Raw genomic sequence first — 55470 nt, 5'->3', positions numbered from 1 at the left:
ATGAACATGCCCCCTTCCGGCGGCATGGGCTTTACGAGATTGCTGCCGGCGAAGGCCGTTTCGACGATCGCGGCCCGGCGGCGATAGTTCTCGCGCATCACGTCGGCGGTGTCGAAATGCTGCGACAAAGCCATGGCGGTCATGTCGGAAATGAAGGGCTGCACGCCGAACAGCATGGTTTCCGAGACCGGCAGCAGCTTTTCGCAGAACTCCTCCGGGCCGGCGGCCCAGCCGCTGCGGAAGCCGGGCGCGGCATGCGATTTCGAGATCGAGGAGACGACGATCGTGCGCTCGGCCAGTTCCGGCATGTCGAAGGGCGAGGCGAAGGGCGTTCCTTCGAAGATCAGCTGCTCGTAAACCTCGTCGCAGACGATCCAGAGATCGTGGCGGCGGCAGACGTCGCCGATGCGGGCGATCTCGGCGGCGGTCAGCACGGCGCCCGTCGGATTGTGCGGGGTGTTGAGCAGCAGGACGCGGGCTTCCGGCGTGACCGCGCGTTCGAGGTCCTCGGCCTGCAGGTGGAACTTCTTCTCCGGGCGGAGCGGCACGGGGATCATATGCGCGCCGGTGGAGGCGATGACGCCTTCATAGGTCGCGTAGAGCGGGTCGCCGACCAGGACGCCGTCCCCGGCTTCGACAAGGCCGGTCATGACGCCGTAGAGGGCCGTCTGGGTGCCGGGGAAGCAGAGGAAATTGCGCTCCGTGACGCCCGGGCGGCGCTTCGAATATTTCTCGACCAGCGCCTTCAGTACCGGCGGCTCGCCGCGGCCGTTGGAATAGCGGGTGCGGCCGGCATACATGGCGCGTGCCGCCTCGTCGAGCAGGGCCTTGTCGGGAGCGATATCGGGCTCGCCGATCGTCAGCTCGATGATCTCCTCGCCGGCGGCCTTCATGCGCCGGGCGGACAGGTGAAGCGCCCAGCGGCCGGAGCCGAGATGGGCGAGACGGTCGGTAATCGAGGCGTAGCGCATCGGTATTTTCCTTTTCTTATGGTTCTTCGGCGGCCAGTTCGCCGGGGGCAAGTCGCAGCAGGGCTTCCACGGAGGCGAGTGCGTGGTCGGCCAGTTCCCGCTCGGCGAACATGTCGGCGGCCAGCGTTCCTTCCAGCCACAGGCCGTCGACCAGCGCACTCAGCGCGATCGCATATGTGCGGCATTCCCTCGGGCTGACGACCCGCCGCTCCTCCCGGAAGAAGGCGGTGATCAGGGTTTCCTGCGCTTCCAGGAAGGCGAGATAGTTCTCGCGGTGGATGGCGGCGAAACTCGGATCGGTCTGGATATGGCTGATGAAGGCCGCCCAGAGCGACAGCGTGCGCGGATCGGTGACCGGCGGCGTGACATTGGCGACGATGAAGCGGCGCAATCTGGACTTCGCCGTCTCGCCCTCGATCGCGGCGGTGATCGCCGCTTCGGTCATGCCGGCCATGACCTTGCGGTAGGCGGCCTGCAGCATCTGGTCCTTGCCGGCGAAATAGTGCCGGATGAGCCCGCTGGTCACGCCGGCGCGCGTGGCGATCTGGCGCACGGTCGCTCCCTGGATGCCGAATTCGGCGATGCAGTCGAGCGTCGCGGCGATCAGGTTCTCGCGCCGTTCCGCCTCGCTTGCCCGATGATAGGTGCGCCGGGTCGCGGTCATGAGCGGACCTTCACCGGATGGCGCACCGACACATCAGGCAGGGACGCAGACATGGCCCGGTCGCCATAGGCGTTCATCGATCTATCCCTCAGGAGGTGCGGCTGGACGATGCCGCTTTTTTGCAGGTATGCGAGTTATTATACGCTTGAGTAATATCCGCACAAGGCCATACCATCGTTCATTCCGGCCGGTGGCGGCCATTGTCCGGCGTCCATCTTCCCGCCGTTTTCCGAAACGCGTTGCGAACGGGGCCTGTCCTTTATAAGGTGCGATTGTCCACTATAGAAGACGATGGATGAAAGGCAGCGGCTTGCAGCAGACGGAGAAGGACCCTGTGCGGGCGATCGCCGCCCGGCTGAAGATCGAACGCGAAGCCCGGCATTGGTCGCTTTCCGAGCTTGCGGAGCGTTCCGGGGTCTCCAAGGCGATGATCAGCAAGATCGAACGCGGTGAGGCGAGCCCGACGGCCACCGTGCTTGGCAGGCTGTCCGGGGCTTTCGGCCTTCCCCTGTCGGTCCTGCTGGCGCTGGCGGAGCGGGGTCGGGAGCGCTTCAGCCTGCATGCGGAACAGCCTGTCTGGGCCGACCCGGAAACCGGTTACACGCGCCGGGCCGTCTCGCCGCCGAATGCCATGCTGGAACTCATCGAGGTGTCGCTTCCTGCCGGCGTGCGGGTGCCTTACCCGGCCTCCGCCTTCGCCTTCCAGCACCAGCAGGTCTGGATGCTCTCGGGACGGCTCGATTTCCAGGAGGGGCCGGTCCTGCACCATCTCGGCGAGGGCGATTGCCTGCTTCTCGGCCCTCCCGTCGATTGCGCCTTCTTCAATCCCGGCAAGGAGCCGGCTCGCTATCTGGTTGCGCTGGCGCGGCGCTAGGACGTTCAGGCTCCCAGCCAGAACCTGATGATCAGGCCGACGACGCCGACCGCGGCGACGCCCGCCACCCAGAGGCCGGCGAACCAGGCGAGCCGCCTGAAGACTGCTTTAGCCGCCATCAGTGATAACCCTCCTCCGGATCGACCTTGCCGCGGAACACCCAGTAGGCATAGCTCGTGTAGGCAAGGATCAGCGGCACGAGGACCAATGCCCCGACCAGCAGGAAGCCGAGGCTTTCATCCGGTGCGGCGGCATCCCGGATCGTCAGCGAGGCAGGCACGATATAGGGATAGAAACTGATGCCGATGCCGGCGTAACCCAGGACGAACAGACCGAGGGCGGCGATGAAGGGGCGGCCGTCCTGCTGGTTCCTCAGCCCGGTTGCCAGCAGCAGGAAACAGCCGAGCACCAGAAGCGGCACGACGATGCTGAATATCGCTGTCGGCCAGGAGAACCAGCGCTGCAGGTAAAGCTGCTCCAGGAATGGCGTCCAGAGGCTGACGACGCCCATGGCGACGAGCATGCCGATCGCCGCAAGGTAGGACAGGCGCCGGGCCTTTTCGCGCAGGTCGCCGGTCGTCTTCATCACCAGCCATGTGGCGCCGAGCAGCGCATAGCCGATCAGCACGGCGAGGCCGGTGACGATGGAGAAGGGCGTCAGCCAGTCCCACCAGCCGCCGGCATAGGCGCGGTTTTCGACCGGGATACCCTGTACGAGGGCGCCAAGCGCAATTCCCTGGGCCAGCGCCGCCACGGCCGAGCCGCCGGCGAAGGCCCAGTTCCACAGCCATTCGGCCCGTTTCGTGCGCCATCGGTATTCGAAGGCGACGCCCCGGAAGATGAGGCCGAGCAGCATTGCGATGATGGGCGCGTAAAGGGCCGGCAATATGGTCGCGTAGGCCAGCGGAAAGACCGCCATCAGCCCGCCGCCGCCGAGCACCAGCCACGTCTCGTTGCCGTCCCAGATGGGGGCGACGCTGTTCATCATCACGTCGCGATGCCGTTTTTGCGGGAACAGCGGGAAGAGAATGCCGATGCCCAGGTCGAAACCGTCGAGAATGACGTAGGCGAGGACCGCGAAGGCGATGATGGCCGCCCAGATGAAAGCGAGATCAATGACCATGACGGCCTCCTTCGTGAAGCATCGCAGTCTGAGGACCGGGCGTGATGCCGGCGGAGCGGATCGGGCCTTCGCCGAGGTCTCCGGTCGTGTCGCGGGGCAGGCGCGACATCAGGCGCAGGATATAGAAGGTGCCGGCACCGAAGACGAGGAAATAGACGATGATGAAGGCGACCAGGGAGGAGCCGACGGCCGGCGCCGAGATCGGCGAGACCGAATCCGCCGTCAGGAGATGGCCGTAGACCGTGTAGGGTTGGCGGCCGACCTCCGTGGTAATCCATCCGGCAAGCACCGCGGCGAAACCGGCGGGTCCCATGGCGATTGCGGCGCGATGCAGCCACTCGCTGGTGTAGAGGCTCCCCCTCCATCGACAGTACAGGCTCCACAGGCCGAGGCCGAGCATGGCCAAGCCGAGGCCGACCATGACGCGGAAGGACCAGAAGACGACCGGTACCGGGGGCTGCAGTTCCCGGGGGACGGTGTCGAGGCCGGCAAGCGGCGCATCAAGGCTGTGCTTCAGGATCAGGCTCGAAAGCTTGGGGATCTGGACCGCATAGTCGACGCGCTGTTCCTCCTGGTTGGGAAGGCCGAAGAGGATCAGCGGGGCTCCCTCCGGATGGCTTTGGTAGTGGCCTTCCATCGCCATGACCTTCACCGGCTGGTGTTCCAGCGTATTGAGGCCATGCGCGTCGCCGGCGAGGATCTGGATGGGCGCGACGATCGTCAGCATCCACATGGCCATGGAGAACATGGTGCCTGCGCGCAAGGGGGCGGTGCGGCGCAGGAGATGCACGCCGCCGACGGCGCCGACCACGAGGGCGGTCGTCAGGTAGGCGGCGATCACCATGTGCACGAGGCGGTAAGGGAAGGAGGGATTGAAGATCGCAGCCCACCAGTCGGCCGGGATGAACTGGCCCGCCTCGTTGATCGCGAAGCCCTGCGGCGTCTGCATCCACGAGTTGGCGGCGAGTATCCATGTCGCGGATATCAGCGTGCCGACGGCGACCATCAGGGTTGCGAAGAAATGCAGGCCCGGTCCGACGCGGTTGCGGCCGAACAGCATGATCCCCAGGAAACCCGCTTCGAGGAAGAAGGCCGACAGGACCTCGTAGCCCATCAGCGGGCCGATGATCGGGCCGACCTTGTCGGAAAACACGCTCCAGTTGGTGCCGAACTGGTAGGACATGACGATGCCGGAAACGACGCCCATGCCGAAGGCCAGGGCGAAGATGGTCTTCCAGAAATCGAACAGTTCCAGATAGACGGTCTTCTTCCTCCAGAGCCAAAGGCCTTCGAGCACCGCCAGATAGCTGGCGAGACCGATCGAAAAGGCTGGAAAGACGATGTGAAAAGAGACCGTGAAGGCAAACTGGATGCGTGCCAGAAATGTGGCGTCGAAAGCTTCGAACATGGCGTACCCCTTTCTGGCCTGAGCCGGAAGCCCGTCCATTCTTGATGGAAGTTAAAATTGGCGGGGGACGTCGGGAGATCAATATGCATGAATGCCGCGTGCCCGAATGCCGCAGCCCTGCGTTGAACTGCCACAGACGAGAAAAGGCGCTTCCCGGAAGGGAAGCGCCAGTCAGGGAGGGTACTTATGACGCTGCCGGCCGCTTGGAGGTCTGACGCCCGGCACGGCGTGAACACATGATCGTGAGTTTTGTTCCCTGCAGCCCTCGATTTCGCGTCCGCGGACGGAACAATCCCTCATGGCACCGGTTCTGCCATCGGAACGACAAGGAGAAGCATGGCGGCGGAACGGATCGTTGAGGTTGCCGAATGCCGGCCAGATGTTATGATCCGGCCGGGCTGGACAAAAACTGGGGCGCGATCTGCGGTCGCGCCGTCATGTTCCGGGAGGAGATGGCATGTTCGGTTCAGGTCCCACTTTTTCGGATCGGGAAGATGCCGGCAGGCAACTGGCGGAAGCCATGCAGGCGACGCTGCCTTCCGATCCCGTGGTCGTGGCGCTGCCGCGCGGGGGCGTGCCCGTGGCCTTCGAGGTCGCGCAGCGGCTCGGCGTACCGCTCGACCTCCTGATCGTTCGCAAGATCGGCGCGCCGGGCCATCCGGAATATGGCATCGGCGCCGTCGTCGACTGCAAGGAACCCCATGTCGTGGTGAACGAAGAGGCAGCCCGGCATTTTCATGTTCCCCCCGGTTATCTTGCCACCGAACGCGAGCACCAGCTCGCCGAGATCGAGCGGCGCCACCGCATGTATTTCGGGGAGGACGAGCCGCAGGACCACGACCATGCGGGGCGCGACATCATCCTGGTCGACGACGGCATCGCCAACGGCGCGACGATCCGTGCCGGCATCGTCGCGCTCAGGGAAATGGGCGTCGGTTCGATCCGGATCGCCGTGCCCGTGGCGCCGCGCGCCGTGCTCGAAGCGTTGAGGGAAGAGGTCGATGGGATCGTCTGCCTGTCGGCGCCGGAGCATCTCGATGCGGTCAGCACGCATTACGACGATTTCGCAGAAACCACGGACCAGGACGTCGTGCGCCTCCTGAAGGAGGCCCGGCGGCTGACCCGGATGATCCAGTGAGGACAGGGCACACGCCATTTCAGAATTCGACGGTCGCCAGTAGCGGCAGGTGATCGGAGGCGCGGCGCGCAAGCGGCGTCGAGATGACCTCGGCATCCAGCGGCACCATTTCGCGGGAGACGAAAATGTGGTCGATCCGCAGAAGCGGATAGCGTGCCGGGAAGGTCGCCTCGGGTTTTGCCTTCAGGCGACGTTGAACATCGGTCATCTGGCGGCCAACGGCCCGGTAGGTCGCGGTTGACGGGGTCGCGTTGAAGTCGCCGATCAGGACGACCGGGTTCTCGTGGCATGTGGGGCTTCCAAGCCAGGACGGCCCCAGAAGCGTTCCGATCTGGCTCAGCCGGTCGCGGCCGCGCAGGCCGAGATGCGTGTTGAACACCTGCAGGCGGTGATCGCCGACGCGGATCTCCACCCAGATCGCGCCGCGCGGCTCGCCGATGGAGGGAAGTCCGCCGCCCTTGACCTTCCTCGTCGGCAGGGCGGTCAGGATGGCGTCGCCATAACGTTCCTCCGCAACCGTCAGGGCCGCGTGGAAATGGAACTCCATCCGCAGCAGAGAGGCGATCGCATGGGCCTGATCGACGCCGCCGGTGCGGCCTCGGCCGACATCCAGTTCCTGCAATCCGATGATATCGGGTTCCGCGGCCGCGATGACTTCGGCCACCCGGGCGGGATCGAGCCTGCGATCCGTGCCGATGCAACTATGGACATTGTAGCTCAGGATTTTCAGACGATGCCTGGGTATGGGCCCGTATGGGGGTGGAGGATCTGTCGGGGCGGTCATAGCGCTGGGAACACCTTTGCCGCGTTTTCGTTCCCGTCCGCCGGTGGCGTACCGCGGAGGGGCCATGATCGCCGGGCGCCATATCCGGAGCTCCTCGTCATCGCGGCGCAGGGCTCTCAGAGCAGACGGTGACGGGAGAGGCGGGAGAAGAGGCGCCGGAGGCCGTTCCGGATCAGCGGAACCGGCCAGAACGGCTGTTTCGGGTCGATGATCCCCGTGCCCATCATGGATTTCGTCTCGCCTTTTTCCGGATCGACGTCGAAGGCCCTGAGGCCGCGCGGCCTGACGTTCAACCGGTCGACGGCGGCCAGCATGGAACCGGTTTCGGCGATGATCCTTGCGACGTCCGCCGGGTCGGCATCGAGGTGCTCGGCCAGAAGATCGTCGCGCAGGGCGAGGATCGCCTGCCTGCCTGTCTGGTCATGCGCCTCCACGGCAAGGTCGCATTCGGTATCCAGTCCTTCGGAGCGGTTGTTGAGATTGGACGAGCCGACCCGCACGAACCGGTCGTCAACGACGATCACCTTGGAATGCACGATGATCTCCTGTTCCCCGCCCTCGCCATCCGGGACGACGGCATAGAAGACGCGCAGGCGGCCGTAGCGATCGGCCCGCTTCAAGCGGCGGATCAGCCGGTTGCGGTTATGTCCCATCATCAGCTTTTCCAGGAAACCATGGGATTCCCGGGTGACGAGGACGACGATCTCCGGGCTGTCCGGCCGGCGAAGCCGTCTGGCGAGCGTGCGGGCGACGCCGAAAGACGCAAGATACTGCGTCTCGATATAGAGATGATGCCTGGCGGCGCGCAGCGCGTCATGAGTGAGGCGGATCGCCTCGCGGTGGCCGCGCCGGCCCTTCCATTTCCATGGTTCGGTGAGCGCAAGGCCGGTTCGGCATTGCGTGAGCGCGGGCGCAAGGTCCGATGGCCATGGCTTCTCGCCGGGAATTTCGAGGGGCGCGAGCGTCTCCCCGGTCGCCTTCTTCCAGCGGCGCCGGGCCACGTCCCCGATCAGCCTCGCGATCTCGCCGGCCGCGATCGTCTGCATGTCGTGAAGCGGGCCGTAAGGCGCGCCCTCCGGGGAGCGGCGCAGCGGGTTGGCCGCGGCATGACCGCGGTCGTCCCAGCGGCGCGCGGTCAGGTCGATACCGCCCAGGAAAGCCGTCCTGTCGTCTATGGCGACGATCTTCTGGTGATGGCTGGCCCGCAGCGGGTGGCCGAAGTCGAAATGCAGTGAAATGCGCGGATGGTCGCTCCATTCCATCCTGCCGAACATCCTGAGGCTCTTGCCGGAATAGACCGGTCCCATGCCCCAGACGAGAATGCGGATCTCAAGCCCCGGCCTGTCCCGGACCAGCTTGCGGAGCAGGGCGCCGAGCGTTTCGCCGTCCGGGTCGCGGGGCCGCAGGAGGATATCGGGATTGAAGTCCCAGCCGATGATGAAGATCGTCCGCTCGGCCTGCCGCAACACTTGGTCCAGCCGGAGGAAATAATCCTCCCCGTCGATCAGGAAGGCCAGTCTTTCCGCCCTGGCGCTGCGCCATGCGTTGCGGCCGGGCCGGATGATCGGCTCGAACCGGAGCGCGGGTTCCGGAAAGGACGGCGATTGCGTCGTTGTGTCCACCTCACCACCTCGTCATGCGTGACAAGGGCTTGCGTGACAAGGGAACGTGCGAATTTTGCCCTTTGTTCCCGAAGGGCCGTTCTCGCTTCAGGAATGGGGGAGAGCCCGTTTGACAGCTACTCCTGCTCCGTCTGCCCCGGTGAGCCGGGTGCCATGAGACTGCGGTTGTAACCTCCGAAGATTTCGATGGCGGCAACCAGTGCGAGGAGGATGAGCGCTGCCGCGGCGAGCAGTTTCCAGAGGCCGGGCTTCATCGGCTGCTCCCGGTTCTCTGTCCGTATCTCGCTGTGATGGACATGTGTATGTCGATGGATGTTCATGACTGGCCTCCCGGCGCCTCAAGGCGCCGGTCTTCGTTCAATGTACCGGCCGGCTGCCAGGTGGCATATGGGCCGGAGGGTTGGGATTTTCATCGGGATTGGGCAATGGCGTCTCATCCGGTAGGCGATCCGGCTCGGGCTCTTCGATCGGGGGCTCGGGCGTCCAGACGGGCGCCGGCATCGGCGGTTGTTCGCTGGGTTCGCGAGGATCAGGTATCATGAGCACACTCCTGTTGCTCAGGCCCCAACCGCCCGGCATGGCGATTGTTCCTCGCAAGCGCCCGTCAGCGATTGGTCGAACCGGTGCTCGCCGGATCGGTTTCATGCGGCGGGGCGGACGGTGTCTGAACCGTATCCGTGGCAGCGGGAGCGCCGGGGCCTTGCGCCGTTTCGTTCGAATTGCCCCGGATGTAATAACCGACCGCCAGCAACAGGAGCACCACGACGATCGCTCCCAGAATCGCATTTGCTCCGGTTGTCCTTGTCATCATCTTGCCTCTATGACTTGTGAACCTGCGATCTGTACCTGCTTCGGGACAATTCGCGAGAGGGTGCAAATGTTCCATCGGCATGACGCGCTTCCGGCTGAGCGCGCAAAAGACGTTTCAATTCATCGAATCCCGCGTCGGGCCGCCGGAAAACGGGTCCGGTTCCCGAGGCCGGTGCCGCAGGTTGAAGGTCTTCGACGCTTGAAATCCGCCAGGGGCGCCCTCTGTTTCCCGAGGGGCAGCCCCGTTCTGCAAGGAGATGCGAATGACACATGCCCGAGACAATTTCCTGGCCTGGCTTCGCGCGGCGCATGCCATGGAAGAGCAGGGGATCACCATGCTGATCGACCAGTCGCGCCGGATCGAGAGCTATCCGGACCTCAAGGCCCGGATCGTTCAGCATCTTCACGAGACCGAAGCGCATGCCCAGGCGCTGAAGGATCTGCTCGACCGCTTTTCCGGCTGGAGCGGCGCCGTGACCCTGAAGGACATGGCGGCAAGGCTTGCCGCCAAGGCACAGGGCGTCGGCGGCATGCTGGTCAGCGACGAGATCGTCAAGGGTGCGATGGCGAGCTACGCCTTCGAGCATCTGGAAATCGCCAACTACCGTGTGCTGATCGCCGCGGCCGACGAACTCGAGGAGAAGGAGGCGAAGGCCGTCTTCGAAAGTATCCTCGGGGAGGAAGTGGCGATGGCGGACTGGCTGGAAGCCAATCTCGACTCCATCACCCGCATCTTCCTGATGCGGGACGAGCGGGACCTGATGGCCAAGAGATAGGGATCGTCAAGGGTGCGATGCGCGATGCAGCTCAGTTTTTCGCGAGCATTGCGCTGTCCAGCCGGATCTGCAGGTCCTTTTCGTCCCGTACGCCCTGCTGGTAAAGCTGGATGATCTGCGCGGCGAGATCGTTGGCGGCGAGGCTTCCGCCGGCCAGTCCGCGCTCGGTACAGAGATCGTCGAAAAAGCGTTTGAGAAATGCCAGTTCGCTTGGCTCGAAAGTGTTGCTCAAAGTTGCCGGATTCATCTTTTCGGCCTCCATTGGCATGGGGGCGAAAGCGCTTCCTGTCTTCCAGTCGCCGGCGCCCATATACATAGCTGGCGATGGCAAAAGAGTACTCCTTATCCGCCCCTTTGCAAGGGAGGAACGCCAATCGCCCCTTGCGCGGACGGTTCCGGGCCGCTTCTCAACCAGTCGTGAATGGGCGTGTTCCCTCAGTCGTCCAGATGGTTTGCCTCGTGGTCGTGAAACTGCTCGGTCTGCACCGCCTTGCCATCCAGTCCACGCTCCCGCGAGTGCTGCGCCTTGTCGCGGTTGGAGAGGACCATGTTTTCGGGAAGAACATTCCTGTCGATGTCGGTCATCGCGCCGTTTCCGCTGTTTTTTCCGCGGGCTGCGCCGCCCATGTGCTTCGAGCTGGCATTGCCATCAGGTCTTCCTCCTGATCGTTTCCGTCAGAAGGAGAACCCGCGAAATGCGGTTTTGATCCATGGCCGGCCCGGTCGACGATGCGGATCGGCGACGGCGGAAGACGGTGCGATATCCCGCTCCGCCGGTCGCTTCTCACCGAAAGTCGGTCACCAGCCGGCTCCAGCTCTCCGATGCAAGTCCGCCGACGAATATGTCGTTGCGGATCGCCGCCTCCCGGATGTCGGGATGCTGCGTGACCATGCAGAAATAGCCGCGGTGCCTGAAGCTCATCTGCCGCTGGCGCATCAGCGCATTCATCAGGAAGGGCTGGGCCATGCCATGGGCCGTGGCGTAGCCGGACGCCGCGAGGTCTGCGAACATATGCCCCACGACGTCGAGTTCCCGGCCCGCGCGGCAGAGGATGTTGAGCACATGGGCTACCTTGCCGGGTTGGCCGAAGAAGAGATAGCAGCCGATGGTGACGCCCCTGCCATCGATGACGAGCTTGCAGCGAAGCTGGCCGAGCAGCCTGTTCGACGCCGCCGTCTCCATCAGCCAGCGCAGTTCGTCGTAGGACCAGTCGGGCCGGATGGCGAAGCGTTCGGTCATCTGGTGGGCGCAGGCGAAGAAATCGTCCGGGCCTGCCTCCGCCGAAGCCGTGCCCGGCGGCATCGCGGGCGTGCAGGCGCCGACTAGGCGTCTTGCAACGCCATCGGCCGGCCGCAGCAGGGCGGAGAGCGGCAGATGCCGGCTGGCCGGCAGCCTTTCCCCGAGGCGGTCGACACCGGCCTGGAACGGCCGGAAGGTGCGGCGCCACTCCAGGCTCTGGACGGGAAGCACGAAGCCGCCGCCCGTCGTCCAGTGATCGGCGCTCGTGGGCGAGGCATTGTCGGAAAAGCAGAGGTCCGGCCGCGAGAGGCGGATCGCCCGGGCCAGTTTCGCGGCGCCCGCAAATCCGGGCTTGCCGTCCGCCATGAAGGCGCAGAGAAGCCGGGCCGTGATGCGGCGGCCCGAGGCCTGAAAGGACATGGGAAGCGCAAGCAGCGCGCTGTCGATATGGCCCGCATTGTCCTCGTGCACGATGCTGCCGTATTCCGGCGCATATCCCGGGTTCTTCAGGAAGACATGGTCGAGATAGTCGAGAAGGTCCTGTCGCGGTTCCTCATTCTTCCTGCGGAACGCCTTGTTGAAGAGCCGGCCGACGGAGGGAAGGTCGGTGACCTGCATGGAGCGGACGCCGCGCGCGGGTTCGCGGGCGACCGGGACGGCCGGAGGGATGCCGTTCAGGAGCGAGTTGGGCAGCAGGTTCATTGGCCGGCCTCCGCCGTCGCAATGTTCGCCTGTCTCCCGTCGCCGCCGGCCGCGTCGGCGTCGCGGATGTCGGTCGATTTTCCGGCGCCGAACGCCTTCAGCCAGAGCTGGGTGGACAGGATGCCGACGAAGGCGGCGTTGTCGCGGAAGCCGGCGACGGGCTGCATGCGGCATTTCTGGTGAAGCCGCGCCACGGCGCGGGCGTTGAAGAGACCCGCGGCGGCGATCGCCCGCTCGCCCAGCATCTCGGCGACATAGGCCTGCTCCTCGCCGCCGGCAAAGGAGCGGCTGTCGGGCGCGCGATAAGGCTGCTTGGGCCGTCTGGTGATGACATCCGGCAGCAGGTCCTGCGCAACGCGCCGCAGGATGTGCTTTTCCTCGAGCCCCCTGAGCTTCATGCCCGGCGGCAGGCGGCTTGCGAATTCCACCAGCCGGTGGTCGAGGAAGGGAAAGCGGCCCTCGACGCCATGGGCCATGGCCACGCGGTCTCCCTGGCTCGACAGGATATAGCCGGGCAGCAGGAAGCGGCTTTCGAGGTATTGCGCCTGGTGCAGCGGGTGCCAGCGGCCGAAATTTTCCGGAAGGCGCGAAGCCAGTTCCTCGGCCGCGTCGTAGGCGCCGAGCGTCGAACGCAGGTCGTCGGAATAGAAGATCTTCGTGGCCGCCGTCGAACGGAAGCGCGGCCGGTGCGAGAAGAGCGGATCGCCGTCCGCATCGCCGCCCGCGCCGAAGAAGGCGGCGAGATAATCCGCCGATTGCTGCTTCAGCCCCGGCAGGTAGGGATAGAGCTTGCGAAAGAGATGCGGCCGGATCTTCGATCCCGGCTGCCGGGCGCAGAAGCGGCGCACGCGCGCCTCCCGGAAGATGTCGTAGCCGGCGAAGACCTCGTCGGCGCCTTCGCCCGTCAGGACGACCTTCATGCCGGCGTCGCGGACAAGCCCGGACAGTCGGTAGAGCGGCGCGGGAGCGGTCCTCAGCACCGGTCTTTCCGCAAAGCGGATCACGTCCGGAAAGTTCCGCGCGATATCCGCCGGGCCGCAGGCGATGGCGCGGTGATGCGTGCCGAGCGCCCGGGCCACCTCCATCTGGAAGGCGCTTTCGTCATGCTCGGCGTCGTCGAACGTCACCGAAAAGGTGTTCAGGCCGTTCGGAGCCATGGGTGCGGCAAGCGCGGTGATCAGCGAGGAGTCGAGCCCGCCGGAAAGATAGGCCCCCACCGGCACGTCGGCGCGCATGCGCAGCCGCGTCGCGTCCGCCAGCAGCGCTCTCAGCTCTTCTTCCCTGGCGGCCTGATCGGCTGCGGCGTGGTCACCGATGTCGGGGAAGTCGAGCGTCCAATAGGGGCGGATCGTGGTTCTGCCCCGTTCGGCAATCATCAGATGGCCCGGCTCCAGCTCGAAAATATTCCGGAAGGCCGTACGCGGCGGGATCGGCGCCCATAACGTGAAGATCTGGTCGAGCGCGACGGGGTCGAGTTCGGCCTCGATGCCCGGCACTTCGAGCAGCGCCTTGATCTCCGAGGCGAAGTACAGCGTTCCCTTGTGCTCGGCATGGAAGAGGGGCCGTACGCCCATCCGGTCGCGGGCGAGCAGCAGGCGGCGGTCGCGCGCATCCCAGATGGCGAAGGCGTAATCGCCGTTGAGGCGCGACAGACCGGCCTCGCCATGGATCGCGTAGAGCTGAAGCAGGACTTCCGTATCGCTGCCGGTGTGAAAGACCACCCCGCAGGCCTTCAGCTCATCGCGCAGTTCCACGTAATTGAATATCTCGCCGTTGAAGGCGATGGTGAAGCGGCCGTCGCTGTCGGTCATCGGCTGCTGGCCATCGGCAAGCCCGACGATGGAGAGGCGCACATGGGCGAGGCCTATTCCCGGCGCGGCGAACACGCCCTGTCCGTCCGGTCCGCGATGCGCGATCGCCCCCGCCATGGATGCCAGCAACATTTCCGGGTGCCCGGAACCATATGCCTCACCAATGAAACCAGCAAAACCGCACATCTGCTTCCGTCATGAACAGGGGACCCTGCCCGTGTTCATAAACGGAAATGCTTGAGGGTCTCCTTAGGCGACTGGTAAAAATTTAGATGTGTCCGGAAGAGGTTCAGGTGGGCTGCATCCCGAGGACGACCGTCGGCCACAATTCCGAGACCGTCGGGTGGATCGGAACCGCCCAGCGCAGGGTGTCGAAGGTCACGCCGGCATTCATCATGTCGAGCACGCCGTGGATCGCTTCGTCTCCGCCGGTGCCGAGGATGGCGGCGCCCAGGATCAGCCCCGTCTCGGCATCGGCCACGATCTTCATCAGGCCCTGCGTTTCACCCTTTTCGACCGCGCGCCCCACCTGCGTCATCGGCCGCCTGCCGACGAGGATTTTCTTTCCGGCCCTGCGGGCCTCCGCCTCGCTCATGCCGACGCGGCCGAGCGGCGGGTCGATATAGAGCGCGTAACCGGGCAGCCGATCCGAGACCTTGCGGTTCCCGCCGTCGAAGAGGTTCGCCGCGACGATCTCGAAGTCGTTATAGGCGGTGTGGGTGAAGGCTCCGCGGCCGTTGCAGTCGCCCAGCGCCCAGATGCCTTCGACATTGGTCGCAAGGTGATCGTCGACCTTGACATAACCCCGTGCATCCGTCTCGACGCCCGCCTTGTCGAGGCCCAGATCGTCGGTATTGGGGCGGCGGCCGACCGCGAGCAGGATATCCGACCCGATCACCTCCGGCTCGCCCGCCGTGCAGTTCACGCCGACCGCGACGCCGTTTTCATGCTTTCGGAAGCGGATGCATTCCGCGCCGGCGCGAACCGTTATGCCTTCCGTTTCCAGGATGTCGCGGACCGCTTCCGATATCTCCTCGTCCTCGCGGCCGATGAGGCGCGGGCCCTTCTCGACGACCGTCACCGCCGCGCCGAAGCGGCGGTACATCTGCGCGAATTCCAGCCCGATATAGCTGCCGCCGACGATGACGAGGTGTTCCGGCACCCGGTCGAGCAACACGATATCGCTGTTGGTCATATAGGGCACGTCGTCGATGCCCGGAAAATCGGGAATTGCGGCCCGCCCGCCGACGTTCAGGAAAATCCGCGGCGCGGTCAGGAGTTCATCGCCGACCCGCACGGTATTGCCGCTTTCGAAACGGGCATGGCCGCGGATCAGCGTGCAGTTCGGCATGCCCTCCAGCCAGCTCTCGTTGCCGTGGCGGGAGTCGAGCGTCACCTGATGCGAGCGCCGCATCACCGCCGGCATGTCGATCTTCACCGGACCGTCGAGCACCACGCCGTATTCCGCGCCGCGCCGGGTGAGATGGGCGGCGTAGGCGCTGGCGACGAGCGTCTTGGTCGGTTTGCAGCCGGTGTTGACGCAGGTGCCGCCGACATGTTTGCGCTCGACGATCGCAACCGTCTTGCCGGCGTCGTTGAAGCGGCCGGCGAGCGACGGGCCGGCCTGTCCTGCACCGATGATGATCGCGTCGAAAGCGTTCATGGCGTGACCGGGACCGGCAATGCCGCGACGACGAGATAGGCGCCGACGATGGCGACGGCATCCTCGATGAAGGCGGCCGGCGGGTCCTTGCCGAAGCTGGCGGCGAGCTTTGCGCGTACCGCAGCGCCGCCATAGGTGCCGATCACGGCGCCAATGATGCCGGCGATCACGCCGATGACGACGGAGGTCATCCCCACGGCTGATAAACCGGGCATGCCCAACGCGGCACCCGTCAGCGCGCCCATGATGATGCGGGCGCCGAATTGCTGCGGCACCTTGCGGCTCGGCGTGGAGGGAAGCTGGTCGGTGATCAGCTCGACGACCGCCAGCACCGTGAAAATGCCGACGGCCCAGATCGAACCCATGAAGGCGAGCCAGGAGCCGGAAAGGTCGAGCCAGCCGAGATAGGCCGCCCAGGCGATGGCTGCCGGCGCCGTCATGGCGCGAAGGCCGGCGATGACGCCGATGAGCAGAGCAAGCACGTAAACCATGGGAAGCCCTCTTCACCCTCAGCCGGCCTCGTTTTGCGACCGGCCTGTCCTACCCGCCTTCAGACTGTTCCCGGCCGGGCACCGGGTCAAGCAAAACTTGCCTAAAGCCAGGTTTGCTTCCGTCGCGATTGCAGGATATCCCGGCCGGCGCATCCGGAGGACCGGCAGGTTTTTTATGGAAATCGGCGGGGCAGGCATTACAATGGCGGCCGCCGCCTATCGGGGAGGAAGCAGCAAGAGGAGGAGCCCGGCTGTTGAGATATCGCATTCTTCTGCCGCTGGCCGCGCTTGCGGCGATCGGTCTGGCCCTGGTCCTGAAGGGCAGCGATATCGCGGCGCGCGGCTATATGAACGAGGCCGAGGCACAGGCGGGGACGACCCTGCGCCTTGCTGTGTCGGCGCTCAACGGGCATCTCAAGCGCTACGAGGCGCTGCCTGCGCTGATCGCCGACCAGCAGAACATCGAGGCGCTGGTCCTCGATCCCGGCAATGCGAGCCTTCGGGCCACGGCGAATGTCTATCTCAAGGAGATCAACGCGCTTCTCAAATCCTCGGACATCTATGTGATGACCTTGGACGGCGAGACGATCGCCGCGAGCAATTACGACTCGCCCGTGAGCTTCGTCGGGGAGAACTTCATCTATCGCCCCTACTTCCAGGAGGCGGTCTCGGGACGGCAGTCGCGCTTCTATGCGCTCGGCACGACCTCACTGAAGCGCGGTTATTATTTCGGCTCGCCGATCGAGATCGGCGGCGTCATCCGCGGCGTGATCGTCTTCAAGGTGGATATCGACAATATCGAGGATAGCTGGGGCGGTGGCGACGATCGCATCTTCGTCGCCGATCCGGAGGGCATCATTTTCATGACCGGCAGTCCGGAATGGCTTTATGCCAGCATCCTGCCGCTGACGCCCGAGCGGATCGCCCGCACCGAGGCCTCGCGCCGCTATGCGGATGCCAGGCTTCGTGAATTGCCGGTGAGGCGCGGCAGCTTTGCCGGGCGCGACGTGATGATGATCGCCGATGGGGGACCGGAGAAGGAATACCTCGTCGTGTCGCATCCGATGCCGGATGCCGGCTGGACCGTCAACGTTCTCATGGACACCAGTTCCGTCCGCACCCAGGCGCAGACGGCGACGATCGCCGCATTCCTGACGCTCTGCCTGGCGGGCCTGGCGCTCGCCATCATCATGCAGCGCCGCGCCCGCCTGAACGAGCGCATGCAATTGCAGGCGGAGGCCCGCAACGAGCTCGAGCGCCGCGTCGCCGAGCGCACCTCGGATCTCGCCCGCGTCAACAGCCGCATCGAGGAGGAGATCGCCGAGCGGCGGCTGACCGAACAGCGGCTCAGGCAGACGCAGGCGGACCTCATCCAGGCGGGCAAGCTCGCCGGCCTCGGCCAGATGTCGGCGGCGCTTTCCCATGAGCTCAACCAGCCGCTCGCCGCCGCCAAGACCTATGCGGAGACGACCGGCGTGCTGATCGACCTCGGACGGACCGAGGAGGCGCGGGACAATGTCCGGCGCATTTCGGCCCTCATAGACCGCATGGCGTCGATCAGCAGGCACTTGCGCAATTTCGCCCGCAAGCCGAACGAGAAGCTCGGGCCGGTCGCGCTGGACGACGCGATGCGGGACACGCTGGAAATCATCGCTGCCCGCCTCAAGGCCGCCGATGCGACGCTGGAGGTGGAAATCGATCCGGCCATCCCGGCCGTGAAGGCCGGCGCGGTCAGGCTTCAGCAGGTGCTCGTCAACATCATCACCAATGCGGCGGATGCGGTCGAAGGGCTCGGCGACCGCCGGATCACCGTGTCCGCCGGCCGCGCGGGAGACAAGGTGGCGATATCGGTGCGCGACCGGGGGCCGGGGGTCGCGGCCGCCATCCGCGAACGCATCTTCGACCCGTTCTTCACCACCAAGGGCGTCGGCAAGGGGCTGGGCCTCGGCCTTTCGATCTCGTACAATATCGTCAAGGACTTCGGCGGCAGCCTGAGCGTCGCCGACCATCCCGATGGCGGAGCGGTCTTCTTCATCGAGCTCGAGGTCGCCGACGGCAATCTTCTGGAGGCTGCCGAGTGACCGGGCAAAGGGTTCTTCTGGTCGACGACGAGGAGGAACTGCGCCGCTCGACGGCGCAGGCGCTGGAACTCTTCGGCCTTGGGGTGCAGACATTCTCCAACGCCGACCATGTGCTGGAGCTTGCCGGCTTCGGTTTCGACGGCGTCGTGGTCAGCGATATCCGCATGCCCGGCATGGACGGCATGACCCTGCTGCACCGGGTTCGCGAACTCGATGCGGAAATCCCGGTCATCCTGGTGACCGGCCATGGCGACGTGCAGCTCGCGGTGAAGGCGATGCGGGAAGGGGCCTACGATTTCCTCGAAAAACCGTTCACGCCGCAGCTTCTCGCCGGGATCATCCGCCGCGCGCTCGATCGCCGCGGCCTCGTGCTGGAAAACCGGCGGTTGAGGGCCGTTGCCGGCAAGCGCGACGACCTGGAGGCCCGGCTGCCCGGCCGCACCCAGGTCATGGTCGACCTTCGCTACCGCATCCGCGCGATCGGCGCGGCCGATGCCGATACGCTGATCATCGGCGAGACGGGCGCCGGCAAGGAGGTGGTGGCCCGCGCGCTTCACGACGTCAGCCCGCGCGCCAGCAGGCCCTTCATCGCCATCAACTGCGCGGCGCTGCCGGAAAACCTCATCGAGAGCGAGCTTTTCGGGCATGAGGCCGGCGCCTTCCCCGGCGCCCTTCGGCCGCGCTACGGCAAGTTCGAGCATGGCCGGGGCGGCACGATCCTGCTCGACGAGATCGGCTCGATGCCGGTGGACCTGCAGGCGAAGTTCCTGCGCGTGCTGCAGGAGCGGGTGATCACCCGCCTCGGCTCCAACGAAACGGTGCCGCTCGACGTGCGCTTCATCGCCACCAGCAAGGTGGATCTAGAGGCGGAGGTGGCGGCAGGGCGTTTCCGCGCGGATCTCTTCTACAGGCTCAATGTCGCGACGATCCATGTGCCGTCGCTCATGCAGCGGCGGGCGGATATCCCGCTTCTTTTCCTGCAACTCGTCAGGGAGGCGGCGGCGCGTTACGGCCGCGAGGATGTCGATGTGCCGGCCGATGTGATCTCGGCTGTCGCCCAGCGCGACTGGCCGGGCAACGTGCGCGAACTGCGCAACGCCGCCGACCGGCTGGTGCTCGGCCTCGACCCGAAGCCCGGCGAGGCGGCCGGCGCGGTGAAGGACGGGGCCAGGGACGGGATGGGGCGGCTTGCCGACAAGGTTGCCGCGTTCGAGCGCAATATCATCGCCGGCGAGATCGCCGCCCATGGCGGCGCCCTGAGACCCGTCTACGAATCTCTTGGCATCTCGCGCAAGACGCTTTACGAAAAGATGCAGAAATACGGTCTCGACAAGAAGCTGCTCGGTCCGGAACACCTGGCTCAGGACGATCGGGACGGCTGATCTTGGTCCGATGGGTGGAAATCCACCCATGCTTTGTCCGCGTTGTTTCCGAATCCACCCATGTTGCGGCGCGACATCGGCAGAAATGCTGTTCCAGGACTTTCGCAACGATTGCGCGCGTTTCATGCCTTCGCACAAATGGCGAGCAGGCTGGCGCCGGAGGAGACCTGAGCGCCGGCCACGCCATATGTTTCATCCTGGAGGACCCCGATGAAAATCATGAACGCCGTCATCGGCGCTACCGCTCTTGCGGCACTTTCGCTTTTCTCCGCTTCCGCCCATGCCGCGGGCTACCCGGAACGCCAGATCACCATGATCGTGCCGTTCTCCGCCGGCGGCCCGACCGATACGGTCGCCCGGCTCGTCGCCGAAGCCATGTCGAAGGACCTCGGCCAGCAGATCGTGGTCGAGAATGTCGGCGGCGCCGGCGGCACGCTGGGGGCCGGTCGCGTGGCGAATGCGGAGGCGGACGGCTATACCGTGCTGCTCCACCACATCGGCATGGCGACCAGCGCCACCCTTTACCGCAAGCTGCCCTACGACACGCTGAACGCCTTCGAATATGTCGGCCTCGTCACCGACGTTCCGATGACCCTGCTCGCCCGCAAGGACATGGAGGCCAAGGACCTTAAGGGCCTGATCGAATACGCCAAGGCGAACAAGGACAAGGTCACCGTCGCCAATGCAGGCATCGGGGCCGCCTCGCATCTCTGCGGCATGCTGTTCATGAGCTCGATCGAGACGCCGCTCGTCACGGTTCCGTACAAGGGCACCGGCCCGGCCATGACCGATCTTCTCGGCAGCCAGGTCGACATCATGTGCGACCAGACGACCAATACGACCAAGCAGATCCAGGGCGGCACGGTGAAGGCCTATGCCGTCACCTCGCCGGAGCGCCTCGACGTCCTGAAGGACCTGCCGACCGTCAAGGAAGCCGGGTTGCCGCAGATGGAAGTCGGCATCTGGCACGGCATCTATGCGCCGAAGGGCACGCCGAAGGAAGCCATCGACAAGCTCAGCAAGGCGCTCAAGGTGGCGCTGAAGGACCCGAACGTCGACGCCCGCTTCGCCGAACTCGGCACGAAGCCATCGCCGGACGCGGATGCGACGCCGGAGGCCCTGAAAGCCAAGCTCGAAGGCGAGATCACCCGCTGGAAGCCGGTCATCGAGGCTGCCGGCCAGTACGCGGACTGAGGTTTGCGGACGAGCGCGGCATGCCATAGTCCGCGAGTTCCCCCTTCTCCCCCAGCGGGGGAAGGGGGAAAGGTGGCCCGAAGGGTCGGATGAGGGGCGCCGAAGGCGCGACTTTTCAGGCTCCGGCTTCGCCGGAGCCCCCTCATCGCCTCGCATTCGCTCGGCACTTCTCCCCGCTGGGGAGAAGAGACAGCAAGCCACGCCTCTCCATTTTCGACGGAGATCCCATGAATTCCCTGAAATTCGACATGACCAACCTGATCTGCGGGTTGCTGCTGATCGCCACGGGCCTGTTCTTCGCCTTCCAGTCGCTTGATCTCGAGCTTGGCACGGCGCTGCGCATGGGGCCGGGATATTTCCCCTTCATCCTTGCCTGCGCCCTCGTCCTGTTCGGCGTCGTCATCCTGATCCAGTCCGCCCGGGTCCAGGGAGAGCCGATCGGCCACATCGCCTGGCGCGGCATGGCGTTCATCCTGCCGGCTCCGATCGTCTTCGGGCTCACCGTGCGGGGGCTCGGTTTCGTGCCGGCGCTGTTCATCTGCGCGCTGATCGCCTCCTTCGCGTCGGGCCGCATGAAGCCGCTGACCGCCGTCATCCTTTCCGCTGCGCTGACGGTCTTTTCGGTCCTCGTCTTCAGTTACGGTCTCGGCCTTCCGTTCCGCCGTTTCGGGCCCTGGCTCGGTTTTTAGGATTTCTGAGCCATGGAACTCTTCAGCAATCTCGCGCTCGGCTTCTCGACCGCGTCATCCCTCGAAAACCTGTTCTTCTGCCTGATCGGCGTCTTGCTCGGGACGCTCATCGGCGTTCTGCCGGGCATCGGCGCGACGGCGACGATCGCCATGCTTCTGCCGATCACCTTCCAGCTGGAGCCGGTCTCGTCGCTGATCATGCTCGCCGGCATCTATTACGGCGCGCAGTACGGCGGCTCGACCACGGCGATCCTGATCAACATGCCGGGCGAATCCTCTTCCGCCGTCACCGCCATCGACGGCTACCAGATGGCGCGCAAGGGCAAGGCGGGGGCGGCGCTCGCGATTGCGGCGCTCGGCTCCTTCTTCGCCGGCACGGTCTCGACTTTCCTGGTGGCGATCTTCGCGCCGCCGCTGACGGAAATCGCCTTGCAGTTCGGCGCCGCCGAATATTTCTCGCTGATGGTGGTCGGCCTCGTTTCCTCGATCGCGTTGGCGCACGGCTCCATCGTCAAGGCGCTTGCGATGGTGGCGCTCGGCCTGCTGCTCGGCCTTGTCGGCACCGACATCTATACTGGCACGCCGCGCTTCACCCTCGGCATCCGTGAATACGCGGACGGGCTGAACTTCGTAGCCGTCGCGGTCGGTGTGTTCGGCATTGCGGAAATCCTGCGCAATCTCGAAAACGAAAAAAGCCGCTCGGTGTTGATGTCCAAGGTCAGCGGCCTTCTGCCTTCGAAAGAGGATTTCCGGGCGATGGTCGCGCCGGTGCTGCGCGGCACCGCGATCGGTTCTGTGCTCGGCATCCTGCCGGGCGGCGGCGCCATCCTCGCGGCCTTCGCGTCCTACACGGTCGAAAAGAAGATCTCGAAGAACCCGAAGGAATTCGGGCAGGGCGCCGTCGCCGGCGTCGCCGGTCCGGAATCAGCCAACAATGCCGGCGCGCAGACCTCGTTCATTCCGCTTCTCACCCTCGGCATCCCGGCCAACCCGGTCATGGCGCTGATGATCGGCGCGATGATCATCCAGGGCATCGTTCCCGGTCCCAACGTCGCGGCGGAACAGCCGGCGCTCTTCTGGGGCATCATCGCCTCGATGTGGATCGGCAACCTGATGCTCGTCGTGCTGAACCTGCCGCTCATCGGCCTGTGGGTGAAGCTGCTCACCATCCCGTATTACGTGCTGTTCCCGATCATCATGGCCTTCTGCTCGATCGGGGTCTACAGCGTCAACTCGAACGTCTACGATCTCTATTCCGTCGCCTTCTTCGGGCTTATCGGCTACGTGCTGGCGAAGCTTCGCTGCGAGCCGGCGCCGCTCCTGCTCGGCTTCGTGCTCGGTCCGCTCCTGGAGGAGAACCTGAGGCGGGCGATGATTCTTTCGCGCGGCGATCCGTCCACGTTCGTCACTCGTCCGCTCAGCGCGGCCCTCCTCTTCATTGCGGCACTCGTCCTCGTCATCGTCTTCTTGCCGAGCGTCAAGGCCAAGCGTGAAGCCGTTTTCCAGGAAGAGGATTGAGAAGCCGCAGGCAGCGCCGCGCGAAAAATCCGCGCGGCGCTGGAACCTTCGCGACCTTTCCTGACGGGTCGCGGCAGGCGCTTCAGGCGGTCAGACCGTCTGGAGCGCCTGCAATTCATGGACGGGAACAGGTCCGGCGATGCGCCGGAGAAGCAGCCGGCCCATCAGGAGGCCGGCCTCGGAAAGGTCCTCGTAGATCGTTTCCACGCGGGGGCGGACCTGGTCGAAGAGGCCGGAGGTCTGCTTGGCGACCAGCCGCACGTCCTTTCCAAGTTCGAGTTGGTGGTCATAGGCGGCGGCCATGACCGAAAGGGCGGATACCTCGCCACCGCAGATGAAGCCGTCCGGACGCGCAGGCTCGCCCATGCGGCGGTAAAGCCAATCGCGGATATCGTCGGACTTGCTGTCGAGCGTCACGCCTCTGGCGATCTCGAACGCGACGCCTTCCTCGCGCACCGCCGTCATGAAGCCGTGCCGCATGTGGTGGGCGAAGGTGAAGCGGTCCGGCGGCAGGATGATGAGAAGCCTCCTCGAACCGGCTGCGATCAGCTTGCGGGCGGCCTGATAGGTGAAGCTGTAATTGTCGTAGTCGACGTAAGGGTGCGCGGTCGCGAGTTCCGTCCGGCCGTGACAGATAAAGGGAAAGTTGTTCTCTATCAGCAGCTTGACCCGTTCGTCCGAGGGCTCCGTCCGGGTGAAGATGATGCCGTCCGCCATCCGGTTGCGCATGATGTGGCGCACCGGGTCGATCTGCGGCGTGTCGGAGAAATGCGGGGTGATGACGAGATGATAGGGCGTGCCGCGCAGGGCCTCGGTCAGCCCGTTGATCATCGAGGTCGCGTAGCCGAGGATTTCCTCGTGCGGATCGAGGACCAGGCTGATGACATTGGTGCGGCCGGTGCGCAGGCGCTGCGCCGCCCGGTCCGGCAGGTAACCGATCTCGCCCGCGACCTGCCGCACGCGCTGGCGTGTTTCGAGCGCGATCTGCGGCGCGTCGGCCAGCGCCCGCGACACAGTCGTGACGGCGAGCCCCGTCAGTTCGGCAATCGTCCTCAAGGTGGGCTTCGTATCCGGACCGGATTTCTCCGCCATCCGGTCCGGCATCGCCCGCTGACCCTTGTCCTCCAGGTCCTCCAGCGGCATGTCCTCTTCTTCCTCCACTCAGCTCCAGAACCGGAACGGGCCTCATCTACATCGTTGCAAATTTTTCGAAAGGCGCCAGAAATTTTTCTCGATTCCTGAGGAAAATTTCGGCCGAACGAAAATAATTCATATTTTTCATTGGGTTAATCGTGCCGTCAAGCTGTGCAAAAAATCCTCCTCGTGGGTTGACATCAACCGCGTTTATATCGTTATAAATCGCCATATCCGGAGAGGAGCCCGGATGCAAAGGGAGATTCTCAATGAATATTCGAACGATCACCAAACTCGCCGCCGGTGCGGCTCTCATCGCGATGACGGCCGGTGCCGCCAAGGCCGCCGAGCAGGTCGAAGTCCTGCACTGGTGGACTTCCGGCGGTGAAGCCGCGGCTCTCAACGTGCTCAAGGAAAACCTCCAGAAGCAGGGCGTGACCTGGAAGGACATGCCGGTTGCCGGCGGTGCCGGCTCCGCCGCCATGACGGCGCTGCGCGCCCGCGTCACGGCCGGCGATCCGCCGACCGCCGTCCAGCTTCTCGGCTTCGACCTTCGCGACTGGGCGGAGATGGGCGTCGCCGCCAATCTCGACGACCTTGCCAAGAAGGAAGGCTGGGACAAGGTCATTCCGGCCGCGCTGCAGAACTTCTCCAAGTATGACGGCCACTGGATCGCCGCTCCGGTGAACATCCATTCCACCAACTGGCTGTGGATCAACAAGGCGGCGCTCGACAAGGCCGGCGGCAAGGTTCCGACCAATATCGACGAGTTCATCGCGCTGCTGGATGCCTTCAAGGCCCAGGGCATCACCGCGCTCGCCCATGGCGGCGTTCCGTGGCAGGACGGCACGCTCTGGGAAGCCGTCGTTCTTTCGACCGGCGGTCCGGATTTCTACAAGAAGGCCGTTCTCGATCTCGATCCGGCAGCTCTCTCCGGCGACCAGATGAAGAAGGTCTTCGACACCATGTCGAAGCTGCGCACCTATTTCGACCAGAACTTCTCGGGTCGCGAATGGAACCTGTCGACCGCCATGGTCATCGAAGGCAAGGCGGGCGCCCAGGAAATGGGCGACTGGTCCAAGGGTGAATGGCTGCGCGCCAACAAGAAGCCGGGCACGGACTTCGTCTGCATCCGCTTCCCCGGCACCCAGGGTTCCGTGCTTTTCAACGCCGACCAGTTCATGATGTTCGACGTTGGCGGCGACGCCGAAAAGGCTCAGTTGAAGATGGCGTCCGCCGTCGAGGACCCGGCCTTCCAGATCGCCTTCAACACGGTCAAGGGTTCCGTTCCGGCCCGTACCGACGTCTCGAACGAGAAGTTCGACGATTGCGGCAAGAAGGGCATGGCGGACCTCGCCGAAGCTTCCTCCAAGGGCACGCTGATGGGCTCGCTGGCCCATGGTTACGCCCAGCCGGCCGCCATCAAGGAAGCCATGCTCGACGTGATCACCCAGCACCTCAACGGCCAGCTCACCACCGAACAGGCCCTGAAGCGCCTGCCGGAAGCGGTCAAGGCTGCCAAGTAAGGGTAGTTGAAAAATGAGGTGAGGGGATTGGTTGAACCGGTCCCCTCACTTGCGATTTGCAAGCCGAGGCGGCGGATAGCCTTCGCGCAGGGATGTGCTCAGGCCTTTGTTCGCTGAATCGATTTCATCGGTTTCTGGCTTTCAGCCATCGCTCCAAAGTCTCTCCCACAAGGGAAAGATAACGGTACCGCACGCTCGACGCTCTGCCTCTCCCTTGGCGGGAGCTACAAAATCAAGATCTTGGCGAAGCCAAGTCTTGGATTTTGTTGGTGAGGGGGGCTCATGGGCAGCGGTATCAATCGATACTCCTCTACTCCCCTACCGGAGGTCATGATGACGACAATCGAGCCGGTGCCTGCCCTGACACCCGAGGGGACGCCGCAGAGACAGGGCCGCACCTTTGCTGATGGATTGCGCAACGCGCTGCCGAAGATCGTGCTGGCGCCCTCGTTCGCGGTGATCCTCATCTTTGTCTACGGTTTCATCCTCTGGACGGTCTATCTCTCGTTCACCACCTCGCGCATCCTGCCGGTCTACAAATGGGGCGGTTTCGACGCCTATTATCGCCTCTGGTCGCAGCCGAACTGGTATGTGGCCATGCAGAATCTCGCGATCTTCGGCATCCTCTATATCGGCATCTGCATCGCGATCGGATTGTTCATCGCCATCCTCATGGACCAGCGTATCCGCGCCGAAGGCGTGCTGCGGCCGATCTTCCTCTATCCGATGGCGCTTTCCTTCGTGGTCACCGGCACGGCCTGGAAATGGTTCCTGAACCCCGGTCTCGGGCTTGAGCACACGATGCACAATCTCGGCTGGGAGAGCTTCCGGTTCGACTGGCTGGTCAACCCGAACATGGCGATCTACACCGTCGTCATCGCCGGCGTCTGGCAGGCCTCGGGCTTCGTCATGGCGATGTTCCTCGCCGGCCTGCGCGGCATCGACGGCGAGATCGTCAAGGCCGCGCAGATCGACGGCGCGTCAACCATCGCCATCTATCGCCGCATCATCATCCCGCTGCTGCGCCCCGTCTTCCTGTCGGCCTTCATCGTGCTCGCGCACATGGCGATCAAGTCCTACGACCTGGTCATCGCGCTCACCGGCGGCGGGCCGGGCAATGCCACCGAGCTACCGTCCACCTTCATGTATTCCTACACCTTCACACGCAACCAGATGGCCGTCGGCTCGGCGAGCGCGGTCATGATGCTGATGGGCATCACGGCGATCATCGTGCCCTATCTCTATTCGGAACTGCGGGAGAAGCATCAATGAGCGCGACACAGGAAACCGTCAGCGCCGGTTCGGCGCGCACCGCCCGCTATTTCATCTATGCAGCCCTGATCGTGCTTGCGGTCGTCTACCTGCTGCCGCTCTACGTCATGCTCACGACGTCGTTGAAATCCCTCGACGAGATCCGCGGCGGCGACATGCTGTCGCTGCCGAGGGAACCGTCGGTCGCGGCCTGGGTGAAGGCCTGGGGCGAGGCCTGCATCGGGGTCTCCTGCGTCGGCATCAAGGGCTATTTCTGGAACTCCATCAAGATGGTGGTTCCGGCGGTCGTCATCTCGACCCTGCTCGGCGCGCTGAACGGTTATGTGCTCACCAAGTGGCGCTTCCCGGGCCACAAGATCGTCTTCGGCATGATGCTGTTCGCCTGCTTCATCCCGTTCCAGGCGGTCCTTATCCCGATGGCGCGGCTGCTCGGCTTCATGGGCTTGTCCAACTCCACGGCGGGTCTCGTCATGGTGCATGTGATCTACGGCCTCGGCTTCACGACGCTATTCTTCCGCAACTATTATGAGGCGTTTCCGGATGAACTGATCAAGGCCGCGATGATCGACGGCGCTGGCTTCTTCCGCATCTTCTGGCGCATCCTGCTGCCGACATCCGGTCCGATCATCGTCGTCACGATCATCTACCAGTTCACCAACATCTGGAACGACTTCCTGTTCGGCGTCTCCTTTGCCGGCGGCGAATCCTCGCCGATGACGGTGGCGCTCAACAATCTCGTTTCCTCCTCCACCGGCGTCAAGGAATACAATGTCGACATGGCGGCGGCCGTGTTCGCGGCACTTCCGACGCTGTTCGTCTATATCGTCGCCGGACGCTATTTCGTGCGCGGCCTGATGGCCGGCGCCGTCAAGGGTTGACCCAGGGATACCTCTCATGAGCTTTCTTGAAATCAAGAACCTTCGCAAGAAGATCGGCAATGTCGAGATCCTGAAGGGGATCGACATCGACCTCGAAAAGGGCGGTTTCCTCGTTCTCGTCGGTCCTTCCGGCTGCGGCAAGTCCACGCTGCTCAACGCGATCGCCGGTCTCCTGCCGCCGTCTTCCGGCGATATCGTCATCGACGGCCAGATCGTGACCGACCTGCATCCGTCGAAGCGCGATATCGCCATGGTCTTCCAGTCCTATGCGCTCTATCCGAACATGACGGTGGAGGAGAACATCGCATTCGCGCTGGAAATGCGCGGTGTCGACAAGGCGAGCCGCGAGACGGCGGTCAAGCAGGTCGCCAAGACCCTGCAGATCGAGCATCTTCTGAAGCGCCGTCCGAGCCAGCTATCCGGCGGGCAGCGGCAGCGCGTCGCCATGGGCCGCGCGCTGGTGCGCCAGCCGCGCGTCTTCCTGTTCGACGAGCCGCTGTCCAACCTCGACGCCAAGCTGCGCGTCGAAGTCCGCGCCGAGATCAAGGCGCTGCACCAGAACACCCATGCCACTATCGTCTATGTGACGCACGACCAGATCGAGGCGATGACGCTCGCCACCAAGATCGTCGTGCTGAAGGAAGGCATGGTCCAGCAGGTCGGCACGCCGGCGGAAATCTACAACCGTCCGGCCAATCTGTTCGTTGCCGACTTCATGGGGTCGCCGGCGATGAACATGCTGAAGGGCAGGGTTTCCGATGCCGGCGGCCAGCAAGGCATCGTGCTGTTCGGCAACGAGACCACCAAGGTCGCCATGCCGCCGTCCGTCACGGCGGACCTCGCCGATGGCAAGGACGTCATCCTCGGCCTGCGGCCGGAAGCGATCACCGATGCCGGCCTTGCGGACCCGCAGGCGCGCTCCATCGCCCGGATCGAGGCGGAGGTGACGATGATCGAGCCCACGGGATCGGACACGTTCGTCACCGGCAGGCTCGATGGCGCAAGCTTTACCGCCCGCACCCGCTCCGACGTCCTGGTCGAACTCGGCCAGAAATTCCCGTTCTCCTTCAATCTCGACAAGGCGGTGGTTTTCGATCCGCAGACCACCAGCCGCATCGACTGACGTTCGCCGCGCCGGCCTTCCTGCCGGCGCAGGTTCATCGGCGCCCGCCGCCGCGCTGTCTTCCGACGGAATCCTCGCAAATGCCGGAACAATCCGGGTGAGGGGAGGTTCGGTCTGCGTTCCCTCCGGAACGGGACCAATCCAGATCGAGGAGACAGACCATGGCTAACGGAAACCATACCCAGTCGGGTGGGTATCGAAATGACCGCATGCGGGACGAGCGCAATTTTTCCCGCGAATCCTCCGGCGATTACCGTCCGGGCGATACCGGCTATGTTCGTGGTTTCGGCGACTACCAGCGTAGCGGCGACAATTCTTTCGGCGGCAATTCCTTCAGCGACCGGGACCCGGATCGCGGCGAAGGCGACCGGTCGCGCTTTTCCCGGCATAGCCGGGGCGAACAATGGGCGGCCGACGATTTCGGCTATGACGGCGGTTATGATGGCGGCTATGCCGACAATGAGCGCTCCGGCGCCTGGGCGCGCGAATCCTATCGCGGCCGGCCGTCCTCCTTCAGCTACGAACCGGGCCGCAGCCGCGTGAACCAGGCTTATGGCGACCGCTACGGCGCGGACTACGGCGCCGGGAATCGTTACGGCCATGGACCGGAATATCGCTTCCGGGGGGCCGACGACCATGGCCGCGGACGTGGCTTCATGGAGCGGGCGGGCGACGAGACGGCCTCCTGGTTCGGCGACGAGGACGCCCGGCAGCGCCGCGCCATGGACGAGCATCGCGGCAAGGGGCCGAGAGGATATCAGCGGTCCGACGCCCGGATCGAGGAAGACGTCAATGACCGGCTGAGCGACGATCCGGTGCTGGACGCGTCGAATATCGCGGTGACCGTCAAGCAGGCGGAGGTGACGCTCGACGGCTTCGTTTCGAGCCGCTGGGACAAGCGCCGGGCGGAAGATCTCGTGGACGATGTTTCCGGGGTGCGGCATGTGCAGAACAACCTGCGCGTCAACAACACCCCTACCGACACCCTGACCGGTTCGACGACCATCTGACCCGGCATGCGGCGATGGCCGGACCGCGTTCGGGCGGCCCGGCCCCGGCTCGATATTTTCCACCGGAAGAGGCCGTTCCACGCCCGGAGAAAAACATATCGCAAGCAATCAATCCTTGGCCCCGCCACGAAAAGCAGTTAGAAAAGATCCGCTAGTTATATTAGCAAAGGGCGGGATGCTAGGATGAACTCGAGAGCAGGTGGCACGGGCGCCTGCATCGTTTTCTTGGGGTAAGCGCGCGGAATGTTTAGGATTTCGCGGTTTTTCCCAACAGCGCCGATCGGCGCTTATCTGGTTGCTCTCGCGGCCGGCGTCGCACTGCCTTTGCTTGTTTTCGTGACCTACCTGATGATGGAGCTCGAAGCGAACGAGCGCTCCATCCTTGCGAACGAGACCGCCGAGGATGCGCAGCTCATCGCCCGCACGGTCGATCGCGAGCTGCAGGACATGGCGACGACGCTCCGGCTTCTGGTCACCTCGCCGGAGCTGGAAAGGGGCGATCTCCGAGCCTTCCACAACCGCACCCAGAACAGCCTGCGGTCGAACTCGCTCTATGTCCTCGTCGTCGACGCCGACGGCCAGCAGCGGCTGAACACGCGGGTTCCCTACGGCACGCCGCTGAACAAGGTATCCAACGTGCCGGCGCTCGAATCGGTGCTGCGCACGGGCGTGACGGAGGCTTCCAACGTCTTTTTCGGCACCACCAGCGGAAAGCACGTCTTCAACATCAGCATGCCGCTGCCCAAGGAGATTTCCTATTCGGGCGCGGCTATGATCATCACGCAGAATGCCGAGGACCTGCAGAAGCTCATCTCCACGGAGGGGCTTTCCGCCGGCTGGACTGTCGCCGTGGTCGACGGGTCGGGGCATGTGGTCACCTCCGTCGGCGACAATGCCCTGCCGTCCGGCACCGCTTTCCCTGCCGATACGCTGAAGCTGATGACCGGCTTCAAGGGGACGATCGAGGATGTCGACGGCGACCTGAAGCAGATGTACGGTTATGCGCAGATCACCGGCTGGACCTGGAAAGCCGTGGTCTGGGGGCCGATCGACGCGGCGCAGGCGACCATCCTGACCACATGGCGGCAGCTGATCCTGGGCGGCGCCATCTTTCTCGCCGCCGCCATGCTGATCGCTTGGCTCGTCGGACGCCAGCTTCGCATCCCGATCCGGCAGATCGCCGAAATGGCCGAGCGGATGGGCAAGGGCGAGATCGTCCCGCCCGTGGAAACCAAGATCCGCGAGGCGAACCAGGTGGCGGTGGCGCTTTCGAACGCCTCCTTCGACCGGAGCGAGGCGGAAGACCGCATCCATCTCATCCTCCACGAACTCGTGCACCGCACGAAGAACATCCTGACGCTCGTTCAGGCGATGATGCGCCAGCTCGCGCGGCAGGACACGACGATGGAGGAGTTCCAGAAGGCGATCAGCAACCGCCTCCAGGGGCTCGGCAAGTCAATCGAAGCGCTTGCCAAGGAGCAATGGGCCGGCGTCTCGATCCGGCGGGTGATCGAAATCCACATGAGCACCTTTGCGGAAGTGGTCGACAGGGTGGAGCTGCAGGGGACGGATTTCACGCTCAAGGCGGAAGCGGTGCAGAATCTCGGCCTCATCCTGCACGAGCTCGCGACGAATTCCGTGAAGTACGGAGCGCTTTCCGTGCCGTCGGGCAAGGTGCGCATCGCCTGGGCCGACGTGCCCGGGGAGGCCGACGGCGAGGAGCCGAAGCTTCGGCTGATCTGGGAGGAAAAGGGTGGTCCTCCGGTGCATGAGCCGTCACGGACCGGTTTCGGCACGACGATCATCAAGCGCCATGCGTCGGCTGCCTTTTCGGGGCAGGTCGAGGTCGACTTCCGGCCCGAAGGGCTTTCATGGATATTGACTGCGCCGCGTTCAGCCTTCGAACGGGGCGAGGGGGCCGAAAGCCTCAAGGATATCGCCATCTGACCGAATGGGCGGGCTGCCGGAACGAAGACGCCGTTCTGCCGTTAAGCGGCGATGGATGCACGCTCCTCGACACTCGATACCGGCCGGGATTCCCTGGAAACCACCGGACTCACCTATGTCAGCGATACGGAACCCGGCATCCGGCGGCTTCGCCGGGGCAGGGGGTTCTGCTATTGCCTGCCCGACGGGAGAATACTGACGGACGAGCCGGAACGGCGCAGGATCGCGGCGCTCGGCCTGCCGCCGGCCTATGAGAATGTCTGGATCTGCATCGACCCGCGCGGGCATCTGCAGGCGACGGGCTACGATTCCCGGGGACGCAAGCAATACCGCTATCATGCCGACTGGCAGAGCTTCCGCAGCGAGCGGAAGTTCGACCAGCTCGTCCGCTTCGGCGAGGCCCTGCCGCGCGTCCGCCGCAGGGTGAAGCGGGACCTGGCGCTCGGTCCCGACCAGTCCGACACGGTCGTCGCCGCTCTGGTGGCGCTGATGGATGCGACGCATCTGCGCGTCGGCAACCGCGCCTATGCCAGGGAAAACAGGACCTATGGCGCGACAACGCTGCTCAAGCGGCATATGACATTCTCGGGCGATACGATCCTGCTGCGGTTCACCGCCAAGGGCGGCAGGCGCGTCCGGCATACGTTGAGGCATCCTCGGTTGCAGCGCATCCTCGAGGAGATCGCCGATCTGCCCGGCCGCCAGTTCTTTTCCTGGCCGGACGAACAGGGCGTGCCACATCCCGTCGATTCGGGAAGACTGAACGCCTATCTGGCCAAGGCCGCGGGGTTTGCCGTTTCGGCCAAGACATTCCGCACATGGGGCGGCAGCCTCGCCGCGTTCATGGAGGCATGGGAGACCGTGGAGAGGGAAGAGCGGCGGCCCAGGATCAAGGCGATGGCCAGGGCGGCATCGGAGGCCCTGCACAATACGCCCGCCGTCTGCCGGTCAAGCTATATCCATCCGGGCATTCTTGCGTTGGCCGAAGACACCGCGCCGCTGGAAAAGGTGATGGTCGACAGGCGCGCGCCGGATGGTCCCAAGGGATTGCGCTCGGCCGAGCGACGCCTGCTGGCGTTTCTGCGGGAGGTTTCGGATGCGTCCGCGACGGCCGCCCGCGAGGGATAGCGGGCGAGCGAAGCCGGGCCGGCGCAATTCAGGCAGCCCGGCGATTGTGACGTCCTTCCCGGACTTCCTCGACGATCTTGTCGACGAATTGCGGCAGGTCCGCAGGCGAGCGCGAGGTGATGATGCCCTCGTCGACCACGACCGCTTCGTCCTTCCAGGAGGCGCCGGCATTGCGGATATCCGTGCGGATCGAAGGGTAGGACGTCGCCTTGCGGCCGCGCAATGCATCGGCTTCCACGAGAAGCCACGGGCCATGGCAGATGGCCGCGACCGGCTTGCCGCTCTTGACGAAGTCGCGCACGACGCGGACAGCGTCCTCGCTGGCGCGCAACAGGTCGGGATTGATCCGGCCGCCCGGCAGCACGAGCGCATCGAATTCCTCGGGGCGGACATTCCTTGCTTCCAGATCGACCGGAACGGTATCGCCCCAATCCGTCCTGTCCCAGCTCTTGATCTCACCGGTCTTGATCGAGGCGATCTTCACGTCGGCGCCGCGTTTTCGCAGCTCGTCCAGAGGGACACGCAGTTCGGAACGTTCGTAGCCATTGGTCGCAAGGATCAGGATGGAGGCGGATTCGATTGCGGTCATTCGGTACTCCTCTCAGTCGCATCTCATGGATCGAGATCATGGGATGTTCAAAGACGTCCGGTGGACAGATCCCGGCCGTTGATGGAGGCGGGAACGCTGATTTCCTCGCGCGGCGCCTTGGGCAGCGGCAGGACGACGGCGTCCGGCACGACAACCTGCAGTTCTTCCGGGTGTTCGACGGCAAACGCTTTCTTCTCCTGCCGTCTCTTCAGCCTTTTCCTGAGCATCTCGAAAAAGTGTCGCATGATAGTCTCCCGTCGCGAACGGGGGCATTTGCCCCCTCACGAAATGGCAAACCCCCGCGCGGTGGATTCGTTCCAACTTTTTGACATGGTGTTACAGAATGTTATCTCCGGCCCTGGAACAAAATCGCCGCCGGCGTGTTGCCGCCCATTGCCCGCGGGCTTTTCTTCGATCTCGTTCCGGCATGAGGGCCGGAGCCCGATCCCGCCACACGGTGGAGCGGTGCTTGCGCCGCTTCACGTCCATCGAACCTGTCAGGATCGCGCTCGATCAGGATGATTTCAGGCGCTCGATCGGCCCAGGAGCTGATGCTGCTTCATGGGGCGGAAGGGTGGCGTGCCGGAATTCCGCCGCACGGAGCCGGGGCCGCCCCCGCCGTGCCGGATCATGCCTGTATTGTATGCCGAGGTTCCTTAAGGCCGATGGGAGGAGTGGCCGATGACGATCCGCTGGAGACACCTGCTCGCGCTGGTGATCATACTGCCGCTTCTCGGGTTTGGTTTCGCGTGGTCGGGACTGATGGGGGTCGGGGCGAGTTCCGGCCACTGGCCCATCACCAACTGGTTCCTGCATTGGGTCATGCGGAATTCGATACGGACCGCGGCCCTTTCCATAACGGTGCCGAGCCTTGAAAATCCGGAACTGCTGCCGCCTGCGGCCGGTCATTTCGAAACCGGCTGCGCCATCTGTCACGGCTCGCCGGCGCAGGGCCGGTCCGATGCGGTGCTCGCCATGCTGCCGCCGCCGCCCGACCTGAAGACGGTGGCGCCGACATGGAGCGACGCGCAGCTTTTCCAGATCGTCAAGCACGGCGTCCGCTTCACCGGCATGCCGGCCTGGCCGGCGCAGGCACGCGACGACGAGGTCTGGGCGATGGTCGCCTTCCTTCGCAAGCTGCCGGAGATGGATACGAACGCCTACCTGCAGGCCTCGGGCCTGCACGGGATCGGTCATGCGGGCGAAGTCTCGCCGCTGCCGATCACCTGCGAGAGCTGCCACGCGGAAAAGCGGCTGAACGGCAACAGCATCATCCCGCGGCTGGCGGGCCAGCAGGAGGCCTATCTGCTCAACAGCCTGCGCGCCTTCGCCGAAAGGCAGCGGCCGAGCGGCATCATGGAAGTCGCGATCGGCGCGCTCCCCGACGACAGCCTGCCGGAGCTCGCAAGCTACTACGCCAGGCAGGCGCGGCCGCCGCGCCAGGGCATTCCGGCAGACCCTCGACTGGTCGAAAAAGGAAGGGAACTCGCTGAAAAGGGAAGGCCGGAGGAGAAGCTTCCCGCCTGTCTGAGCTGCCATGAAAAACCCGGCGGCAATCCCGCCTATCCGCGCATTTCCGGCCAGAACGCCGCCTATATCACGCGCCAGCTCCAGCTTTTCCATGCCGGCGTGCGCGGCGGTTCCTCCTTCAGCCATCTCATGATCGAAGTGGCGGCGAAGCTGAAGGAAGAAGACTTTGCCGCTCTCGCGGCCTTCTTTGCCAGCCGCGAGAGCGTGGGGCCGTAGGGCCGCGCTTCTCCTCCCCGGGAGCTTCGCGTCAGACCGGGATAACCATCATGTAGCAGGCCGCAATCACCAGAACGAAGCCCGCCGCTTCCACCCATTCCCTGACCATAGACGCCTCCATTCGCATCGGTGGTGAATGAACGTGAAAGTCCCATCCTAGTTCCATGAAATGGCCATAAACGTGGCAGGATCGTCATAAATATGAATTGGCATGGTTAACGATCGTCCGCTTCGGCCCGGGCGCGCGCCGCTTCCAGGATGGCGCGCACCTCTCGGGCGGAGGAATTCTCGATCGCGAATGCCTCCCCCGGCTCCACGCCGGGATCTTCCTCGTTGTCCTTGAAGGTCGCATCATCCCTCAGCCGCCGCAGAAAGGCGGTGATGGTGACCTCGCCGCCGATCATGGCGGCCAGAAGCTCGATCAGCAGCTCGCGATGGGCGTTCAGCCGCCCTTCCAATTCCTCCGGTGACATCACGGACATGGCGTTCTCCTCCTCCGGTCTCGTTTCCTGAAGGAGATAGGGGAGGTGCCGGCGGAGGGAACAATCCGACCGACCAAAAGTTGACCCGGTGAGCAAGGAGCCCGATGAGAAGATGGAGGCTGCCATGGCAGGAACTGCCGGACCGACAGCGGGAAATGACGGGCGCGATGTCCGCGATCGCCTGATCCTGGCCCTTTATGCGCAACTGAAAGCCGAGCGCCAGACCCGCGAAGCCCTGGAATACGTGATCCGCAAGGGTGCGCTGGCGCCGGAAGTGCTGGAAGCGATCGCCAACGATCCGGTTCCCGTGGCGGCGGAGGATGTCGCAGCCGTCGAGAAGGTCGTTGCGCTCGATGCCCGCCGCCGCGCATTCGACCCACGCATAGGGAAGGACAGGAAATGAAGCGTTTGATCATGGCACTCAGCGCCGTGGCGTTCCTGAGCGCCTGTGGCGACAGCGGCGAAAACCAAAGCGATCCGGTCGACAACACGCCGGCGCCACAGCCCGACGCCACCGCTCCGGCAGACAGGGACCCGACGCCGCAGACGGGTACGGGCGGCCAGAGCCCGTCCAACGCGCCCTCCGGAACGACCAGCAATCCGCCCGCGGCCTCTCCTGCGCCTGCCCCTCCGTCTGCCCCTCCCCCTGCGAAGACCAATCCGTAGATTTTCAGGGCGCCGGGAACGAAATGCTGTGCCGCACCATTAACCCGCGAAACTTCTGAACAGGTGCTGCATGGATTCCAAATCGAACAGCTTCGTCGTCGAGCCCGGCTACTGGCATCGGCTCGGGGCAAATTACGATGGCGAAGGTGTCAATTTCGCGCTCTTCTCGGCCCATGCCGAACGGGTGGAGCTCTGCCTGTTCGACAGCAGCGGCAGGACGGAGATCGCGCGGCTCGAACTGCCGGAATATACGCACGAGATCTGGCATGGCTATGTGCCGGGGCTGAAGCCCGGCGCGCTTTATGGTTACCGCGTGCACGGACCCTACGAGCCGGAAAACGGTCACCGCTTCAATCCCGGCAAGCTTCTCGTCGATCCCTATGCCCGCGAACTCGTCGGCGACGTGGAGTGGAACGAGGCGCATTTCGCCTACGATCTCCGGCACGAAGACAAGGACCTGACGTTTGATCGGTGCGACAGCGCGCCCTACATGCCGAAATGCCGCGTCATCGATCCGAACGAATTCGACTGGCAGGACCGGAACCGCCCGGACATCCCATGGCCGGCGGCGATTGTCTACGAGACCCATGTGAAAGGCTTCACGCAGCTCAATCCGGCAATCCCGAAAGAACTCCGTGGCACGTTCGAGGGCATGGGGCACAAGGCTTCGATCGACTATATCAGGAGCCTCGGCATCAATTCCATCGAACTCATGCCGGTCCACTATTTTCCGGACGACCAGCACTTGCTGGACAAGGGGCTCAGGAACTACTGGGGCTACAATACACTCGGCTTCTTCGCGCTCGCCCCCCGCTATTACGGCCCGAAAGGCATTCAGGGGTTCCGCGACATGGTGTGGGCCTTCCATGACGCCGGCATCGAGGTCATCCTCGACGTGGTCTACAACCATACGGCGGAAGGCAACGAACTCGGCCCGACGCTTTCCTTCAAGGGCATCGACAACTTCTCCTATTACCGCACCATGCCCGACCGGCATCGCTACTACATCAACGACACGGGCACCGGCAATACGGTGAACACCTCGCATCCGCGCGTCCTGCAGTTCGTCATGGATTCCCTGCGTTACTGGGCGGAGGACATGCATGTCGACGGTTTCCGCTTCGATCTCGGCACGATCCTCGGCCGGGAGCCGGAAGGTTTCGACCAGCGCGGCGGCTTCTTCGACGCGATGACGCAGGACCCGGTGCTTTCCCGGGTGAAGCTGATCGGCGAGCCCTGGGATATCGGACCGGGCGGCTATCAGGTCGGCGGCTTCCCGCCCGGCTGGGCGGAGTGGAACGACAAATATCGCGATACGGTGCGCGAATACTGGAAGGGCACCAACGTCTCGAACGATTTTGCCGCCCGCCTGCTCGGTTCCGGCGATCTCTACGACCAGCGCGGCCGGCGCCCCTGGGCGAGCGTCAATTTCATCGCCGCCCATGACGGGTTCACGCTCAACGACCTCGTTTCCTACAACGAGAAACACAACGAGGCGAACGGCGAGGACAACAAGGACGGCCATAACGACAACCGCAGCTACAACTACGGCGCGGAAGGCCCGACCGACGACGAGGCCGTCAACGCCATACGGGATCGTCAGAAGCGCAATTTCCTCGCGACGCTCTTCTTCTCGCACGGCACGCCGATGCTGCTCGCCGGCGACGAGTTCGGCCGCAGCCAGATGGGCAACAACAACGGCTATTGCCAGGACAGCGACATTTCCTGGGTGCACTGGGAAGAGCTGCCGCAGAGCTGCGAGGACCTGCGCGAATTCACCCGCAGCCTCATCCGGCTGCGGCAGGAGCAACCCCTGCTGCGGCGTGAAAACTGGCGCGACGGCATGGAGGTGAACTGGTTCAATGCCGGAGGCGGCGAGCAGAAGCCCGAGCACTGGGACGACGGCACCACGCTCGGCCTGCATATCGGCCGGCGCGATCTCGAAGGCCGGGAGGGCATCTGGTCGGATGTGCTGCTGCTCTTCAATCCGTTCGAAGGCAACGTTCCCTTCCGCATCCCGCAATTCGGCGAGGGCGGATGGGTGCTCGAACTCACCACGTCCGATACCGCCAGGCGTGGCCAGGTGATCACCAGGGAAAAGGACTTCGAACTCGAAGGCCGCAGCCTGGCGCTTTTCCGCAGGCCGTGAAGGAGCCCCTGGGATATTTCAGCCGACCTGATCGCGATAGACCAGATGGGCGATGCCGCCCGGCATGCCGGCGATCAAGGCCCGCAGCGGGAAAGGTTTGAGATCGTATTCGTCGAATGCTGTCGCGGTGGGACGAATCCAGCGGAATTCCAGCTCGGCTTCGCCGTCACGGACGCGGTGGACGATGTCCGTTTCGTGGAACGGAAGGGGGTGGGAAAGCGCCGCATCGTAATAGAAGCCGATTTCGTGGACTTCTCGCCCGGACAATTCGAAAAAGTTCTCGATCACGAAGCGCAGCGGTCCGACCGCTGCCTCGCATCCGATCTCTTCCTCGATCTCCCGCGCGAGGGTCTGCTGGGTGGATTCGTGGAACTCCACCCGGCCTCCCGGAAGCGCCCAGTATGGATCGGCAATGTTGCGGTGAATGAGAATGTGGTCGCGGCAACGGATCAGCGCGCCCATTCGGAACTGGAAGCGGGAGTGTCCGGCATCCATGACAATCATCGTGCGTATCGGATCATCCATCGGAAGGCCTGATGCAGCATCGGCCTGACAAATCGGGATCGATCTCCGGCAGGCATGATGCGTCGTTTCAATGGGGTTGATGACCTTGGGTCGCGCCGCTGACTAGAGCGCGGCGCGGCGCAGGTCGGGGGCGGATATCTGTCCGGGCCTGCGCACCAGATTGGCATAGAGGGCGGCATATTGCTGGGCGCTGCGTTCCCAGGAGAATTTCGCCTTCATGCCCTGGTTCTGAAGTCGCGCCCACATCTTCGGGTCGGCATGGGCATGCAGCGCCCGGCGCAACGCCAGGCGCAGTCCGTCCGCCGTCACCGGATGGAACTGGAAACCCGTCGCCACGCGGGCGGACATGGCCGCATCGTTGGCGTCGATGATCGTTTCGGAAAGGCCGCCAGTGCGCGACACGACGGGCACGCATCCGTAACGCAGCGCGTAAAGCTGGGTAAGCCCGCAAGGCTCGAAGCGCGAAGGCTGCACGATCGCATCCGATCCGCCATGGATCAGGTGGGCTGTCGGCTCGTCATACCCGATATGGACGGCCATGCGGCCGGGAAAGCGCGAGGCCGTGTTCAGCAATGCCTGCTCGATCTCCCGGTCGCCCTGACCGAAGACGATGACCTTGCCGCCGTTGTGGATCACCTCGTCCGCCGTTTCGGCGAACATGTCGAAACCCTTCTGCCAGGTGAGCCGGCTGACCGCCGAGAAAAGTGGGCCGTCCCGCGTGGCGTCGAGGCCGAATCTTTTAAGAAGCACCGCGCGGTTCTCACGCTTCCGGCGCAGGCTGTTGACGTCGTAGGTGCGCGGCAGGTGCGGGTCCGAGGACGGGTCCCAGACGTCGAGATCGATGCCGTTGACGATGCCGCGCAGGATCGAGACGCGCTGGTTCAGCACGCCGTGCATGCCCATGCCGAAACGGGGCGTCAGGATCTCCCGGGCATAGGTCGGGCTGACGGTGGTGATCGCATCGGCCGTCTGCAACCCGCCCTTGAGGAAGCTGATATCCCCGAAATATTCCATGCGGTTCATGGAATAGGCCTCCGGAGGCAGGCCGAGGTCCCGCAGGCGGCTTGCCGGATACTGGCCCTGGAAGGCCAGGTTGTGGATGGTGAGCACGACCGGCAGCGAGGAGCCCCGTTCCCGCATGTAGACGGATGCGAGCGCCGATTGCCAGTCGTGGGTGTGGACGATATCGGGACGCCAGCCGGGCAGGACGCCGTCGGCGATCTCGGCGGCGGCAAGCGAAAGGGCCGCAAACCGCTTCCAGTTGTCGGGGTGGTCGGCCCCGTCGTCGCCGACATAGGGACCGCCCGGACGGTCGTAGAGGGCAGGCGCATCGAGCACGAAGAGGCTGAGGCCCTCGGCGCGGGTGTGGAGGAGCGAAGCCCTTTCCCCCAGCAGCCTTTCGAACGTGACGAGCGGCATGGCGCTCTTCAATTGCTGCATCACCGCGGGATATCCGGGAATCAGCGATGTGGTCTCGATGCCGAGCGGCGCGAGCGCCTTGGGCAGGGAGCCGGTGACATCCCCAAGACCTCCCGTCTTCACCAGCGGGAAGATCTCGGAGGTGACCGAGAGGACCTTTAAATGCGGCGGCGCTGGCACCCCGTGGGCCGGTTCGGCTGCATGACCCGTCAGGCCGCGCTGGTCGCGGTGCGTGTCATCGATCGGGGCGTGAGCGTTCATCATGCCTGTCTCCGCAATGCGCCCACGGGGCGGCCGTCACCCTGCAGAACATTCCGGACGCTGCCAACGTTCCCGTCCGGGTTGGGATTCGCGCGGAGTTCAGACACAAATGTCATTTTGATTTTCCGGAACAATAAAACCCGTCGCCGCGACAAGCGAAGTCACCGCAACTCATGAAACTCGTGCTGGTATAGTACGGGACGGGCGGCGCTATTCGCCGGCCGGTACCTTCTTGGTGCCGGAGCGTTTCCTGGCCGGTGCGACCGTTGCCGGAATGGCGGCAGGAGCCCTGGAGGCGGTCTTGGCCGGCTCAGACTTAGCCGGCTCAGACTTGGCAGGCGCAGCCTTCGTGGAGGCGGGCTTGGATGCGGCCGTTTTCGCCGCGGTCTTAGGGGCTTTCGGCGCTGCTTCCTTTGCGGCCTTGGGAGGCTTCACCGCTGCCGCGGTCTTCCTGCTCCGCGAAGGCGGCGTCGCCTTCGAGGCCGTGGGGCCAAGCGTTGCATGCTCCAGCTTCGCCCTTTCCCAATGCTCCCTGTCCTTGCCGGTCGGGTAGCCTTCCTCTTCCCACAAAGCGTATGCCCGCTTTCTGATCCATTCTTCCTCGGAGTCCGACATTATTGTCTCCATTCGCCCAAGCGCCCCAAACGTGTGCAGCGCAAAAAAGTTCCATCGTTCAAACGAAAAATCGCAACTCGGCCAACAACACCCGGCCATGAACTCAAAAATCTGCCCGGGGCGGAATTTCCGTCAGTCGAACATTGTTTTGTCGCCACCGGGAAGGAGACACATCCATTCGGAAAATACTGCGATATGATCACCTATGCAACGGCCCGGGTCCATATTGTAGATGGCATTTCGTCTGCGTCCTATCATCACAGCTTGTAACCCCGCCTTCTTTGCCGAAGAGGGTTCAAAGCCGGAAAAGCCCGGCCTCCGACCGGGCTTTCCTGGCAAGGACGAGGGTGTCCCGCTGCCTCCGGCTCAAGCGGCCTTCCGGGCGGCGATGTTGACGGCGGATTTGGCAAGGCCGGTCAATGCCTCGTCGGTCCTGCTTTCTTCGGCCAGCGTCTGTTCCAGAAGCGTGACCGCGTCCCCGAGGCCGAGCTGCCGGGCCCAGGTGCGCAACGTGCCGTAGCGGCTTATCTCGTAATGTTCGACGGCCTGCGCGGCGGCGAGAAGGCCGGCGTCGAGCGCTGGATTGCCCTTGAACTCGTCGAGAATTTCCTCGCCCTCTTCGATGATGCCGTCGATCGCCGGGCAGGTCTTGCCCTGGGCGCGCTTGCCGAGGATTTCGAAGACCTGTTTCAGGCGCTCGATCTGGCCTTCGGTTTCCTCGCGGTGTTTTTCGAAGGCGGCTTTCAGTTTTTCGTCCTGGGCGCCGCGCGCCATCTTCGGAAGAGCTTTCACGATCTGCCGTTCGGCGTAGTAGATGTCCTTGAGGGTTTCATGGAAAAGGTCGTCGAGGGTCTTGCTGGCCATGGCTTTCTCCTTGGGTCTTGTGGGTGTTCAACGAGGTCTTGCGAGGCCCCTAACAGTGGGCTTTCCGGAAAGTTCCCGACCTGCCGGCCGCCGTGCGGATGCGGGGTTTCGCAGGTCAGTCCCGCCCTTTCCACCAGCGCAGGACCTCATCCGCCTCGCAGAGGCGGAGCTGGTTGGAGAAACGCCGGCCGTAGAGCGCGAGTGACGCATCGTGGGTCTCGTCGGAGGTGCTGCAGATCGCATCCTTGACGAGGACGATCGTATAGCCGAGATCGACCGCTCCGAGGATCGCCGCGAGGACGCAGACATCCGTCTCCCCGCCGGAGATGACGAGCGTATCGACACCCTGGCCCCGCAGGAATGCGTGCAGCCGGCCATCGAGCCATGGCGAATAGGTCGTCTTGTCGAAGACGCTCGCGGGGGGAACCATCGCCCGCAGCTCGGGAAGGATGTCGACCATCCCGTCGCCAAGCCGCCCGCGCGTCATCATCGACCATTTCTCGTAGTAGCCGCGCCAGCTCCCGGAGGCGTCGGAGGGCCTCAAGGGGGGTACGAAGCGGGTGAAGATCGTTTCGGCCGGGCAGGCGCCGGCAATCGCCGCGACCGGCTCGCGAACCCGTTGCATCCACGGAATATGCCAGGGCGTATCCTCGGCGAACATCCGCTGCATGTCCACGCAAAGATGGCGGCAATGATGCGGGTCTTCCATGGCTTCCTCCATATCGGTCTTCATGCCGGTGACGATCAGGAACAGGAAAGCCGTGCCGGAAGTTCCGGCGTGCGGCCGGGGAACCTCTGCGGCGCGGATCGCGTTGCGACAGGTATCGGCCCGATTGTCCGAGGAGAGAAAGATGCGGGAGAAACTGAAGATCTACCGGCTGGTGCCGCTTGCCGCCCCCGACGATCCGAACTGGCAGAACGCGCCGCCGCATGGCGAGGTGGTGGTGCGGGCAAGGACCGCCGGGGACGCCCGGCTGGTCGCGAGCGATGCCGAGCTGGATTTCACCGAAATCGATGCTTCGCCTGCGGAGGGCAATTCGACCGACATGGCGAGCGCCTTCCGCAATGAAAAGCTCTACACGGTGATCGAGGACGAGAGCGGACGCTACGAGGCGGATGGCCGGCGGGGCGTGGTGGGCGGCCGGGTGCGCACCGACAACATCATCTCGACGCAGCTTTGAAAAACGTCAGTCCGCCTGGCCGTCGATCTTTTCGTTGAGCGCCTTCTGAAGCTCGCGCGCCAGTTCGAGCAGGCGATCGGGAACTTCTTCCTTCTCGATTTCGGCGAGCAGGACGGAGACCTGGCGGCTGACCCGCCGTCCCATTCTGACTTCCTGTTCCGCAACCGGAATATCTTGCTTCGTCATCCCGACCTCTGACGTATAACTATATCGGCAAAACCAGCCGAAAAGGGTATTCGCTCCGCCCAAAGCCCCGCTGCAATCGTCATTACAGCAATATGGCCAGTTCGGGATATCCCGAAAAAGTCACAGGGGACAAATGAAACAGGCGACTTCCTATCAAGGAAGCCGCCCCGATTGTTCCAACGGATTTCAGAATTGTCTAGTGCCCGGGCGGTTTTGGCGTGCCGGCCGGGATGGATGTCACGGTGGCCGAGACGGGATCGCTCGCCGGAAAAGTGTCCTCCAGCCCTTCGTTGAGCTGTTCTTCCAGTTCCGACGTCTCATGTTTCGCACGCGCCGAGCGCTGGGCGGTCTTCTTGTCCCATCCCTTCTTTGGAATGTTTGGGGTTCCGTTCATGCCCATGGGATGCCCTCCTGTGCTGCTGGCGTGAAAGCAAACGGTTTTTCCCGGAGGTTTGTTCCGGAACCAAGCCGCACTGCCGCGGGTTAATTGTGGAAACAAGGAGGTCCGCCGTGGCGCCGCGCGTGTTCTGGAAAGGCTATCTGAAGCTCTCGCTGGTGACCTGCCGGGTGACCATGACGCCGGCCGTTTCCGAGGGCGCCAAGGTGCGGTTCCACAATATCGACCGGAAGACCCGCAACCGGGTCCTGAGCCGCTATGTGGATGCCGAGACCGGTGAGGTGGTCGAGGACGAGGATCAGGTCAAGGGCTATCCCAGGGGCGAAAACGACTACGTGCTCTTCGAGGACGAGGAGCTTGAGGACGTGGGGCTCGAAAGCACGCGCACGATCGATGTCGAAACGTTCGTGCCGGCCAATTCGATCGGATGGATCTGGTATGACAGGCCGCATTATCTCGCGCCCGACGACGAGGTGAGCGCGGAGGCGTTCGCCGTCATTCGCGAGGCGATGGCGAAGACCGGGACCGGCGGCATCGCCCGGCTCGTCATGTACCGGCGCGAGCGGGCGGTCCTCCTGCTGCCGAAGGACAAGGGGATCGTCGTCTGGACATTGCGCTACGGCGATGAAATCCGCGACGCCGACGAATATGCCGCCGAGGTGCCCGGCGAAAAGCCGGATGCCGGCCATCTGGCCATGATGAAGAAGATCATCGGGGAGCGGACCGAGGACTGGAAGGCGTCGATGGCGGACGATCCGGTCCAGGATCGCCTGCTCGATATCATCGCCGCCCGCCGGAAAGGCCGCAAGACCGTGAAGCGCGGCGGGAAGCAGGCGCCGGAACGGCCGAGCAACGTCATCGACATCACGGCCGCGCTCAGGAAAAGCCTGGAGGCGGAGCGGAAAGCTCCGCGGAAGTGATGTCGTCCCGATATCGAGGACCGGCATGCCGACGGGCACCCGTCTTCCCATGAAGGGAGGAGGGAGGGCGGACGGATGCAGCGCGGCGCACCTTCAGCGGCCTTGCTTTTTCCCGCCGAACCCGATCGGCGCTTCGGCCTTGCGGAAGTCGCCCCAGGGGTCGCCCGCCTGCCGGGCGATGCGGGCGGGCGTATTGTCCACCGTGAAGTAGTTGGGGCCGATCGCGCCGCCAAGTTCATCCCAGGCAAGGGGCATGGAAACCGGAGCGCCGGGCCGCGCGCGGGTCGAATAGGGGGCGACCGCGGTATTGCCCCGGCCGTTGCGGAGATAGTCGATCAGGATCTTGCCCGTGCGCTTCGACTTGGTGATCGTCGAAACGTATTTGTCCGGCGTGTCGCCGGCCATGCCGTCGGCAAGCGCCTTCATCGCCGCCTTCACCTCCGGCCATTCGGCCTTCGGCTTCACGGGGGCAACCACATGCAGGCCCTTGCCGCCGGATGTCTTGACGAAGGGCGCCAGCCCCATTTCCTCGAAACGCCGTTTGACCTCGTGGGCGGCGGCGATGATTTCCGTCCAGGAAACGCCCTCGCCGGGATCGAGGTCGATATTGACCATGTCCGGTTTTTCCCAGTCGTCGAGGTTGGAGCCCCAGGGATGGACCTCCAGCGTCGCGCCCTGCACGAGGCCGAGCAGGCCGTCGAGATCGCGGATCGAGATATATTCCTCGCCCGGATCGGCCGGGTCCTTCACCAGCACCACGTTCCGGGTCATGCCTTTCCAGGCGTGTTTCTGGAAGAAGAGCGGTTTTTCGATGCCGTCGGGCCCGCGCACGAGGGCAAGGGGGCGGTTGACGACGAAGGGCGCCATCAGCCGCCAGACCTCGGTATAATAATCCGCAAGCCCGGCCTTCGTTACCCCGGCATCCGGCCAGTAGAGCCGGTCCGGATGAGTGAGGCTGACCGTCCGCTTCGGCGGTTTCCTGTCCTGCGCTGCATTCACCGGCTCGCCCTCCCGGATGATCTCCCTGGGGTCCTTGTCTTCCCGCAGGCCCCGGAAAGCGGCGTGGCGGATATGCGCGTCGCCCGTCCAGCCGCGAAATTCCACTTCCGCCACGAGTTCCGGCCTCAGGAACACCACGTCCTTCTTTTCCACCGCCGTGAGCTTTTCGTCAAACGGGCTCTTGTCGGTGCGGATGTCGTCGAGCCGCCGGAAGAGCGATTGCGCCACCGTTCCGGTATAACCAGTGCCGACGCGGCCGGCATGGCGGAGCCTGCCCTTCTCGTAATATCCCATGACCAACGAGCCGATCGCCTTTCTGTTGACGGAGGAAGGAGCGTAGCCGGCGATCACGAATTCCTGCCGGGCGGAGCATTTCGACTTGACCCAGTCGCGCCCCCGGCCCGGGCGATAAGGTGCGTCCGCGATCTTCGAGACGATGCCTTCCAGGCTCAGCCGGCAGGCGTGTTTCAGGACCAGCCCGCCTTCGTCGCCGAAATGCTCGCTGTAGCGCAGCGCCGGTCCGCTGCCGGCGAGCAGCCTTTCAAGGGCCTCCTTGCGCCTGACCAGCGCCGCGCCGGTGAGGTCGTAACCGTCGAGATGGAGGAGGTCGAAAGCATGAAAGGTGAAGCGGTCCAAGCGGCCTTCGCTGAGATCCTGCTGCAGCAGCGAGAAATCCGTCGCGCCGGAACCGGCCTCGACGGCCACCTCGCCGTCGATGATGGCCCCGGAAAGGGAGAGCTTCCCGAATTCCGCGACGATGTCGTCGCCGAACTTGCGCGTCCAGTCGAGGCCGGTGCGGGTCAGGAGCGTCACCTTGCCGTTGTCGATGCGGGCCTGCAGGCGGTAGCCGTCGATCTTGATCTCATGCACCCAGCGCTTGCCGGCTGGCGCGCTCTTCACCAGCGTCGCAAGTTGCGGCCCGACGAAATCCGGCAGCCCGGCCTTTCTCGCGCCGCGGATCTTGGAGACGTCCGGGTCGGCACCGGTGCTTCCCGGCTCCGGATCGGCCCTCGTTCCGGCCTTCGAGCGTCTTTTCCTCGCGGGCGTCCTGCCGCCCCGGATTTCCCCGATCGTCCTGCCGGTTTTCACCGAAAGCGGCATTTCCTCCAGGATGTCCGGATCGCCTTCGCCTCGGGCGAACTCGTCCTCTCCCTTGATCAGCAACCAGTTCTCGCGTTTCTCGCCCTCCTTCCGGCCCATGCGGATGAGGTGCCAGCGTCCTTCCAGCTTGTCGCCCTTCAGCTCGAATTCCAGATGGCCTTTCCGGTACCCCTTGCGAGGGTCGCCGATCGGCCGCCATGTGCCGCGATCCCACAGGAGAACCGCGCCGGCGCCGTAATTGCCTTCCGGGATCGTGCCTTCGAAGCCGCCGTAGTCGAGCGGGTGGTCTTCCACATGCACCGCGAGGCGCTTTTCTCCCGGCACGAGGCTCGGCCCGCGGGTTACTGCCCAGCTTTTCAGGACGCCGTCCATCTCAAGCCGGAAATCGTAATGCAGCCGGGTCGCGTCGTGCTTCTGGATCACAAAGCCGTTGCCGGCCGCCTTTCCCTTGCGGGGGCGCGAAAGCGTGCCCTTCGGCTCGGGGGAAACCTTGAAGTCGCGTTTCCGGTTGTATGTCTCCAATGCCATGGTCAGCCGGCCTTTCCGTGGTGAGCGGCAGTCTTGCGCGATGCGGTCCTGCGGGCCGTTCCCTTCCTTTCCGGCCGGGAAGCGCCGGCGCTCCGGCGAAGCGCTTCGAGAAGGTTCGGGGCCGGCTTGGCTTCCCGCTTCGGCTTCTTCTTCAGCTTGCGGCCTTCGATCCGGGCGCGGACGAGTTCCGCAAGCGCCGCCTCGTAGCGGTCGTCGAAGTCGGTCGGATCGAATTTGCCCCGCTTGGTGTCGATGATGTGCCTGGCAAGATCGAGCATCTCGCCCTCGATCCTGAAGTCCTTGATGTCCGAGAATATCTCCCTCGCAGGCTGCACCTCGTATTCGTAGTTCAGCGTGCTGGCGATCATGCCCTTCGCGCCCGGCCGGATGAGCAGCGTCCTCAGGCGGCGGAAGAGCACGGTGCGGGCGAGGGCCGCGACCTCCTTCTCCACCAGCGCCCGGCGTATGAGCGCGAAGATCCCGGCGGACGGACGGTCCACCGGGGAAAGGTAATAGGGTCGGTCGAGATAGATCGTGTCGACGCCGTCGCAGGGGATGAAGGTCTCCAGCTCCAGCGTCTTGTCGCTCTCGGGGACCGCGGCCCTGATCTCTTCCGGTTCGAGGAACACGTATTGGCCGCTCGATATTTCGTAACCCTTGACGATATCGTCGTTTCCGACGGTCCTGCCGGTCCCGGCATCGACCATCTCTCGGTGGACGCGGTTGCCCGTCTCGCGATTGATGACGTGAAAACTGACCCGGTCGGATGTGGAGGCGGCTGTGTAAAGCGCCACCTGGCAGCTCAGTTCGCCGATCTTGAGATAGCCTTTCCAGTTCGCCCTCGGTGCCACGATCATAACTCCGTGAAAACACCATCAACCGGCGCGGAAGCCGCTTTGTTCCGTCACGAAGATGAACGGGCCGTTCATATTGGCGGAACCAAACATGCAAGGCGTGCGTTTGCCATCGAAAATTCCCGCCATCGAAATTTCGGAGAGGTAGGCAACGGTGTCTGAATCACAGTTGAATGGTGATCCTGCACGTGCAGACATAGTGAGGCTCATTCCGGCTCTCCGCGCATTCGCCCGCACCTTCTGCCGCAATCCCGCCGATGCGGACGATCTGGTGCAGGAGACATTGATGAAGGCGCTCGCCAATCTCGACAAATTCGAGCCGGGCACCCGGTTGAAGAGCTGGCTCTTCACGATCATGCGCAATACGTTCTACACGCGCGCCAAGATACTGGGCCGCGAAGCGCCGGGGCTCGAAGACAACGTCTCCGGCGATATGGCCGTCGCCGCGACGCAGGAGACCGTGGCGCGGGCGAGGGAGGTGCAGCGGGCTCTCCAGAAGCTGCCGCCGCACTACCGCGAAGTGCTGATGCTCGTGGCGATCCTCGGCGAAAGCTACGAAGCGACCGCCGAGATCTGCGATTGCGCCGTCGGCACGGTCAAGAGCCGGCTGAACCGGGCGCGGCACCAGATCTTGCAGGAACTGGGAGAAGAGGCGGGCTGAGCTTTCAAGGCTCGGCGGCGCGTGTCGTGGAGGGCGGCAGCATGAAATTCACATTGATCGCGACGGTCATCGTCCTGGTGACCATCGCTCCCGTCTTTGCCTTCATCTGAGGCCGTTCACGCAGGCTCCCGGTCCAGTTCCGGATAGTGGCGGAATATGCCCGACTCGTTGAATTCGAGCCGGCGCCGGGATTTGACGTAGGTTTCGATGTTCGGCCGGTTGCGGACGATATCGCGCAGCTTCGCGATAAGCGGATAGTCCTTGTCGAAATCCCTCATCGCACGGGGAAAGGCGTAGGCCAGGCCCTCGGCGAGCTGGAAGAGCGAAAGATCGACATAGCTCAGGCGGCCGCCTACCGCATATCCGCCTTTTTCCGGATTGGCGGCGACGATGCGGTTGAAATAGCCCATGAATTTCGGCACCCGGTGCTTCAGGAAGGCCGCCGAGCGCGCCCTGGCTTCCTCCTTCTGGTCCTCATAGTAGTCGGCGGTGCTGATCGGGTGGTGCGTATCGTGCACTTCGGCGACGAAATCGGCGACCGTGAGCTGCAGGCCGTGAATGAAGATGCGGCTCTTCTCGTCTTCCGGCACGAGGTTGAGCTTCGGTCCGAGGTAATGCAGGATGTTGGCGACATGCGAGACGACGAGGTCGCCGTCCTTCAGAAAAGGCGGGGCGAAGGGCATGTCCAGATAGCCGTGCTTGCCGTGGAGATAATCCATCATCGCCGACATGCCGTGGCTGCTGCGGGCGACGTCCACATATCGGGCGCCGGCCTCCTCCAATGCCAGCCGCACGAATTCGCCGCGGCCCTGGAGGCCGTCCCAGTAATAAAGTTCATAGGCCATGGTCACTCCAGAAAATCGCCAATCTTCTCCAGATCCTCGACGAAACGGGCGCGATCGAGCGCGGCGTCCGCCTGATCCCGGCTCCTCAGCAGGGCCGAGGGATGGATCGTCACAAGCACCGGCATGCCGTGCGGCAAGCTGAGAAGCCGGCCGCGGTCGCGGGTCACCTTCGCCTGCCTGCCCATCAGAGAATAGAGCGCCGTCGCACCGAGCGCCACAACCAGCGCTGGCCGGACGAGCCGCAGTTCCGCCGCCAGCCACCAGGCGCAGGCCTGCACCTCGCCGGCGCCGGGCCTGGAATGGATGCGCCGCTTGCCGCGCGGCGTGAACTTGAAATGCTTGACCGCATTGGTGACGTAGCACAGGTCGCGATCGACGCCGGCCTCATCGAGGCAGCGGTCGAGGAGCCTTCCGGCGGGACCGACGAAGGGCCTTCCGGCGAGGTCTTCCCTGTCGCCGGGCTGCTCGCCGACGAAAAGTATCCTTGCCTTCGCAGGCCCTTCACCGAAGACCAGATGCGTGGCCTGCCTGTAGAGGCCGCAGCGGGTGCAGCTTTCCGCTTCTTCCTTCACATCCGGCAATCTGCCGCCTTCCGCTCCGGGTGTTTCGAACGCGGGGCCATTGCGTGCTGTCAGCATGACGGGACTCCTCGATGCGTCTCCAACACCTTCGGCGACCGGCGGTTCCGGAAGTCGGTAAATAGGATTGTCCAATACGGGCTGGAACTTTTCCGTAAAGTTGGTGTTGAATGCGCGGGGTTGGGTGTTGTTCCTGCACCCCTGAAATTTCGTGTTTTGAAGCAGGATTTTTACAATGGCCATCAAGATTACCGCGATCCTCTTTACGTTGATCGGGATCGCACTGGCCGTCGGCGGCGGCCAGTTGCTGCTGCTCGGCGGAAGCGCTTATTACCTTGCCTGCGGTCTCGGCTTCGTGCTGACCGCCATCCTGCTGTTTCTCAGGAACGCCATTGCCCTCAGGGTCTATGCCGTTCTCGTGCTCGCATCGCTCGCCTGGGCGATCTGGGAGGTCGGGTTCGACTGGTGGCAGCTCGGCCCGCGCGGCGGCGTCATCATCCTCATCGGCATCTGGTTGCTGACGCCCTGGATTCGCGGGCCGCTCGGCTTCTCGAGCCCGACCGGCATGCGATACGGCGCGAGTTCCACGCCCCTGGCGATCTCCGTTGCCGTCGCCATTGCCGTGGCGATCTTCTCGATGTTCATCGACCCGCTGGACCAGAGCGGCGAACTGCCCTCGCAGTCGGTCGCCGCCGCACCTCCCATGGGCGGCGACGTCCCGCCCGGCGAGTGGCACCAATACGGCCGCACGCCCTACGGACAGCGTTATTCGCCGCTCGACCAGATCAAGGTCGACAATGTCGCAAGCCTCCAGGAGGTCTGGCGTTACCAGACCGGCGACGTGAAGCGGCCGGACGATATAGGCGAAACGACCTATCAGGTGACGCCGCTGAAGGTCGGCAACTCGCTCTATCTGTGCACGCCGCACAATCTGGCGATCGCGCTGGATGCGACGACCGGCAAGGAAAAATGGAAATACGATCCGAATTCCGGCATGAATCCCGACCGGCAGCACCAGACCTGCCGGGGCGTCAGCTATTACAGGGATCAGGCCGCCGCTGCCGGCAGCCCCTGCGCGGAGCGCGTCTACCTGCCGACCTCCGATGCGCGGCTGATCGCGCTCGATGCCGCGAACGGCAAGGTCTGCACGTCCTTCGCCGAAAACGGCACGCTGCATCTGGAAACCGGAATGCAGTACAATCCTGCCGGCTACTACTATTCCACGTCGCCTCCGGCGATCGCCGGCAACAAGATCGTCATTGGCGGCGCGGTCAACGACAACTATTCGACGCAGGAACAGTCGGGCGTCATCCGCGCCTATGACGTCAACACGGGACAGCTCGTCTGGAACTGGGATTCGGGCAATCCGACCCAGACGCAGCCGCTGCAGCCCGGCCAGACCTACACGACCAACTCCCCCAACAGCTGGTCGGTCTTCAGCGTCGATGAGGAACTCGGCCTCGTCTATATCCCGCTCGGCAACCAGGTGCCGGACCAGCTCGGCATGGGCCGCAGCGAAAACGTCGAGAAATATTCCTCCTCGATCGTGGCGCTCGATCTCAACACCGGCGCCGACCGCTGGGTGCGCCAGACGGTGCATCACGATCTCTGGGACATGGACGTACCGGCCCAGCCGGCGCTCCTCGATCTCACCAGACCGGACAATACGGTCGTGCCGGCGCTCGTCGGCCCGACCAAGCAGGGGGATATCTACGTGCTCGACCGGCGGACCGGGGAGCCGATCCTCCCCGTGACCGAGGAGCCCGCGCCCGGCGGCGCCATCCCGGAGGATCGTACCGCTCCGACGCAGCCAACATCCGCGCTGACCTTCAAGCCCAGGCCGCTGGAGGAGAGGGATATGTGGGGCGTCACCATGTTCGACCAGATGATCTGCCGGATCTGGTATCACCAGTACAGCTACGAGGGCCGTTATACGCCGCCCTCGCTCAAGGGCACGATCGTCTATCCGGGCAATTTCGGCACGTTCAACTGGGGCAGCGTCGCCGTCGATCCGGAAAGGCAGGTGATGTTCGGCATGCCGACCTATCTCGCCTTCACGTCCCGGCTGGTGCCGCGGGCGGACATCCCGCCGAAAGCGCAGGACCAGAAGGGCAGCGAGCAGGGCCTCAACCGCAACGACGGCGCGCCCTACGGCGTCTATATGGGGCCGTTCCTCGGTCCCCTGCAGATTCCCTGCCAGGCGCCGCCATGGGGTTATGTCGCCGGCGCCGACCTGCGCACCGGCAAGGTCGCCTACAAGCATCGCAACGGCACCGTCTACGACATGACGCCGCTGCCGCTGCCCTTCAAGGTCGGGGTGCCCGGCATCGGCGGCCCGATGATCACCAAGGGCGGCGTCGCCTTCCTGGGAGCCGCGGTCGACAACTATCTGCGCGCCTACGATCTCACCAGCGGCCGGGAATTGTGGCGGGCGCGGCTTCCCGCCGGCGGCCAGGCCACGCCGATGACCTATGCGGTCGATGACGGCCGCCAGTTCGTGGTCATGGTTGCCGGCGGTCACGGCTCGGTCGGCACCAAACCCGGCGACCATGTGATCGCCTACGCCCTGCCACGCTGATCCCCCGTCGTCCTCCCTTGCGGGGAGGAGCGTCGCGAAGCGGCGGATGGAGCGACATGGAGTGAGGTGTGGCCGGGGCGAGATGCGACTGTCGCCCCGGCCGATACGGGGCCGGCCCTTCTTCAACGGAGGGCCGGCATGTCACAGCGGCCTTGGCGCGTCGTTGAAGAAGGAAGGCGCGGTGGCGCGGATCTTGCTGCGGACCGCCGTGACGCCGGGGACGCCGCGGGCCACTTCCGCGGCCCGGGTGATCTCCTCGGGCACCTGGACCACGCCGGCGAGCGTCACCTCGCCGCCTTGCGCCGTCACGGTCACGTCGCTCGCATCGATGCCGCCCGCGGAGGCCAGCGCGTCGGAGACCGCGCTTTCCAGCATCGCTCCGGGCGGGAATTCGGCCTCCACCTCGGCGGGTGTCTCGTGAAAATTCTGATGTTTGAAGACCATCTGTCGTTCTCCCGTTTCCATACGGCAGGACAACGCCCGGATGCCGCCGATTGTTTCAGTCCGCGCCGCCCGGAGCGGCCCCGCCACCCAGGACCGAAGCGACGATCTCCTGCAGCTGGTTCTGCGAGAAGGGCTTCGGCAGGCGCGGCAGGCGGTTGTCGCCGCCGGAGGGCAGTTCCGCATAACCCGTCGCCAGTACTACGGGCAGGTCCGGCCATTCGTCGCGGATGGCAGATGCCAGTTCCGAGCCGGTCATGCGCGGCATGGAATGGTCGGTGATGACGAGATCGACCCGATGGTCGCCCTTGCGTAGCGTCTCCAGCGCTTCCGTGCCGCTATAGGCTTCAAGCACCGTGTGACCGAGATCCTCCAGCATTAGCGTGGTGTTCATCAGCACGAGCGCGTCGTCATCGACGGCGAGGATGGTGAAGGCTCCCTTTGGGGTCTCGGTGGGCGAGGGCATGGACGTCTCCGAAGACTGAGGACAGTCGCTTGAGTCCGCGACGGGCATGTATAGCGATACCGTCGTGCCCTTGCCTTTCCAACTCTCGATCGCCAGCTTGCCACCGGATTGTTCGGTCAGCCCCTGGACCATGGAAAGGCCAAGTCCGGTTCCCTTGCCGACGCCCTTGGTGGTGAAGAAGGGCGTCGTCGCCCGGGCAAGCGTTTCCGGGTCCATGCCCTCGCCGGTATCGGCGACCGAAAGCCGGATGTAGCGTCCCGGCTTCAGCTTGGCCGGCCGTTCGCTCGCGACATGTTCTTCGGCCGCGATCGTGATCAGGCCGCCGGTCGTCATGGCGTCCCGGGCATTCACGACGAGATTGAGGAGCGCGGTTTCGAGCTGCACGGGATCGGTCACGACGGACGAGAGGCGGCCCGGGAAACGGGTCTCGATCCGGGTATCGGCGCCGAGCGACCGCTGCACGAAATCCATCATGCCGTTCACCAGGGCCGGCACGTCGACGGCCTGCATGTTGAGTTCCTGCCGGCGGGAGAAGGCGAGCATGCGCTGGGTCAGCGCCGCGCCGCGCTCTGCGCCCTGGATGGCATTGTCCAGCAGCGGCTTCAGCGCCGGGTCGTTCGGCAGGCGTTTCTTCAGGATTTCCAGGCTGCCGAGGATCGCCATCAGCAGATTGTTGAAATCGTGCGCGACCCCGCCGGTGAGCTGGCCGATCGCCTCCATCTTCTGCGCCTGGAAAAGCTCCTCGCGGGCCTGTGTGAGCGCCTTCTGCGCCTGGACCTTCTCGGTGATGTCGCGCGTGATCTTGGCGAAGCCCAGCAGTTCGCCGTCCTCGCTGCGGATGGCGTCGAGGATCACATGCGCCCAGAACCGCGTCCCGTCCTTGCGCTGGCGCAGGCCCTCCCTTTCAAAGCGGCCTTCGCGCTTCGCCGTCTCCAGGCTGCGCTCTGGCTCGCCGCGCTCGCGATCCTCTTCCGTATAGAATTGCGAGAAATGCTTGCCGACGATTTCCCCGGCGGTATAGCCCTTGATCCGTTCGGCGCCGATGTTCCAGTTGCTGACATGGCCCTCCGGGTCGAGCATGTAGAGAGCGTAGTCGGTCACGCCCTGCACGAGGAGCTGGAACTTCTGCTCGCTTCGCCTGAGCTCCGCCTCCGCCTGCCTGCGTTCCGTCAGGTCGCGCGTCACCTTGGCGAAACCCAAGAGCTCGCCGGATCGGTCCCAGATCGGATCGATGATGGCGTGCGCCCAGAAGCGGCTGCCGTCCTTGCGCACATGCCAGCCTTCGCTTTCGAAGCGGCCTTCCGTCGCCGCCGTCCGCAACGCGCGTTCGGGCACGCGGGCCAGGCGATCCTCGTTGGTGTAGAAGCGGGAGAAATGCTCTCCAAGTATCTCCCAAGCTTCATAACCCTTGAAACGCTGCGCTCCCGGGTTCCAGCTCGCAACCCTGCCATCGGCATCCA

The 55470-nt window shown here is 64.3% G+C and carries 56 protein-coding genes (2 of these 56 cut by a window edge); 23 read left to right on the top strand and 33 right to left on the bottom strand.

Features of this window, described 5'->3' with window-relative positions; all coding sequences use genetic code 11:
• Together ACFFP0_RS11630 and ACFFP0_RS11625 are read right to left on the bottom strand one after the other, a co-directional pair.
• On the bottom strand, positions 1 to 971 hold the 5' portion of the coding sequence (locus ACFFP0_RS11630) for a pyridoxal phosphate-dependent aminotransferase (protein WP_377260557.1). The gene continues 235 nt to the left of window position 1, outside the view; the window shows 971 of its 1206 coding nt (coding positions 1-971); the start codon lies at positions 969 to 971; its stop codon lies off the left edge, out of view.
• Positions 972 to 987: 16 nt separating this feature from the next.
• On the bottom strand, positions 988 to 1635 hold the full coding sequence (locus ACFFP0_RS11625) for a TetR family transcriptional regulator C-terminal domain-containing protein (protein ID WP_377260555.1): 648 nt from the start codon (positions 1633 to 1635) through the stop codon (positions 988 to 990).
• Between the two features lie 295 nt (positions 1636 to 1930).
• Between ACFFP0_RS11625 and ACFFP0_RS11620 the strand changes: the two genes are divergently transcribed.
• Positions 1931 to 2509 (top strand): helix-turn-helix domain-containing protein, encoded by a 579-nt coding sequence (locus ACFFP0_RS11620; protein WP_377260553.1) that lies wholly within the window; start codon positions 1931 to 1933, stop codon positions 2507 to 2509.
• 118 nt (positions 2510 to 2627) lie between these two features.
• Here the strand turns inward: ACFFP0_RS11620 and cydB are convergent, their stop codons facing one another.
• Both cydB and ACFFP0_RS11610 read right to left on the bottom strand, forming a co-directional pair.
• Entirely contained in the window at positions 2628 to 3632 is a 1005-nt protein-coding gene (gene cydB / locus ACFFP0_RS11615; RefSeq protein WP_377260551.1) for a cytochrome d ubiquinol oxidase subunit II, read from the bottom strand.
• Entirely contained in the window at positions 3622 to 5040 is a 1419-nt protein-coding gene (locus tag ACFFP0_RS11610) for a cytochrome ubiquinol oxidase subunit I (RefSeq protein ID WP_377260549.1), read from the bottom strand. Before ACFFP0_RS11610 ends, cydB begins: the two co-directional genes overlap by 11 nt.
• A 457-nt stretch (positions 5041 to 5497) precedes the next feature.
• Between ACFFP0_RS11610 and ACFFP0_RS11605 the strand changes: the two genes are divergently transcribed.
• Positions 5498 to 6178: a phosphoribosyltransferase gene (locus tag ACFFP0_RS11605; RefSeq protein ID WP_377260547.1), complete on the top strand. Its 681-nt coding sequence runs from the start codon at positions 5498 to 5500 to the stop codon at positions 6176 to 6178.
• 19 nt (positions 6179 to 6197) lie between these two features.
• Here ACFFP0_RS11605 and ACFFP0_RS11600 read toward each other — a convergent pair whose 3' ends face one another.
• The 5 genes from ACFFP0_RS11600 to ACFFP0_RS11580 form a co-directional block, all read right to left on the bottom strand.
• Positions 6198 to 6923 carry an endonuclease/exonuclease/phosphatase family protein gene (locus ACFFP0_RS11600; protein WP_377260701.1) on the bottom strand — a complete coding sequence of 242 codons (726 nt, stop codon included), beginning with the start codon at positions 6921 to 6923 and terminating at the stop codon, positions 6198 to 6200.
• A 155-nt stretch (positions 6924 to 7078) separates the two neighbouring features.
• The gene (locus ACFFP0_RS11595) at positions 7079 to 8584 is read right to left on the bottom strand and encodes a phospholipase D-like domain-containing protein (protein ID WP_377260545.1); all 1506 of its coding nucleotides are present in this window, start codon (positions 8582 to 8584) and stop codon (positions 7079 to 7081) included.
• A 116-nt stretch (positions 8585 to 8700) separates the two neighbouring features.
• Positions 8701 to 8904, bottom strand: coding sequence for a hypothetical protein (locus tag ACFFP0_RS11590; protein ID WP_377260543.1), 204 nt, complete (start codon positions 8902 to 8904; stop codon positions 8701 to 8703).
• A 37-nt stretch (positions 8905 to 8941) separates the two neighbouring features.
• On the bottom strand, positions 8942 to 9121 hold the full coding sequence (locus ACFFP0_RS11585) for a hypothetical protein (RefSeq protein ID WP_377260698.1): 180 nt from the start codon (positions 9119 to 9121) through the stop codon (positions 8942 to 8944).
• Between the two features lie 67 nt (positions 9122 to 9188).
• On the bottom strand, positions 9189 to 9395 hold the full coding sequence (locus tag ACFFP0_RS11580) for a hypothetical protein (protein WP_377260541.1): 207 nt from the start codon (positions 9393 to 9395) through the stop codon (positions 9189 to 9191).
• 262 nt (positions 9396 to 9657) lie between these two features.
• On the opposite strand from ACFFP0_RS11580, the gene ACFFP0_RS11575 reads away from it, so the two are divergent.
• A complete protein-coding gene (locus ACFFP0_RS11575) occupies positions 9658 to 10170 on the top strand; it encodes a ferritin-like domain-containing protein (RefSeq protein ID WP_377260539.1) in 513 nt (170 codons plus the stop codon).
• A gap of 31 nt (positions 10171 to 10201) precedes the next feature.
• Here the strand turns inward: ACFFP0_RS11575 and ACFFP0_RS11570 are convergent, their stop codons facing one another.
• From ACFFP0_RS11570 to ACFFP0_RS11545, 6 genes are all read right to left on the bottom strand, one after another.
• The gene (locus ACFFP0_RS11570; RefSeq protein ID WP_377260537.1) at positions 10202 to 10480 is read right to left on the bottom strand and encodes a hypothetical protein; all 279 of its coding nucleotides are present in this window, start codon (positions 10478 to 10480) and stop codon (positions 10202 to 10204) included.
• A gap of 125 nt (positions 10481 to 10605) precedes the next feature.
• Complete coding sequence (locus ACFFP0_RS11565; protein WP_377260535.1) at positions 10606 to 10797, bottom strand: hypothetical protein; 192 nt, start codon at positions 10795 to 10797, stop codon at positions 10606 to 10608.
• 157 nt (positions 10798 to 10954) lie between these two features.
• Complete coding sequence (locus ACFFP0_RS11560; protein WP_377260533.1) at positions 10955 to 12112, bottom strand: GNAT family N-acetyltransferase; 1158 nt, start codon at positions 12110 to 12112, stop codon at positions 10955 to 10957.
• On the bottom strand, positions 12109 to 14109 hold the full coding sequence (gene asnB, locus ACFFP0_RS11555; protein ID WP_377260531.1) for an asparagine synthase (glutamine-hydrolyzing): 2001 nt from the start codon (positions 14107 to 14109) through the stop codon (positions 12109 to 12111). Before asnB ends, ACFFP0_RS11560 begins: the two co-directional genes overlap by 4 nt.
• A 103-nt stretch (positions 14110 to 14212) precedes the next feature.
• The gene (locus ACFFP0_RS11550) at positions 14213 to 15586 is read right to left on the bottom strand and encodes an FAD-containing oxidoreductase (RefSeq protein ID WP_377260529.1); all 1374 of its coding nucleotides are present in this window, start codon (positions 15584 to 15586) and stop codon (positions 14213 to 14215) included.
• A complete protein-coding gene (locus ACFFP0_RS11545) occupies positions 15583 to 16077 on the bottom strand; it encodes a DUF4126 family protein (protein WP_377260527.1) in 495 nt (164 codons plus the stop codon). The genes ACFFP0_RS11550 and ACFFP0_RS11545 overlap by 4 nt, the downstream gene beginning before the upstream one ends.
• Before the next feature lie 254 nt (positions 16078 to 16331).
• On the opposite strand from ACFFP0_RS11545, the gene ACFFP0_RS11540 reads away from it, so the two are divergent.
• From ACFFP0_RS11540 to ACFFP0_RS11520, 5 genes are all read left to right on the top strand, one after another.
• A complete protein-coding gene (locus ACFFP0_RS11540; protein WP_377260525.1) occupies positions 16332 to 18158 on the top strand; it encodes a sensor histidine kinase in 1827 nt (608 codons plus the stop codon).
• Positions 18155 to 19540, top strand: a complete 1386-nt coding sequence (locus ACFFP0_RS11535; protein WP_377260523.1) for a sigma-54-dependent transcriptional regulator — start codon at positions 18155 to 18157, stop codon at positions 19538 to 19540. The genes ACFFP0_RS11540 and ACFFP0_RS11535 overlap by 4 nt, the downstream gene beginning before the upstream one ends.
• A gap of 210 nt (positions 19541 to 19750) precedes the next feature.
• A complete protein-coding gene (locus ACFFP0_RS11530) occupies positions 19751 to 20734 on the top strand; it encodes a tripartite tricarboxylate transporter substrate-binding protein (RefSeq protein WP_377260521.1) in 984 nt (327 codons plus the stop codon).
• A gap of 227 nt (positions 20735 to 20961) precedes the next feature.
• On the top strand, positions 20962 to 21423 hold the full coding sequence (locus ACFFP0_RS11525; RefSeq protein ID WP_377260519.1) for a tripartite tricarboxylate transporter TctB family protein: 462 nt from the start codon (positions 20962 to 20964) through the stop codon (positions 21421 to 21423).
• Between the two features lie 12 nt (positions 21424 to 21435).
• Entirely contained in the window at positions 21436 to 22941 is a 1506-nt protein-coding gene (locus ACFFP0_RS11520) for a tripartite tricarboxylate transporter permease (protein WP_377260516.1), read from the top strand.
• A 90-nt stretch (positions 22942 to 23031) separates the two neighbouring features.
• Here ACFFP0_RS11520 and ACFFP0_RS11515 read toward each other — a convergent pair whose 3' ends face one another.
• On the bottom strand, positions 23032 to 24084 hold the full coding sequence (locus ACFFP0_RS11515; protein ID WP_377260514.1) for a LacI family transcriptional regulator: 1053 nt from the start codon (positions 24082 to 24084) through the stop codon (positions 23032 to 23034).
• A gap of 266 nt (positions 24085 to 24350) precedes the next feature.
• Between ACFFP0_RS11515 and ACFFP0_RS11510 the strand changes: the two genes are divergently transcribed.
• The 7 genes from ACFFP0_RS11510 to ACFFP0_RS11480 all read left to right on the top strand — a co-directional run bounded on the left by ACFFP0_RS11510 (position 24351) and on the right by ACFFP0_RS11480 (position 32959).
• Positions 24351 to 25601: an ABC transporter substrate-binding protein gene (locus ACFFP0_RS11510; RefSeq protein WP_377260695.1), complete on the top strand. Its 1251-nt coding sequence runs from the start codon at positions 24351 to 24353 to the stop codon at positions 25599 to 25601.
• A gap of 333 nt (positions 25602 to 25934) precedes the next feature.
• Positions 25935 to 26873 (top strand): carbohydrate ABC transporter permease, encoded by a 939-nt coding sequence (locus ACFFP0_RS11505; protein ID WP_377260512.1) that lies wholly within the window; start codon positions 25935 to 25937, stop codon positions 26871 to 26873.
• Positions 26870 to 27751 (top strand): carbohydrate ABC transporter permease, encoded by an 882-nt coding sequence (locus tag ACFFP0_RS11500; protein WP_377260510.1) that lies wholly within the window; start codon positions 26870 to 26872, stop codon positions 27749 to 27751. Before ACFFP0_RS11505 ends, ACFFP0_RS11500 begins: the two co-directional genes overlap by 4 nt.
• Positions 27752 to 27767: 16 nt before the next feature.
• Complete coding sequence (locus tag ACFFP0_RS11495) at positions 27768 to 28874, top strand: ABC transporter ATP-binding protein (RefSeq protein WP_377260507.1); 1107 nt, start codon at positions 27768 to 27770, stop codon at positions 28872 to 28874.
• 161 nt (positions 28875 to 29035) lie between these two features.
• On the top strand, positions 29036 to 29884 hold the full coding sequence (locus ACFFP0_RS11490) for a BON domain-containing protein (protein WP_377260505.1): 849 nt from the start codon (positions 29036 to 29038) through the stop codon (positions 29882 to 29884).
• Positions 29885 to 30127: 243 nt separating this feature from the next.
• Positions 30128 to 31831 (top strand): HWE histidine kinase domain-containing protein, encoded by a 1704-nt coding sequence (locus ACFFP0_RS11485; protein WP_377260503.1) that lies wholly within the window; start codon positions 30128 to 30130, stop codon positions 31829 to 31831.
• Between the two features lie 51 nt (positions 31832 to 31882).
• Positions 31883 to 32959 carry a DNA topoisomerase IB gene (locus ACFFP0_RS11480; RefSeq protein WP_377260501.1) on the top strand — a complete coding sequence of 359 codons (1077 nt, stop codon included), beginning with the start codon at positions 31883 to 31885 and terminating at the stop codon, positions 32957 to 32959.
• A gap of 28 nt (positions 32960 to 32987) precedes the next feature.
• On the opposite strand, the gene ACFFP0_RS11475 is transcribed toward ACFFP0_RS11480, so the two are convergent.
• Together ACFFP0_RS11475 and ACFFP0_RS11470 are read right to left on the bottom strand one after the other, a co-directional pair.
• Positions 32988 to 33548 carry a DJ-1/PfpI/YhbO family deglycase/protease gene (locus ACFFP0_RS11475; RefSeq protein WP_377260499.1) on the bottom strand — a complete coding sequence of 187 codons (561 nt, stop codon included), beginning with the start codon at positions 33546 to 33548 and terminating at the stop codon, positions 32988 to 32990.
• Positions 33549 to 33595: 47 nt separating this feature from the next.
• On the bottom strand, positions 33596 to 33793 hold the full coding sequence (locus ACFFP0_RS11470; RefSeq protein ID WP_377260497.1) for a hypothetical protein: 198 nt from the start codon (positions 33791 to 33793) through the stop codon (positions 33596 to 33598).
• A 436-nt stretch (positions 33794 to 34229) separates the two neighbouring features.
• On the opposite strand from ACFFP0_RS11470, the gene ACFFP0_RS11465 reads away from it, so the two are divergent.
• Complete coding sequence (locus tag ACFFP0_RS11465) at positions 34230 to 35294, top strand: c-type cytochrome (RefSeq protein WP_377260495.1); 1065 nt, start codon at positions 34230 to 34232, stop codon at positions 35292 to 35294.
• A gap of 215 nt (positions 35295 to 35509) precedes the next feature.
• Here the strand turns inward: ACFFP0_RS11465 and ACFFP0_RS11460 are convergent, their stop codons facing one another.
• Positions 35510 to 35776 (bottom strand): hypothetical protein, encoded by a 267-nt coding sequence (locus ACFFP0_RS11460; protein WP_377260493.1) that lies wholly within the window; start codon positions 35774 to 35776, stop codon positions 35510 to 35512.
• A gap of 124 nt (positions 35777 to 35900) precedes the next feature.
• Between ACFFP0_RS11460 and ACFFP0_RS11455 the strand changes: the two genes are divergently transcribed.
• From ACFFP0_RS11455 to glgX, 3 genes are all read left to right on the top strand, one after another.
• Entirely contained in the window at positions 35901 to 36179 is a 279-nt protein-coding gene (locus ACFFP0_RS11455; protein WP_377260491.1) for a hypothetical protein, read from the top strand.
• Complete coding sequence (locus ACFFP0_RS11450) at positions 36176 to 36442, top strand: hypothetical protein (protein WP_377260489.1); 267 nt, start codon at positions 36176 to 36178, stop codon at positions 36440 to 36442. Before ACFFP0_RS11455 ends, ACFFP0_RS11450 begins: the two co-directional genes overlap by 4 nt.
• A gap of 70 nt (positions 36443 to 36512) precedes the next feature.
• Entirely contained in the window at positions 36513 to 38591 is a 2079-nt protein-coding gene (gene glgX / locus ACFFP0_RS11445; RefSeq protein ID WP_377260487.1) for a glycogen debranching protein GlgX, read from the top strand.
• An 18-nt stretch (positions 38592 to 38609) separates the two neighbouring features.
• Here glgX and ACFFP0_RS11440 read toward each other — a convergent pair whose 3' ends face one another.
• The 5 genes from ACFFP0_RS11440 to ACFFP0_RS11420 all read right to left on the bottom strand — a co-directional run bounded on the left by ACFFP0_RS11440 (position 38610) and on the right by ACFFP0_RS11420 (position 43008).
• Positions 38610 to 39116, bottom strand: a complete 507-nt coding sequence (locus tag ACFFP0_RS11440) for an NUDIX hydrolase (RefSeq protein WP_377260485.1) — start codon at positions 39114 to 39116, stop codon at positions 38610 to 38612.
• Positions 39117 to 39218: 102 nt separating this feature from the next.
• A complete protein-coding gene (glgA, locus tag ACFFP0_RS11435; RefSeq protein ID WP_377260483.1) occupies positions 39219 to 40799 on the bottom strand; it encodes a glycogen synthase GlgA in 1581 nt (526 codons plus the stop codon).
• 207 nt (positions 40800 to 41006) lie between these two features.
• Positions 41007 to 41411 carry a DUF2934 domain-containing protein gene (locus ACFFP0_RS11430; protein ID WP_377260481.1) on the bottom strand — a complete coding sequence of 135 codons (405 nt, stop codon included), beginning with the start codon at positions 41409 to 41411 and terminating at the stop codon, positions 41007 to 41009.
• A gap of 366 nt (positions 41412 to 41777) precedes the next feature.
• The gene (locus tag ACFFP0_RS11425) at positions 41778 to 42275 is read right to left on the bottom strand and encodes a YciE/YciF ferroxidase family protein (RefSeq protein WP_377260479.1); all 498 of its coding nucleotides are present in this window, start codon (positions 42273 to 42275) and stop codon (positions 41778 to 41780) included.
• A 115-nt stretch (positions 42276 to 42390) separates the two neighbouring features.
• Positions 42391 to 43008: a cysteine hydrolase family protein gene (locus tag ACFFP0_RS11420; protein WP_377260477.1), complete on the bottom strand. Its 618-nt coding sequence runs from the start codon at positions 43006 to 43008 to the stop codon at positions 42391 to 42393.
• 118 nt (positions 43009 to 43126) lie between these two features.
• On the opposite strand from ACFFP0_RS11420, the gene ACFFP0_RS11415 reads away from it, so the two are divergent.
• Entirely contained in the window at positions 43127 to 43456 is a 330-nt protein-coding gene (locus tag ACFFP0_RS11415; RefSeq protein ID WP_377260475.1) for a hypothetical protein, read from the top strand.
• A gap of 6 nt (positions 43457 to 43462) precedes the next feature.
• Here ACFFP0_RS11415 and ACFFP0_RS11410 read toward each other — a convergent pair whose 3' ends face one another.
• Positions 43463 to 43642, bottom strand: a complete 180-nt coding sequence (locus tag ACFFP0_RS11410; protein WP_377260473.1) for a hypothetical protein — start codon at positions 43640 to 43642, stop codon at positions 43463 to 43465.
• 196 nt (positions 43643 to 43838) lie between these two features.
• Positions 43839 to 44036, bottom strand: coding sequence for a hypothetical protein (locus tag ACFFP0_RS11405; RefSeq protein ID WP_377260715.1), 198 nt, complete (start codon positions 44034 to 44036; stop codon positions 43839 to 43841).
• A gap of 116 nt (positions 44037 to 44152) precedes the next feature.
• Between ACFFP0_RS11405 and ku (ACFFP0_RS11400) the strand changes: the two genes are divergently transcribed.
• Complete coding sequence (gene ku, locus ACFFP0_RS11400) at positions 44153 to 44959, top strand: non-homologous end joining protein Ku (RefSeq protein WP_377260471.1); 807 nt, start codon at positions 44153 to 44155, stop codon at positions 44957 to 44959.
• Between the two features lie 93 nt (positions 44960 to 45052).
• Here ku (ACFFP0_RS11400) and ligD read toward each other — a convergent pair whose 3' ends face one another.
• Genes ligD through ACFFP0_RS11385 form a run of 3 tightly spaced genes read right to left on the bottom strand, consistent with a single transcriptional unit; the run spans position 45053 to position 48651 of the window.
• Entirely contained in the window at positions 45053 to 47587 is a 2535-nt protein-coding gene (ligD, locus tag ACFFP0_RS11395) for a DNA ligase D (RefSeq protein WP_377260469.1), read from the bottom strand.
• A 2-nt stretch (positions 47588 to 47589) separates the two neighbouring features.
• Positions 47590 to 48438 (bottom strand): non-homologous end joining protein Ku, encoded by an 849-nt coding sequence (gene ku / locus ACFFP0_RS11390; protein ID WP_377260467.1) that lies wholly within the window; start codon positions 48436 to 48438, stop codon positions 47590 to 47592.
• Between the two features lie 24 nt (positions 48439 to 48462).
• Positions 48463 to 48651, bottom strand: a complete 189-nt coding sequence (locus ACFFP0_RS11385) for a hypothetical protein (RefSeq protein ID WP_377260713.1) — start codon at positions 48649 to 48651, stop codon at positions 48463 to 48465.
• Between ACFFP0_RS11385 and ACFFP0_RS11380 the strand changes: the two genes are divergently transcribed.
• Complete coding sequence (locus tag ACFFP0_RS11380; RefSeq protein ID WP_377260693.1) at positions 48638 to 49102, top strand: sigma-70 family RNA polymerase sigma factor; 465 nt, start codon at positions 48638 to 48640, stop codon at positions 49100 to 49102. The two genes, ACFFP0_RS11385 and ACFFP0_RS11380, sit on opposite strands and share 14 nt — an antisense overlap.
• A gap of 116 nt (positions 49103 to 49218) precedes the next feature.
• Here the strand turns inward: ACFFP0_RS11380 and ACFFP0_RS11375 are convergent, their stop codons facing one another.
• Complete coding sequence (locus ACFFP0_RS11375) at positions 49219 to 49947, bottom strand: glutathione S-transferase (RefSeq protein WP_377260465.1); 729 nt, start codon at positions 49945 to 49947, stop codon at positions 49219 to 49221.
• A gap of 2 nt (positions 49948 to 49949) precedes the next feature.
• Positions 49950 to 50585: a UdgX family uracil-DNA binding protein gene (locus ACFFP0_RS11370; RefSeq protein ID WP_377260463.1), complete on the bottom strand. Its 636-nt coding sequence runs from the start codon at positions 50583 to 50585 to the stop codon at positions 49950 to 49952.
• A 175-nt stretch (positions 50586 to 50760) separates the two neighbouring features.
• Between ACFFP0_RS11370 and ACFFP0_RS11365 the strand changes: the two genes are divergently transcribed.
• Positions 50761 to 53103, top strand: a complete 2343-nt coding sequence (locus ACFFP0_RS11365) for a glucose/quinate/shikimate family membrane-bound PQQ-dependent dehydrogenase (RefSeq protein ID WP_377260461.1) — start codon at positions 50761 to 50763, stop codon at positions 53101 to 53103.
• Between the two features lie 141 nt (positions 53104 to 53244).
• Here the strand turns inward: ACFFP0_RS11365 and ACFFP0_RS11360 are convergent, their stop codons facing one another.
• Together ACFFP0_RS11360 and ACFFP0_RS11355 are read right to left on the bottom strand one after the other, a co-directional pair.
• Positions 53245 to 53547 carry a BON domain-containing protein gene (locus ACFFP0_RS11360; protein WP_377260459.1) on the bottom strand — a complete coding sequence of 101 codons (303 nt, stop codon included), beginning with the start codon at positions 53545 to 53547 and terminating at the stop codon, positions 53245 to 53247.
• 55 nt (positions 53548 to 53602) lie between these two features.
• Positions 53603 to 55470, bottom strand: the 3' portion of a protein-coding gene (locus ACFFP0_RS11355; RefSeq protein ID WP_377260457.1) for a hybrid sensor histidine kinase/response regulator. The gene runs 94 nt beyond the window's last position; only the last 1868 of its 1962 coding nucleotides appear in the window; its start codon lies beyond the right edge, outside the window — the gene reads right to left on this strand; it ends in the stop codon at positions 53603 to 53605.

Origin of the sequence: Neorhizobium puerariae (genome assembly GCF_042429745.1) — a bacterium.
GTDB classification, from domain to species: Bacteria; Pseudomonadota; Alphaproteobacteria; order Rhizobiales; family Rhizobiaceae; genus Neorhizobium; species Neorhizobium puerariae.
This window is presented reverse-complemented; position numbering and strand designations above follow the sequence as displayed.

Bases quoted from the DNA above. Each gene is read 5' to 3' on its own strand.
- ACFFP0_RS11625 (WP_377260555.1), bottom strand. From the start codon at position 1,635: ATGACCGCGACCCGGCGCACCTATCATCGGGCAAGCGAGGCGGAACGG.
- ACFFP0_RS11620 (WP_377260553.1), top strand. From the start codon at position 1,931: ATGAAAGGCAGCGGCTTGCAGCAGACGGAGAAGGACCCTGTGCGGGCG.
- cydB (WP_377260551.1), bottom strand. From the start codon at position 3,632: ATGGTCATTGATCTCGCTTTCATCTGGGCGGCCATCATCGCCTTCGCG.
- ACFFP0_RS11610 (WP_377260549.1), bottom strand. From the start codon at position 5,040: ATGTTCGAAGCTTTCGACGCCACATTTCTGGCACGCATCCAGTTTGCC.
- ACFFP0_RS11605 (WP_377260547.1), top strand. From the start codon at position 5,498: ATGTTCGGTTCAGGTCCCACTTTTTCGGATCGGGAAGATGCCGGCAGG.
- ACFFP0_RS11590 (WP_377260543.1), bottom strand. From the start codon at position 8,904: ATGAACATCCATCGACATACACATGTCCATCACAGCGAGATACGGACA.
- ACFFP0_RS11580 (WP_377260541.1), bottom strand. From the start codon at position 9,395: ATGATGACAAGGACAACCGGAGCAAATGCGATTCTGGGAGCGATCGTC.
- ACFFP0_RS11575 (WP_377260539.1), top strand. From the start codon at position 9,658: ATGACACATGCCCGAGACAATTTCCTGGCCTGGCTTCGCGCGGCGCAT.
- ACFFP0_RS11570 (WP_377260537.1), bottom strand. From the start codon at position 10,480: ATGGGCGCCGGCGACTGGAAGACAGGAAGCGCTTTCGCCCCCATGCCA.
- ACFFP0_RS11565 (WP_377260535.1), bottom strand. From the start codon at position 10,797: ATGGGCGGCGCAGCCCGCGGAAAAAACAGCGGAAACGGCGCGATGACC.
- ACFFP0_RS11560 (WP_377260533.1), bottom strand. From the start codon at position 12,112: ATGAACCTGCTGCCCAACTCGCTCCTGAACGGCATCCCTCCGGCCGTC.
- asnB (WP_377260531.1), bottom strand. From the start codon at position 14,109: ATGTGCGGTTTTGCTGGTTTCATTGGTGAGGCATATGGTTCCGGGCAC.
- ACFFP0_RS11550 (WP_377260529.1), bottom strand. From the start codon at position 15,586: ATGAACGCTTTCGACGCGATCATCATCGGTGCAGGACAGGCCGGCCCG.
- ACFFP0_RS11545 (WP_377260527.1), bottom strand. From the start codon at position 16,077: ATGGTTTACGTGCTTGCTCTGCTCATCGGCGTCATCGCCGGCCTTCGC.
- ACFFP0_RS11530 (WP_377260521.1), top strand. From the start codon at position 19,751: ATGAAAATCATGAACGCCGTCATCGGCGCTACCGCTCTTGCGGCACTT.
- ACFFP0_RS11525 (WP_377260519.1), top strand. From the start codon at position 20,962: ATGAATTCCCTGAAATTCGACATGACCAACCTGATCTGCGGGTTGCTG.
- ACFFP0_RS11520 (WP_377260516.1), top strand. From the start codon at position 21,436: ATGGAACTCTTCAGCAATCTCGCGCTCGGCTTCTCGACCGCGTCATCC.
- ACFFP0_RS11515 (WP_377260514.1), bottom strand. From the start codon at position 24,084: ATGCCGCTGGAGGACCTGGAGGACAAGGGTCAGCGGGCGATGCCGGAC.
- ACFFP0_RS11505 (WP_377260512.1), top strand. From the start codon at position 25,935: ATGACGACAATCGAGCCGGTGCCTGCCCTGACACCCGAGGGGACGCCG.
- ACFFP0_RS11500 (WP_377260510.1), top strand. From the start codon at position 26,870: ATGAGCGCGACACAGGAAACCGTCAGCGCCGGTTCGGCGCGCACCGCC.
- ACFFP0_RS11495 (WP_377260507.1), top strand. From the start codon at position 27,768: ATGAGCTTTCTTGAAATCAAGAACCTTCGCAAGAAGATCGGCAATGTC.
- ACFFP0_RS11490 (WP_377260505.1), top strand. From the start codon at position 29,036: ATGGCTAACGGAAACCATACCCAGTCGGGTGGGTATCGAAATGACCGC.
- ACFFP0_RS11485 (WP_377260503.1), top strand. From the start codon at position 30,128: ATGTTTAGGATTTCGCGGTTTTTCCCAACAGCGCCGATCGGCGCTTAT.
- ACFFP0_RS11480 (WP_377260501.1), top strand. From the start codon at position 31,883: ATGGATGCACGCTCCTCGACACTCGATACCGGCCGGGATTCCCTGGAA.
- ACFFP0_RS11475 (WP_377260499.1), bottom strand. From the start codon at position 33,548: ATGACCGCAATCGAATCCGCCTCCATCCTGATCCTTGCGACCAATGGC.
- ACFFP0_RS11470 (WP_377260497.1), bottom strand. From the start codon at position 33,793: ATGCGACACTTTTTCGAGATGCTCAGGAAAAGGCTGAAGAGACGGCAG.
- ACFFP0_RS11465 (WP_377260495.1), top strand. From the start codon at position 34,230: ATGACGATCCGCTGGAGACACCTGCTCGCGCTGGTGATCATACTGCCG.
- ACFFP0_RS11460 (WP_377260493.1), bottom strand. From the start codon at position 35,776: ATGTCCGTGATGTCACCGGAGGAATTGGAAGGGCGGCTGAACGCCCAT.
- ACFFP0_RS11455 (WP_377260491.1), top strand. From the start codon at position 35,901: ATGGCAGGAACTGCCGGACCGACAGCGGGAAATGACGGGCGCGATGTC.
- ACFFP0_RS11450 (WP_377260489.1), top strand. From the start codon at position 36,176: ATGAAGCGTTTGATCATGGCACTCAGCGCCGTGGCGTTCCTGAGCGCC.
- glgX (WP_377260487.1), top strand. From the start codon at position 36,513: ATGGATTCCAAATCGAACAGCTTCGTCGTCGAGCCCGGCTACTGGCAT.
- ACFFP0_RS11440 (WP_377260485.1), bottom strand. From the start codon at position 39,116: ATGGATGATCCGATACGCACGATGATTGTCATGGATGCCGGACACTCC.
- glgA (WP_377260483.1), bottom strand. From the start codon at position 40,799: ATGATGAACGCTCACGCCCCGATCGATGACACGCACCGCGACCAGCGC.
- ACFFP0_RS11430 (WP_377260481.1), bottom strand. From the start codon at position 41,411: ATGTCGGACTCCGAGGAAGAATGGATCAGAAAGCGGGCATACGCTTTG.
- ACFFP0_RS11425 (WP_377260479.1), bottom strand. From the start codon at position 42,275: ATGGCCAGCAAGACCCTCGACGACCTTTTCCATGAAACCCTCAAGGAC.
- ACFFP0_RS11420 (WP_377260477.1), bottom strand. From the start codon at position 43,008: ATGAAGACCGATATGGAGGAAGCCATGGAAGACCCGCATCATTGCCGC.
- ACFFP0_RS11415 (WP_377260475.1), top strand. From the start codon at position 43,127: ATGCGGGAGAAACTGAAGATCTACCGGCTGGTGCCGCTTGCCGCCCCC.
- ACFFP0_RS11410 (WP_377260473.1), bottom strand. From the start codon at position 43,642: ATGACGAAGCAAGATATTCCGGTTGCGGAACAGGAAGTCAGAATGGGA.
- ACFFP0_RS11405 (WP_377260715.1), bottom strand. From the start codon at position 44,036: ATGAACGGAACCCCAAACATTCCAAAGAAGGGATGGGACAAGAAGACC.
- ligD (WP_377260469.1), bottom strand. From the start codon at position 47,587: ATGGCATTGGAGACATACAACCGGAAACGCGACTTCAAGGTTTCCCCC.
- ACFFP0_RS11385 (WP_377260713.1), bottom strand. From the start codon at position 48,651: ATGAGCCTCACTATGTCTGCACGTGCAGGATCACCATTCAACTGTGAT.
- ACFFP0_RS11375 (WP_377260465.1), bottom strand. From the start codon at position 49,947: ATGGCCTATGAACTTTATTACTGGGACGGCCTCCAGGGCCGCGGCGAA.
- ACFFP0_RS11370 (WP_377260463.1), bottom strand. From the start codon at position 50,585: ATGCTGACAGCACGCAATGGCCCCGCGTTCGAAACACCCGGAGCGGAA.
- ACFFP0_RS11365 (WP_377260461.1), top strand. From the start codon at position 50,761: ATGGCCATCAAGATTACCGCGATCCTCTTTACGTTGATCGGGATCGCA.
- ACFFP0_RS11360 (WP_377260459.1), bottom strand. From the start codon at position 53,547: ATGGTCTTCAAACATCAGAATTTTCACGAGACACCCGCCGAGGTGGAG.